Genomic DNA, 47,737 nt, shown 5'->3' on the forward strand with positions numbered 1-47,737 from the left:
ATCCTGGTGGCCGCGGGCGCGTTCTGGGAGGGTGCTCGCCCACCGAGCAGGGACGCGGCCAGCGGCAGGACGAGGACGGTGATCGCGCCCGCGGCCACCAGGATCGACGCGTTCGCGGGCGACATCTCGCCTGCCGCGACGGCCACCCCCGTGACGGCGACGATCAGGGGGAGACCGGTCGCGGAGTACAGCGCCACCTGACCGCGTTGGCGCAGCGTCGGCGGCTCGTCCGTTCCGTCCGGTCCGCGGTCGAAACGCTCGGCGACGAAGACCGGGAGCCCGCGCACGAGCAGGATCAACAGGAGGAATGCCACCAGCACACCTGGTTTCGCAGCGACGGCCGACACGTCGATCGCCATCCCCGAGGTGATGAAGAAGATCGGGATCAGCAGGCCGAATGCCAAGCCCTCGAGCTTGGCTTCGAGCTTCTCGTCGCCTGCGGGAACGGCACGCCGGAGGATGAACCCGGCCGCGAAGGCGGCGAGGATGCCGTCGACCTCGAAGATGGCCGCCAACGCGCCCAGTGAGACCAGTAGCAGGATGGTGAGCCGCACCGTCGTCTGCGCTGTGGTCTCGGAGCCGAGCCTGATGATCGACGGCAGCCGCGAACCGGCCCGTCGGACCCGGTCCGGGATGAGGCCGACGACGACCGCCGCGGCGGCGAACACCACGAGCACGATCAACGACCCGACGGTTCCACGCGAACCGAGTAGCACCGCCATCGCGACGACGGGGCCGAGTTCGCCGAACGCGCCGTGGTTGAGCACCGTTCGGCCGATCCGGGTGTTCACGACCCCGCTGTCCTTGAGGATCGGAAGCAGGGTGCCCAACGCGGTCGACGTCAGTGCGATCGCGACGGCGACCTCCCCGCTGATCGCCCCGGTCAGGCCGAGCAACCCGATCAGCAGGAATGCCAGTGCCAGGCAGGTGCACCACGTCACCAACGCGCGGCGCCCACCGCGCCCGGTGAGTTCGTCGGTGTCGATCTCGTAGCCGGCGAGCAGGAAGAGCATCCCGAGGCCCAGTTCGCTGAGCAACCCGATCTCGGGTCCGTCGACGGCGAGACCGAGCACGTGCGGGCCGATCAAGATGCCTCCGATGAGCAGCAGTACGACCTCGGGGACCAGCTTGCGCGGAACCAAACCCGCGACGATCGGCGCGACGACCGCGCACAGGGCTATCCAGAAGAGGGAGGCTCCGACCGAAGGCATGCCCCCGATTATCGCCGTCGGGGCAGCCGATTCCCGTAGGCACCCGCCGAGTGCGCAGGTTCCGGGGCGTCGGCCGAGTGGCCGCGCCGGTTACTGCACGCTCGGCGGGAGCGCGCGGAGACTAGGCGCAGGCCTCGATGACGAGTTCCTTGACGCGAGCCGGATCGGCCTGTCCCTTCGTGGCCTTCATCACGGCACCGACGATCGCGCCCGCGGCCGCGACCTTGCCGCTGCGGATCTTCTCCGCGACATCGGGATTGGCGGCCAGCGCCTCCTCGACGGCGGCCTTGATCAGCGTGTCGTCGCGAACCACGACCAGTTCGGGGTGCGCGGCGACGACCTGCTCCGGATCACCCTCGCCCGCGAGAACGTGGTCGACGACCTGGCGTGCCACCTTGTTGTTGAGCTTGCCGCTGTCGATCAGGGCGACGACCTGCGCGACCTGCACCGGAGTGATCGGCAGATCGGCGAGCTCGACACCACGGGTGTTGGCCTGCTGCGTGAGGTACGACACCCACCAGGACCGGGCCGCGTCGGCCGGTGCGCCCGCCTCGGTGGTCGCGATGACGAGGTCGAGTGCGCCCGCGTTGACGAGGTCGCGCATCACCTCGTCGGACACACCCCACTCGGCCTGGATGCGCGCGCGACGCAGCCACGGCAGTTCGGGAAGGGTGCCGCGCAGCTGCTCCACCCACTCGGCGTCGGGAGCGACCGGCTCGAGGTCCGGTTCGGGGAAGTAGCGGTAGTCCTCGGCCGTCTCCTTGCGCCTGCCCGCGGAGGTGGTGCCGTCGGCCTCCTGGAAGTGCCTGGTCTCCTGGATGACCTCACCGCCCGCGACGAGGACGGCCGCCTGGCGTCGCATCTCGTAGCGGACCGCCACCTCGACGGACTTGAGGGAGTTGACGTTCTTCGTTTCGGTGCGGGTGCCGAACTCCTTCGCGCCGATCGGCATCAGCGAGATGTTCGCGTCGCAGCGCATCGATCCCTGATCCATGCGGACGTCGGACACGTCCAGCGCCTTGAGCAGGTCGCGGAGTGCGGTCACGTAGGCCCGCGCGACCTCGGGGGCGCGTTCACCCGCGCCCTCGATCGTCTTCGTCACGATCTCGACGAGCGGCACCCCGGCCCGGTTGTAGTCGAGCAGCGAGTGGCTGGCTCCGTGGATACGTCCGGTCGCGCCGCCGACGTGCAGGGACTTGCCGGTGTCCTCTTCCATGTGGGCGCGCTCGATCTCGACCCGCCAGGTGGTGCCGTCGTCGAGAACCACGTCCAGGTAGCCGTCGGTGGCGATCGGCTCGTCGTACTGGGAGATCTGGTAGTTCTTCGGCTGGTCCGGGTAGAAGTAGTTCTTCCGCGCGAACCGGCCCCACGGGGTGATCGAGCAGTTCAGCGCCAGGCCGATACGGATCGCCGACTCCACGGCCGCCTCGTTGACGACCGGCATCGAGCCGGGCAGGCCCAGGCACACCGGGCAGACTTGGGTGTTCGGCTCGGCACCGAACGTCGTCGGGCAGCCGCAGAACATCTTGGTCGCGGTGTGCAGCTCGACGTGCACCTCCATGCCCATCACGGGCTCGAACTTCTCGAGCACGTCGTCGTAGGCGAGCAGGTCATCTGACATGGCGGCGGTCATGGAGCCGAGTTTATTCGCCCCCGTCCGTGAGGCACGACTCGCATCACGCTCAGCCGCGGTAACTCCTGTTCGGCTCAGCCGCGGTAACTCCTGTTCGGCTCAGCCGCGGTAACTCCTGTTCGGCTCAGCCGAAGATGACCCTCATCTCCTCGTAGCGTTCGAGCGGGACGGTCTTGTGGTCGGCGAGTGCCTCGTCGAAATGCACGGAGACGATGTCGGTGCCGTGCAGCGCGACCATCTCGCCCCATTCCTGTGCCGCGACGAGGTCGGTGACCGCCATCCCGAGGCGGGTCGCGAGGACCCGGTCGAAGGCGGTGGGGACGCCGCCGCGCTGGATGTGCCCGAGCACCGTCGCGCGGGTTTCGATTCCCGTCCGCTCCTCGATCATCGGCGCGAGAACCTCCCCGATACCGCCGAGTCGCGGTCGGTCGAACCCGTCGAGCCCCTTCGTCGAATGGGCCTCCGACATGTTCGGCAGGGTGAATCCCTCGGCGACGACGACCATCGGGGACCGGCCGCGGTCCCGGACGCTGCTCACCCAGCTGCAGATCTGTTCGATGCTCTCGGGATGCTCCGGAATGAGAATCGCGTGGGCACCACCCGCGGTGCCGGAGTGCAGCGCGATCCACCCGGCGCCTCGTCCCATCACCTCGAGCACCATGCACCGCTTGTGGGAGTTACCGGTGGTGCGGAGCCGGTCGATCGCCTCCGTCGCGATCTCGACGGCGGTGTCGAACCCGAAGGTGTAGTCGGTCTGGTCGAGGTCGTTGTCGATGGTCTTGGGGACGCCGACGATGTGTATGCCCTCGTCGTACAGTCGCTGCGACGCCGCGGCCGTCCCCTCCCCGCCGATGGCGATCACGGCGTCGACACCGAGCCGCTGCATCGTGCGGGCGATGTTCTCCGCTCCCCCGTTCGGACCCTGGTACGGCCCGAATCTGCTGGTGCCCAAGATCGTTCCGCCCTCGTGGGACAGGCCACGGACGGTGGGGCGGTCGAGCTCCATGAGGTCGCCCTCCACCAGACCGCGCCAGCCGTCACGGAATCCGACGAACTCCTGGTCGTGGACGGTGGTGCCCTTCAGGACTGCGCCTCGGATGACGGCGTTCAGTCCCGGGCAGTCGCCGCCGCTCGTGAGAATCCCGACTCGCGTCATCGACACCCCTGTCCGGACCGGATCTGGTTGGGTCGGTCACCATAGTGCACCCGGATCGGGACCCCGGCATCTCAGGGCGCCTGGCGTTGCGGCTCAGCCGGGCGTCACGACACCGGTCTCGTAGGCGAGGACGACTGCTTGCGCGCGGTCGCGCAGGTGCAGTTTGGACAGCACCTTGCCGACGTGGGTCTTCACGGTTTGCTCGGCGACGAACAGGGATTCGGCGATCTCCGTGTTGGACAGTCCCCGCGCGATGAGTTCCAGCACCTCGCGTTCGCGCGGAGTGAGTGCTGCGAGTTGCGCGGGCTCGGACCGACGCGCGGCGCGGCGGCTCGTCACGTCGGCGATCAGCCGCCTCGTGACCGACGGCGCGAGCAACGCCTCCCCGGCAGCGACGACCCGGACCGCTCGGACGAGTTCCTCCGCGGGCGCGTCCTTGAGCAGGAACCCGCTCGCTCCGACCCGGAGCGCCTCGTAGACGTAGTCGTCGATGTCGAAGGTCGTCAGCATCAGTACCCGAACCGGCGGGTCGAGGGACGCGGACAGGATTCGGTCGGCGGCGTCGAGTCCGTTCAGTTCCGGCATCCGGACGTCCATCAGCACGACGTCGGGACGCAGCCGCAGCACCTCGTCGACCGCGATCCTTCCGTTCGGAGCGTCTCCGACAACGCTGATGTCGGACTGGGCAGCGAGCAGGGCACCGAAGCCCTGCCGCACCATCGCCTGATCGTCCGCAATGAAGACCGTGATCGCCACCCGGCCAGCCTAGGCGGAGCCGACGACAGGCTCCGACAACGTGACGCCGGGCACGGACGGTATCCGGGCGCACACCTCGAATCCGCCGCCCGGACGCGGCCCGGCGGCGAGTGTGCCACCGACGGACAGCGCGCGATCCCGCATCCCGACGATGCCGTGTCCGCTGACGACATCCGGCGTGGCTCCCGCGGCGACGGCAACGGAACCGCCCGCATCGTTGGCGACCCTGAGTTCGGTCACCTCGGCATCCCCGGACAGCCGCAGGTGGACGGCGGCGCCCGGTGCGTGGCGCGCGGCATTCGACAGCGATTCCTGCGCGATCCGGTACAGCGCGAGCTCCGCGGTCTCCGACAGCGCGGCGAGGTGGCCGCGCTCCACGGTGACGGTCATCCCTGCTCGCCTGCTGCCCTCGACCAACTCGTCGATCCGGTCGAGGCCGGGCATCGGCGCGTGCTCCGGGAGGTGCCCGTCGCTCCGCAGCACCCCGAGCATCCCGCGGATCTCGTTGAGCGCCTCCCGCGCGGTGGCCCCGATGGAGTCGAACTCCGCCTTCGCGTCGTCGCTGAGCCCGCCGAGCCGGTAGGGCGCGCTCTGCGCCTGAACCACCACCAGCGACATGTGGTGTGCGACGACATCGTGCAGGTCGCGGGCGATCCGGGCCCGTTCCTCGAGGATCGCGCGGCGTGCCCGCTCGACCTCCGCAACCTCCTCCTGCTGCGCGAGTTGCCGGCGCGAGAGCACCAGCCAGCGGATCAGCAGGCCGAAGGCGACCAGCACGGTCAGACCGAACGCCCAGCCGCGACCGTCCTGCCCCGGCGCGTTCGCGAGGAACAGCAGCGCGGTCGACACCCACGCGACGCCGACGACGGGCAGCGGCGACCGCATGCTGACCGCGAGCAGAAGCGCCATCAGCACCATCACGTGCACGACCTGCCACGGGAAGTCGTAGTCGTCCGTCCGGTCGAACACGAGCGGGATCACCAGGGCGCCGGCCGCCGAGACAGCCCAGCCCAGAGCGGGATTCGCACGAACAAGGATCAGTGGCAGCGCCGCGATGCCCGCGACGAGCGGCTGCACACCGGCCGGAACATGATGTGTCACCTGCAGTGTCGGCCAGGCGATCGTGAACAGCACCGCGGTCACGAACACGACGGCGATGTCCGCCCACTGACTTCCGCTCAGGCGGGCGACACGGGGCCGGACCGCCGCCGCGACACCCATGGTGCCGCCGCTGATCGCTCGTCCCGGTCCGCCTGATCTCGTTCTACCCACACGAAGAACAGTAGGAAGCGCGACACCGATTGTCCTCATACCTCAGGGTGAGATCGGCCTACCTCCGCAGTGCGAGATCTCGCGTACCGTCCCTCCCCGGCCCGGATCCGGAACGGCCCTGCGGGGTGATGTTCGCTGGTACTTGCCATTTCTAGCGTCGAAGACATGGGGAAACCAACGTGGACAGTGCTCACGGCGGGGTGCGCGATCGCCCTCGCCACCGGTCTTGCGTCGCAGCCTGCGCAGGCCGCAGGACCTGTCGAATCGGGGCCGGCCGCAACCACGATCACGGCCTTGACGTCGACCGGCGCCGCCGCGGCAGCGGCGACCGTTCCCATCGACTTCGCGGACGTGGTCGGCTACCGCCCGGTCCTTCGGGACGGAATGCTCGTGAACCCGAACGGCGACTGCTCCTCCCCCGTCCCCCTGCCGGGCGAGTTCGACACGGCCTGCCAGGGTCATGATCTCGGCTACGACCTGCTCCGCTATGCGGACCGCTCCGGGGAACAACTGGGTCCGTGGGCACGCCGCGCCCTGGACCGTCAGCTCGACGAACGCCTGCACGCGGCCTGCGCCACCCGTCCCGACGACGTCACCAGGGCCTCGTGCAGCGTGGTCGCGTCGACTGCCGCGGCGGCCGTCGACACCAATTCGTGGCGTCAGGACTACGCCGCGCCGCGTCCCGAACCGGTCGCCGCGTACGCAGCGGGGATCGGCATCCTTCTCCTCGCCGCTGCCGCCGCGGCACATCGTGGCCGCAGCTCCGGTCGCGGCGAGGAGCTCGGCACGCAGGCGGTGCCGGCATGACCGCGGTGCTCACCCGTCCACGGACGCGTGCGGGGATCGCGACGGCACCACGAGTCGCGACCACCGTCTGCGTCGGTGCCGCGGCGATGGCGTCGCTCGCGCCGTCACTGCTCCCCCGCAGCGCGGTGGTCCAAGCCGTCCTGACCGGTGTCCTCGTCGCGGGTGGCTGGGCGGCGGCCGCACTGTGGCACAAGGCAACCGGGAGGTTCACCCGATCCGTCGAACTCGGGCCGCGGATCCGGACCATCGTCGCGTGGTCGGGTGCCGCGGCGATCGCGGCAACGTTGCTCCTGGCACAGCACTGGCAGAACGAGATTCGCGCAGCCATGGGCGTACCGGCGACGGGCGCGGCGCACTGGACGGCCGTCGCGGTCGGCGCCGCCGCGGTCGCCGCCGTGCTGGTGGGAATCTCCTCTGCCCTGCTCAGGCTGCTCCGAGCAGCATTGCGCAGGGTGCGCCGGAGTAGCAGGGCGCGTCGTGTCACGGCCGGCATCCTCGCTGCCGCGCTGGTGACCGCGTTCTGGGTCGGCCCGACCGCCCGCGTCGCCGGGGCCGCACACACCGCGAACGCCGCGGCGGGACTGTCACAGCCCCTCCCGGAGTCCTCGTCGCTCTCGGGAAGCACCGACTCGCTGACACCGTGGTCGACTCTCGGCGGCCAGGGCAGGCGCTTCGTCACCGCCCCCGCGTCGGAGTCGACGGTGCGCACCTACGTCGGACTCGACAGCGCACCGGATCTCGAGTCGCGGGTGGGGCTCGCGGTGCGCGAACTGGAGCGCGCGGGCGGGTTCGCCCGATCCAACCTGGTGATCGCGGTACCCACGGGGTCCGGATGGATCGACGCGAACGCGCTGGCGGGATTCGAGAGACGGTTCGGCGGTGACGTGGCCGAGGTCGCGCTGCAGTATTCGTCGGCTCCGAGTTGGGCCGCGTTCGTCTTCGACCGCGGGAGCGTCGAGGAATCGGCACGAGCGCTGTATTCCGCTGTGGTGCAGCGCCTGTCGGAGCTTCCCGCCGGGCACCGTCCGGACCTGTACGTGTACGGGCAGAGCCTCGGCGCGATCGGCGCCGCGGCGGCCGCAGCTGCGGGCCCGATGGCTCCGTGCGGCGTCCTTCTCGCCGGGCCTCCATCGGGGCGGGCTCCCAGTCCGGACGTCACGGTGCTGGCCAACGCATCCGATCCGGTGGTGCACTGGTCGCTGCGCCTGCTGGTGGCACCGCCCCTCCTGGACGGCACCCATCCGGACGCTCCGACTCCTCCCTGGCTGCCCCTGGTGAGCTTCGTGCAGACGAGCGTCGATCTGCTGACGTCCCTCGACTCTGCACCCGGTCATGGGCATCGGTACGGCACCGACCAGGGCACCGCCCTCCCGGACTGCTGACCTCGCCGCGCTCACGCTGAATTCCGTGGCGGTACGGGCGACAATCGATGCGGCCGTGCACTCGACACGTCGAAGCGAGGACCGCGATGACGGACAGGACCACCACCGAAGCGCAACCGTCGTTGGTGCAGCGGTCGTACCGGGCGGTCGTACCGATCGTCATCGGCTTGATCATCTACTTCCTGCCCGTCCCGGACGGCGTCGAGCCGAACGGCATGCACATGCTCGGCATCTTCGTCGGCACCATCGTCGCGCTGATCCTGCTGCCGCTGCCGACCGGCGCGGTGGCGATCGTGGGCCTGGCGATCGCGATGATCACCCAGGCGGAGACGCCGACCGAGGCGTTGTCCGGGTTCAGCAGCACCACGGTCTGGTTGATCGTCGCGTCGTTCTTCATCGCCGAGGGTTTCCTGGTCACCGGGCTGGGCAAGCGGATCGCGCTGCTGTTCGTCACCAGGCTCGGGCGGTCCAGCCTCGGCCTGGCGTACGGCATGGCCATCACCGACCTGATCCTCTCGCCCGCGACCCCCTCGAACACCGCGCGCGCCGGTGGTGTCGTCTACCCGATCATCAAGTCGCTCAGCGAACTCGAGGACTCGAGACCCGAACCGGACGAGTCCCGCAAGCGGCTCGGCGCATACCTGCTGCTGACCGCCCTACAGGTCAACGTCGTGACCTCCGCGATGTTCGTCACCGCGATGGCGGGCAACCCGCTCGCGGTGGAGGCCGCGGGCAAACTCGGAATCGAGATCTCGTGGGCGCAGTGGGCCGCCGCGGCCGTCGTTCCCGGTCTGGTGAGTCTCGCCGCGATCCCGTGGGTGATGTCGAAGATCTATCCGCCGACGATGATGAAGACACCACAGGCGCCACAGCAGGCGCGCGACGAGCTCCGTGCGGCCGGACCGATCAGCCGATCGGAGTGGATCATGGGTGCCACCTTCGCGCTCCTGCTCGTCCTCTGGTGTCTCGGCGACCAGTTGAACGTCAGCGCCACGACCACCGCCTTCCTCGGGATCGCGATCCTGCTGGTCACCAAGGTGCTCACCTGGAACAACCTGGTCCACGACACCGGCGCCTGGCAGACCCTTGTGTTCTTCGCAGTCCTGGTCGGCATGGCGGCACAGCTCGAGAAGCTCGGTGTCATCGCCTGGATCGGCGACGAGGTCGCGGGCAGCGTCGACGGACTGCCGTGGGTGTGGGCCTTCGCGATCCTGACCCTCGTCTACTTCTACGCGCACTATCTCTTCGCCTCGAACACGGCGCAGATCGTCGCGATGTACGCGGTGTTCCTCGGGGCCGCGGTCGCCACCGGCGCACCGCCGCTGTTCTCGGCGTTGGTGTTCGGCTTCATCGGAAGCCTCTTCGGCGGTCTCGCCCACTACTCGTCGGGACCCGCGGGTGTGATCTACGGTTCCGGCTACATCAAGACGTCGGAATGGTTCCGCATCGGATTCGTGATGAGCATCGTGCTCATCCTGATCTGGACCATCGTCGGCGGACTCTGGATGAAACTGATCGGTGTGTGGTGATCGGGTCTCTCAGCTCTGCTTGCGCCGCAACGAGAACCGCATCGACTCCTTGTTCACCGCGGCGATCGCGGTGAGCGGAATCTCGGCGGGACAGACCGCGGCGCATTCGCCGTACGTCGAGCACGGCCCGAAGTCCGCTTCGAGCGCATCCGTCATGGCCCGACCGCGGCGTCCCCGCTCCACGGCGCCCTGCGCGAGCAACGACAGGTGGGTCAACTTCGATCCGGCGAACAGGTGCGCCGCTCCGTTCGGGCACGCCGCGACGCACGCCCCGCACCCGATGCACGCCGCGTAGTCGAGGGCCTCCTCCGCGGACTGGTGGGAGACCGGAAGGGCATCGGCATCCGGTGCCGTACCGGCGTTCACCGAGACGTACGCTCCGGCTTCGAGGACTCGGTCGAGCGCCGAGCGATCCACCACGAGATCACGCACCACGGGAAAGGCACCGGACCGCAACGGTTCCAATCGGATCCGGGCACCGTCACGGAAGGACCTCAGGTGCTGCCTGCACGTCGGGGTGTTCGCGCGTGGCCCGTGTGGACGGTCGTCGACCGTGATCCCGCAGGCCCCGCAGATCCCCTCGCGGCAGTCGGAGTCGAAGGCGATCGGCGCCGAACCGGATTCGGTTAGGTGCTCGTTGAGGTGGTCGAGCAGTTCGAGCAGCGACATCTCGGGCGCCGCGTCGTCCATCTCGTGCAGCTCGAAGCGCCCGCGCTCGGCCGGTCCCGGCTGACGCCACACCTCCACCGTGATCCTCATACGTAGCTCCTCGTCTGCAGGGGCACGGCGCGGAAGCCCAGCGGCTCGTGATGCCGTATGTGGGGACCCGATTCGGTTGTCTCCCATGCGGACACGAAGCACCAGTCGGCGTCGTTGCGGAGGGCCTCGCCGCCCTCCGTCTGATGCTCGGCCCGGAAGTGCGCGCCGCACGACTCGTCCCGGTCCAGTGCGTCCACGCACATCAGTTCCCCGAGTTCGAGGAAGTCGGCGACGCGTCCCGCGTGCTCCAGTTCCTGGTTGAACTCGGCGCCACCGCCGGTCACTCGCAGATCACCGTGGAACTGCTCGCGGAGTTCCCGGATCCTGCGAATCGCGGTGGTCAACGACTCCGATGTCCTCGTGACGCCGCAGCCGGCGTACATGACCTCCCCGAGTTCACGGTGAAACCACTCCGGTCCGTGCGTTCCACCGACCGCGAGCAGTCCGTCGACCCGGTCCCGCACCTGCTGCGCGGTCGCGCGGACCGCGGGCGCGTCCAGGGGCAGCACGTCCGTGCCGAGCAGTGGCGCGAGATAGTCCGGAATCGAGTACGGCAGCGTGAACCATCCGTCGACGCAGGCCGACAGCAGCGAGTTCGCCCCCAGTCGATTCGCGCCGTGGTAGCCCCAACCCGCTTCCCCCCCGACGAACAGACCGGGAATCGACGTCATCTGGTCGAAGTCGCTCCACAGACCGCCCATCGTGAAGTGTGCGCCCGGGGCGATCCGCATGGGCACGACATACGGGTCCTCGCCGGTCGCGTCCCGGTACATCGAGAAGAGGTTGCCGTACCGCTCTTCGATCGTCGCGCGTCCCAGGCGCGCGAGCGCGTCCCGGAAGTCGAGGTAGACGCTGTTGCGGAGCGGCCCGACGCCGTGGCCCGCCTCGATCTGTTCCCGGGCGGCCCGTGACGAGACGTCGCGCGGGGACAGGTTCCCGAACGCGGGATACTTCCGTTCGAGGTAGTAGTCGCGTTCGGCGTCCGGAATCGTGTTGGGGTCGCGGTCGTCACCGGCCTTCGCGGGCACCCAGATCCGGCCGTCGTTGCGCAGTGACTCGCTCATCAGAGTCGTCTTCGACTGCCACTGCGAGTTCACGGGCAGCGCGGTCGGATGGAACTGCACGAACGACGGCGACGCCATCAGCGCGCCGCGCCTGTGCGCACGCCAGGAGGCCGTCGCGTTGGAGTTCCTAGCCAGCGTCGACTTGTGGAACACCGTCCCGTACCCGCCCGTCGCGAGGACGACGGCGTGCCCCGTCGTTGCCGTGATCCGGCCGGTGACGAGGTCGCGGGCGATGATGCCCTGCGCGCGTCCGTCCTCGACGATCAGGTCGAGCATCTCGTGCCGGGTGTGCAGGGTGACCGTGCCCGCGGCGATCTGCCGTTGCAGCGCCTGCGTCGACGCGAGTTGCAGCTGCTGCCCGGTCTGGCCCCGGGTGTAGTAGGTGCGGGAGACCTGGACCCCGCCGAAGGACCGGGTGGCGAGGGTACCGCCGTACTCCCTCGCGAAGGGGGCGCCGATCGCGTTCATGTGATCGATCACCCGCACCGACTCCTCCGCGAGCCGGAAGCAGTCCGCCTCGCGGCCACGGAAGTCACCGCCCTTGACGGTGTCCTTCACGAAGCGACCGAGGCTGTCGTTGTCGACCTTCCGAGCGCGAGCGGCGTTGATTCCGCCCTGCGCGGCGACACTGTGCGCACGCCGCGGCGCGTCGTGGAAGGTGAACGACTCGACATGGAAGCCGAGTTCGCCGAGCGCGGCTGCGCACGCGGCGCCCGCCAACCCCGTCCCGACGACGATGACCGTGAACTTGCGCCGGTTGAGGGGGCTGACCAGCTTGTAGTCGAGCTTGCGTCGCGCCCATGCGGTCGCCGGATCCCCTTCGGGCACTCGGCCGTCCACGGCATCACCGAGAGCGCGCAGCGAATCGAGTCCCAGATCCGTCATGACACCACCCCGATCTGGACCGCGACCGGAATCGCGATGTTGGCCACCATGATCACCAGCGCGATCACTCCCGACAGGACAAGGCAGGTCTGACGGACACGGTGCCCTGTGACACCGAGATCGTTGACCACGCTCCACAACCCGTGCGCCAGGTGCGCCCCGAGTGCGAGCATCGCGACGATGTACACCGCGGCCGCGGCCGGTCTCTCGAAGCTGGCGACGAGGTTCTCGTACGCGAAACTGGCCGTCCTGGTGGACGCTTCGTACTCCGCGCTACCGATTGGAGGGGTTCCCGTGGTCAGGTCGAGGATGTGGAACACGATGAACGCGAGCAGCACCACCCCGGTGACGGGCATGGTCCGGGCGGTGAACGATCGCCACCCCAGCCCTTTTCGACGGAACGGCCCACGGGCGCGGCGTGCCCTGGCCGTCAACAGCACCGCGCACCACACGTGCCCGACGACTGCGATCAGCAGCACCACCCGCAGGATCCACAGCAGACCCTCGTACGGGAGAAGCGGTTCGAGGACCGTGCGCAGCCAGTGCGCGTAGTCGTTGAAGTGCTCGGCTCCGGTGAACACCTTCAGGTTCCCGATCATGTGCGCCAGGACGAACAGGCCGAACAGCAGACCGGTCGCCGCCATGATCACCTTGCACGCCACGTTGGAGGGGCGAGGCGGCCTCACACGCGGTCGTGACGGCAACGCCGGAGCGGCGACGACAACATCGGACGAAGCACTCATCTGGGGCCTTCCACGCAGTGCGGTGGCGCCAGCCACCCGAACGCCGGTCGGATGCCGCCACACTATCGCCGCGCCCGCACTGACGCAGGGCGGCGCGGGTGAAACGTCACCCTGCAAGAGACGAGACTGGTTGGTACCGTAGGTGCGCTCACGTCACATCTCGATCTGCACCCGATTCACGGCCCGTCGCGCAGCCGCGACGCACACCCCATTCGGAACACAGGGAGACATCGATGACACATTTGAGTTCCCGGACCGCTGCAGTGGCATCTGCCGCTGCAGCGGTCCTTCTCGCGCTCGCAGCCCCTGCATCCGCACAGAGCGACGGCTCGGTCGGCGGTTCACTCGACGGCGGCTCGGAGAGTTCCGCGCCGCCATCGCTTCTCCCCCCCGGCTTCCCTTGCCTGCACACCAACGTCTATCCGATCGCCACGTGGGGATGGCTCCCACTCGACGCCGGCGCCCCACGTTTTGCCGAGGGCGAGGAGGCGTCGGGGACGGGATGGCTGGACCTGTACGCCCCACCGGGCGGCCGCACCAGCTACTTCCACCCAGGGATCAACACCCCGCTCCGCGACCTGGCAGCTGATCCGGCGAGCCTCTCGTTCGCACATCGGGGCCAGTACACCAGCTTCCAGCTCCGGATCCAGGGCGCAGACCGACCCGATGACCGGGGCGGGTTCACCACACTGGTGTGGTGGCCGTCCGCGAACGCCGGTGTGGGCGCCGACGACTGGGCGGTAAGCAACTTGACCCAGGGCCAGTGGTGGTCCACCAACCCCATCGGGGGTCTGTCGGGCGGCCAGGGCGACACCGCGACACTCGCCGAGATCGCGGACGCGAACCCCCGGGCGTTCGTGACGTCCTACGGCGTACTGAACGACAGCGGCACCGGCGGCGCGGACGACGTCGTGTACGGCTGCGCCCGGTGGGACTTCGAGCCGCTGCCCGCTGGATCGAGCTGACCGCGTCAACCGGTTGAAAACGACATCAGTACCCCCTCCTCGGTGCTAGTTTCCGGTCAGCACCGCGGAGGGGGCCGCTCATGTCATCGTCCACACATTCCGTCGTCGCCCGGCAGTGCACGCTCTGCGAGGCGCACTGCGGGATCCTCGTGACCGTCGACAACGACAAGGTCACCCGGATCGAGGGCAATCCCGACGACGTACTCTCGCACGGCTACGTCTGCCCGAAGGCCACCGCTCTGGCCGACCTGCACAGCGACCCGGACCGGTTGCGCCGTCCGCTGCGCCGGGTCGGGGACGGATTCGAGGAGATCGGCTGGGACGAGGCGTTCGCGTTCATCGGGGAGCGACTCCGAGCGATCCAACGCAGGCACGGCCGAAACGCGGTCGCGATGTACCTCGGTAACCCGGCCGCCCACAGTTCGTCGGTGATCTACGGCATCGCGCTCCGCGTCGCGCTGCTCACCAAGCAGTTCTACTCCGCCTCCTCGATCGACCAGTTCCCGCAGGAGTTCGCGGCGTGGAAGATGTACGGCTCGAACGTGCTCATGCCGATCGCGGACGTCGACCGCACCGACAGGCTCCTGATCCTCGGAGCGAACCCGGCGGTGTCCAACGGGTCGGTGACGACGATGCCCGACGCCCGTGGCCGCATTCGCGCGATCCGGCGCCGCGGCGGCACCGTCGTGGTCGTCGATCCGCGGCGCACGGAAACGGCTCGGATCGCCGACGAACACGTCGCGATCAGGCCGGGCGGCGACCCGTTCCTGCTGCTCGGGATGCTGCACACGATCGTGACCGACGACCGCACTCCCCCGCAGGCGACCGTCCCGGTCTCCGGCTGGCAGGAACTCGTCGACCTGGTGACACCGTGCACCCCGGAGGAAATGGCCCCGCGGGCCGGCGTCGATCCCGACACGATCCGGCGCCTCGCGCGCGACCACACAGCCGCCGGGTCGGCGGTCGCATACGCCCGCATCGGGGTATGTCACCAGGTGACCGGAACCCTCACACACTGGCTGGTCAACACGCTCAACGCGGTCACCGGGAACCTCGACCGACCCGGTGGGCAGATGTACGCGACACCGCCCATCGACGCGGCGCGACTCGTTCGGCTGCTCGGCTCGGGATACGGACGCTGGACGAACCGCCGCGGCGAGCACAAGTCGTTCCGCACGGAACTGCCGGTCGTCGGCCTCGCCGACGAGATCCTCGGTGACTCGCCGAGCTCGCCGGGACCGGTTCGCGCGCTCGTGACCTACGCGGGCAATCCGGTGCTGTCGACCCCCCAGGGTGGACGCCTCGACGACGCCCTCGAGAGCCTCGACTTCTTCGTCGCGGTCGACATGTACCTCACCGAAACGTCCCGGCACGCGGACGTCGTGCTGCCTCCGATCTCGCATCTCGAGCGAGAGGAGTTCGACTTCCTGTTCCCGGTCTTCTCCGTCCGGAACAACGCGCGCTTCAACGATCGGGTTTTCGAGCCGCGGCCCGATTCACTCGAGGACTGGCAGATCCTGGCCCGCCTCGCACTCGAGGTCGTCCCCGTCCCGTTCCGATCGCTGCTCATCCGCCCGCTCCGCAGCGTGATCGATCGGATCAGCCCGCTGCGATTGGGTGCGCTCGGCGTGTTGACCGGTCCGCACGGTCCGCTGCGCCGGGGGCGGAAGGGGCTGACGTTGAGCAAGATTCGCCGTACTCCCGGCGGTATCGATCTCGGTCCGCTCCAGCCACGGCTTCGTTCGCTCATCGCCACGAGCGATCGACGTCTCCATCTGGCACCCGAGGAGTTCGTCGCCGAGACCCGTCTCCTGCTCGGCGCTGACGAGACCGTCGCGGAGGGAACGGAATTCGACCTACGGCTCATCGGCCGCAGGCACCTGCGATCGAACAATTCGTGGCTGCACAACATTCCGACGATGGTCAAGGGCCGTGATCGATGCACGGTCCTGATGCACCCCGACGACGCCACGTCCCGCGCCCTCGTCGACGGGCAACCGGTGACGGTACGGTCGAGGATCGGACACATCGAGGTCCCGGTCGAGGTCAGCGACGAGATCCGCGTCGGCACGGTCGCCATCCCGCACGGCTGGGGCCACGACGAGAAGGGGGTCGGCTGGTCCACGGCGGCAGCCCATCCCGGCGCGAACGTCAACCTGCTGCACGACCCGAAGGTGACGGACACCTTCACCGGCAATGCCGCGGTGAACGCCACGATGGTGAACGTCACCGCCGCGAGTGCACCATGAGCACGCCCGTGGATCCGGGGGCCGCCCGCGACATCCTCCGGGATCACTTCGAGAGGATCCGAGAACTGGTCGTAGCGGTCACGGACGGACTGACACCGCGGATGTCCGAGTACCGTCCCGGCCCGCACGCGAACTCGATTGCCTGGCTGGTCTGGCATCTGACCCGAGTGCAGGACGACCACGTGAGCGATGCCGCGGACATGGAGCAGGCGTGGACCTCGCGAGGCTGGCGGGAACGGTTCGCGCTCCCGTTTCCTGCTGCCGACATCGGATACGGGCACAGAAGCGCAGACGTCGCAGCCGTTCACGCGGACGCGCAGTTGCTCGCCGCCTATCACGGCGACGTCCACCTGGCGACGCTCGAATACGTCGACGAGCTCACCCTCGGCGAACTCGACCGCGTCGTCGACCGTCGGTGGGACCCACCCGTGACGGTGTCCGTCCGCCTCGTCAGCGTGATCGGCGACTGCCTGCAGCACCTCGGCCAGGCCTCGTACGTGCGGGGACTGTTCGAAACCGGGCCTGAAGCTGGTTAGCATCGCCGTCGCGGGACGTGCTGACCCGCCAGCAGGTGGACAGCGCCCTCACCGAGCTCGCCGCCTCCTCGTTCACCACGAACCGTTGGGAGCGCGGAGCCGATAGTCGGCGCGGTCGACGCGCCGCGTGCGGCGACGGTACGTGCTGACGTTCCCCGGCCAGTTCGTGGTGACCGTCCCGGACGCATTGCGGTACCAGCTCGAACACCTGCTCCACACGGAACGGTCGAGTTCCTTCTGAATCCGGGCATTGAACCGGTCCTCCACCGCGGGATCGACCTCGACCGCGTGCCCGGGGTGTTCCGCCAGCCAGGACACCAGGCCCGTGATGTGGCGGGCCTGCGATTCGAGCATGTACACGATGGACCCCGACCCGAGGTTCGTGTTCGGCCCGTACATCATGAAGAGATTGGGGAATCCGGCGGTGGTGATGCCCAGGTAGGCCCGCGCACCCTTCACCCACTCGTCGGCCAGCGATCGACCGGCGCGGCCTCGCACCTCCATCGGGGAGAGGAAATCGGTTGCCGCGAAACCTGTTCCGTAGACGATGACATCGGCCGGGTGCAACGTGCCGTCCGCCGTCCGGACACCGTCCGGCTCGATGCGGTCGATCGACGCGGTGACCAGTGACGCGTTGTCCCGAGCGAGTGCCGGGTAGTAGTCGTCCGAGAACAGCAACCGCTTGCACCACGGCTCGTAGTCCGGGGTCAACGCGGCACGCAGACCCGGGTCGACGACCTGTTTCCTGAGGTGGCGTCGCGCGAGAAGACGGGTGAGAGCGCCCATCTTCCGCATTCTCAGCGTGAACGTGATGAGTTCGAAGTAGCTCCAGGTGCCCAACCGCTCGGCGCCGAGCGTCGCGGGTACCGCCCGGAACAGCGCGCGCCGGCGCGGACCGAACACGCTGTCGGGCTTGGACACCACCCATGCCGCCGACCGCTGGAAGACGGTCAGCTGCTCGACCACCGGCGCTATCGCAGGTACGAACTGGATCGCGCTCGCACCGGTTCCGATCACCGCGACGCTCTTGCCCGCGAGATCGACGTCGTGATCCCACTCGGCCGAGTGGAATGCGGGTCCGCGGAAGGTGTCCCGCCCCTCGATGTCGGGCACCGCCGGCTGCGACAGTTGACCGACCGCGGTGACCAGGACGTCGGTCTCGATCACCTCGCCCGCCGTCGTGGTCAGAGCCCACCGGTTGGCGCTGTCGTCGAACTTGGCGGTGGCGACGTCGACACCGAACCGGATCGACTCGCGGAGTCCCCGGGTGTCCGCCACGCGGCGAAGGTAGGCCAGGATGTCGGGTTGCTCCGAATAACGCCGTGGCCAGTCCGGGTTGGGGTCGGTGGACAGCGAGTACAGCGGCGAGGGGACGTCGCACGCGGCCCCCGGATAGGTGTTCGCCCGCCACACGCCACCGACGTCGTCGCCTCGCTCGAGGATCGTGACATTCCGGAATCCGGCTCGCCGCAACGCGATCGCCTGGGCGATCCCCCCGAATCCCGCGCCCACGATCGTCACCGACGGCTGACCCATACCCGTGCCCCCTCACGCCGACCTCGTGTCGGGAGCCTAGCCCCCGCTCACCGCGCTCCGGTCCGAAAACGCGAACAGCCCGGGACCCGCATCTGCGGTTCCCGGGCCGAACGGCGTCACGTCAGCGGGTGATCGGCCCGCGTGCCACCTCGTAGGCCGCGGCGACACGGTACAGCCGCTCGTCCGCGAGTGCGGGCGCCATGATCTGCAGTCCCACCGGCAGTCCGTCGTCCGCGGACAGCCCCGACGGCACCGAGATCGCGCAGTGTCCCGCGAGGTTCGTCGGCAGGGTGCACAGGTCGGACAGGTACATCGCCAGCGGGTCGTCGACCTTCTCCCCCAGCTTCCACGGCGTGAACGGACTGGTCGGCGAGACGAGCACGTCGACCTTCTCGTACGCGGCATCGAAGTCGCGGGCGATGAGCGTCCGGACCTTGAGCGCCGAGCCGTAGTAGGCGTCGTAGTAACCCGACGACAGCGCGTAGGTGCCGATCATGATGCGGCGCTTGACTTCCTTGCCGAAGCCGGCAGCGCGGGTCGCGGCCATCACCTGGTCGGCGCTCATGTTGCCGTCGTCGACCCGCATGCCGTACCGCATGGCGTCGAAGCGCGCGAGGTTCGAGGACACCTCACTGGGCAGCACCAGGTAGTAGGACGCGAGTGCGTACTCGAAGCTCGGGCACGACACCTCGACGACCTCGGCACCGAGCTCCTTCAGCTGCGTGACCGCGGCATCGAAGGAGGCGATGACACCGGGCTGGTAGCTGTCGGAGTGGAGTTCCTTCACGACACCGACACGCACACCCTTGAGGTCGCCGGTGGCGCCCGCGCGTGCGGCCTCGACGACCGGGCGAACCGGAGCGTCGATCGACGTGGAGTCGCGGGGGTCGTAGCCGGCGATCACCTCGTGCAACAGCGCCGTGTCGAGCACCGTACGGCCGCAGGGGCCGCCCTGGTCGAGGGACGAGGCGCAGGCGACGAGACCGTAGCGGGAGACCGTGCCGTAGGTGGGCTTGGTGCCGACAGTCGCGGTGACGGCCGCAGGCTGACGGATCGATCCGCCGGTGTCGGTGCCGATGGCGAGCGGCGCCTGGTTCGACGCGAGCGCCGCCGCGCTGCCGCCGCCGGAACCGCCCGGGATGCGGGTCGTGTCCCACGGGTTGCGGGTCGGGCCGTACGCCGAGTTCTCGGTGGACGAGCCCATCGCGAACTCGTCCATGTTCGTCTTGCCGAGGACCGGGATGCCCGCGTCGCGAAGGCGGGTCGTCAGCGTCGCGTCGTACGGCGCCACCCAGCCTTCGAGGATCTTCGATCCGCAGGTGGTCGGCGCGTCGGTGGTGGTGAAGACGTCCTTGAGAGCGAGGGGAACGCCGGCCAGCGGTGACGCGGGCGCCTCCCCCGCGGCCAAGGCGGCGTCGACGCGCTGGGCCGCCGCGAGCGCGGACTCACCGGAGACGTGCAGGAAGGCGTTGTATTCGCCGTCGACCGACGCGATGCGGTCGAGATGTGCCTGGGTGACCTCGACCGAGGACACCTCGCGGGCGTGGATCTTCGTCGCGAGGGTGGACGCGTCGAGCGCGGTCAGGTCGGCGGTCACTGCTCTTCTCCGAGGATCTGCGGGACGGCGAAACGATCCTGCTCGACGGCAGGGGCACCGGACAGTGCCTGCTCCGGCGTCAGGCCGGGGACGACGACGTCCGGTCGGGTCACGTTGCTCAGCGCGGTCGGGTTCGCGGTGGGCGGCACGTCGTCCGCGGCGACCTCTGCGACGGTCTTGACGTGGCTGATGATCGAGTCGAGCTGACCGGCGAACTCGTCGAGTTCTGCGTCGGACAGCGCGAGCCGGGACAGCCGGGCGAGGTGTGCAACCTCGTCGCGGGAGATGGCAGGCACCCGTGGGCCCCTTTCAGGTCGGCGAAGAACGATGTCGTCCAGCCTATCGGCTGCCGTCGTACGTCTCGCACCCAGCGCCGCCCGACGCCCGCGACCCCGTCTCAACCCCACTCCTCGGGCGAAGCCTCGGGCAACTCCACGTCACTCCTCGGGCGAAGCCTCGGGCACCTTCACGTCGGTCGCGTTCGTTTCCGATCGCGTTCGTTTCCGGTCGGGGGCGCGCGCATGTCGGCCGCGTGACGATTTTCCGAATGAGCTGGGCTTTCCCCGCAAGGACTTCGGATTCGCCGACACGCTGACCCGTCGGGAGTGGAAGGATGGGCGCCGCGGGCGCACCGAACCACCCGCTCGCCATGACAACTCGATCGTGACAGAAGGACTTCCGTGTCATACCTACTGCGTGTCCAGCTACCCGACCGACCTGGCAGCCTGGGCTCGCTCGCCGTCGCGCTCGGGTCGGTGGGCGCGGACATCCTCTCCCTCGACGTGGTCGAGCGGGGCGACGGATACGCCGTCGACGACCTCGTCGTCGAATTGGGGCACGGCTCGCTGCCGGACACGCTCTTCACCGCGGCGGAGGCGCTCGACGGAGTGCGGGTCGACTCGATCCGGCCGTACACCGGACTCCTCGACACCCATCGCGAGCTGGAACTGATCGACCAGGTCGCCACCGCGCGCGACGACCGGATGCAGGTTCTCGTCGACGGGGCTGCCCGCGTGCTGCGGGTGAGTTGGGCAATCGTCGCCGGAATCGGCCCGCACGGAACGTTCCGGGTCGTCGGCAGTGTGGGCGCACCGGAAACCCACGCGGGCGACGTGCCGTGGATGCCGTTGGAGAAGCCGACGATTCTCGACGGCAGCGCCGACTGGGTGCCGGACGTCTGGAAGGACATGGACACCACACTCGCCGCGGCGCCGCTCGGCGTGTCCGACCGGGCGCTCCTCCTCGGGCGGTCCGGTGGACCGGAATTCCGCCCGTCCGAGATCGCCCGGCTCGGCTACCTCGCAGGCATCGTCGCGACCGTGCTGGGCTAACGGAACGGCTCGCCGTTCGGGCTAACGGAACGGCTCGCCGTTCGGGCTGACGGAACGGCCGTGGACATCGCGGACGTGAGCGGCGAGGATTGACCGGTACGCGCTCGAGCCGGCCGGTCGGGGCACGCTGTGGTCGGCGCGTTCCGTTCGGCCTCGGCCGGTGACCACCCACGACTGGGAGGGCACCATGTCCACGAACCACCGGGGGAAGATCACCGTCGACATCCGGGACTCGGTCCCGGACTGGACCCCGTACCTGCCGCGCCGGGCACCCGAGGGCGCACCGAACGTGCTCATGATCGTCTGGGACGACGTCGGATACGGCACCATGGACGTCTTCGGTGGCCCGGTCGAAACGCCCACCATGCAACGCATCGCCCGGGCGGGTGTGCGCTACTCGAACTTCCACACGACCGCGCTGTGCTCGCCGACCCGGGCCTCGCTGCTCACCGGCCGCAACGCCACCACGAACGGCATGGCCACCGTCACCGAGCTGGGGTCCGGGTTCCCCGGGATCTCCACCCACATCCCGTTCGAGAACGGCTTCGTCTCGGAGGTGCTCGCGGAAAACGGCTGGAACACCTACTGCGTCGGGAAGTGGCATCTCACGCCCGGCGAGGAGACGAACATGTCGGCGGTCAAGACGAGGTGGCCGCTCGGCCGGGGATTCGAGCGGTTCTACGGATTCCTCGGCGGCGAGTCCAGCAGCTGGTACCCCGACCTGGTCTACGACAACCATCCGATCGAGCCACCGGGAACTCCCGAACAGGGCTACCACCTGGCGAAGGACCTCGCCGACCATTCGATCGAGTTCATCCGCGACGCCAAGGCGGTCGATCCCGACAAGCCGTTCTTCCTGTACCTCGCGCCGGAGACCGCGCACGCGCCGCACCACGTCTTCGCGGAGTGGGCCGATCGCTACCGCGGCGTCTTCGACGACGGCTACGAAGCCATCCGGGACGGCATCCTGCTGCGCCAGAAGGAGATCGGCCTCCTACCTCCGGACACGGAACTGTCCTCGATCAACCCCCACGGAGAACCGGACGCCACGGGACCGGACGGGCAGCTGTGGCCGATCCTCGACACGGTGCGGCCCTGGGACACCCTCGACGATGACGAGAAGCGCCTGTTCACCCGGATGGCCGAGGTGTTCGCCGGGTACGTCTCCTACACGGACCACCAACTCGGCCGCGTGATCGACCATCTGGAGGAATCCGGCCAGCTCGAGAACACCATCATCGTGGTGGTGTCCGACAACGGCGCCAGCGGTGAGGGCGGTCCGAACGGGTCGTTCAACGAGTGGCGGTTCTTCAACGGAGTACCCGACACCACCGAGAGCACCCTCCCGCACCTCGCCGAACTGGGTGGACCGCGGTCGTACAACCACTACAACACGGGGTGGGCATGGGCGTTCGACACACCTTTCCCGTACTGGAAGCGCTGGGCCGGCTACGAGGGCGGTGTCGCGGACATGTGCCTGCTCGCATGGCCCGCGAAGGTCCCCCCGCGCAGCGAGCCGCTGCAGCAGTACGTGCACGCGGTGGACGTCGTGCCCACGCTCTACGAACTGCTGGGCATCGAGCCGCCCGCGGTACTCAAGGGCTACACCCAGAACCCGATCGAAGGCGAGAGCTTCGCCGCGACCCTCACGGACCCGAACGCACCGGCCAAGACGACGCAGTTCTACACGATGCTCGGGCAGCGCTCGCTGTATCACGAAGGCTGGCTGGCGTGTTCGCTCCATCCGCCCCTGTCGGGGTGGGGCCGCTTCGAACGCGACGAGTGGGAACTGTTCCACCTCGACACCGATCGTTCACAGACCAGGAACCTCGCGGACGACGAGCCCGAGCGCCTGGCGATGATGCAGGGGTTGTGGTTCTACTACGCGGGCCGATACAACGGGCTCCCGCTCGACGACCGAAGTCCCATCGAGCAGGTTCTCGCGGAACGCCCGCACGCAGGCAGCGGCCGGGACCGGTACGTCTACTACCCGGACAGCACCGACGTTCCCGAGTCCGCTGGGGTGCGGATCACCGGACGGTCGTACACGATCGCGGCCGGCGTGCGGGTGGACGACGCGGACGCGCGGGGCGTCCTGTATGCGCACGGAGGTGTCGCGGGCGGCCACAGCCTGTACATCAAGGATCACCGCCTGCACTACGCCTTCAACTGGCTGGGGAGCGACGTCCGCGACGTGGCCGCCGATCGCGACATCGGCCCGGGCGCGCACGTGTGCACCGCCGAGTTCTCCGCTGCGGGCGCGAACCCGGATCCCGCGATGCCGGGATTCGCCGGGACGCTCACGCTGTACGTGGACGACGAGGAGGTCGGTTCGGGTGACATCGTCACCCAGCCGGGGCCCTTCAACATCGTGGGCGACGGCATCTGCGTCGGAAGGGACAGCGCCTCACCGGTCACGCCGGAGTACGAGGCACCGTTCGCGTTCACCGGCGGCACCATCGACAAGGTCGTCGTGGACGTCTCCGGGGAGCGATACGTCGACCACGAGGCGCAGGTGCGGGGGTGGTTCGTGCTCGACTGACCCGCTCGGGCGCGGGCGGGTCAGACGATCTCGCGCACCAGCACGGTCAGCGACATGCCGCGGACCGGCTCCCAGTCACGTTCGGGCATGTGCACGAAATCGTTGCGGTCGTAGATGCGGCGGGCGTCGACCATCTCCGGCTCCGTCGAGATGACCACGGCGTGCAGGCCGCGGTCGTAGGCGGCGTCGAGTACGTGCCGCACGAGTGCCGATCCTGCACCCCGTCCGCGCGCGGCCGGTGAGACGGCAAGCATGCGGAACTCGAGTTCGCCGTCCGTCGCGACGTCCGAGAACGGTGTCCCCGGCTCCGCGATGGTGACCGACCCGACGACCTCGCCGTCGAGCTCGGCGACGACGACCTCGGCCTGGTCGGATCGTCCGGCGGTGTCCCGCAGTCGCTGGACGTAGGCGCTCGCCTCCGCAACGAAGCCACCGCTCACGTAGGACTCGACGGTCAGGTCGGCGACGGTGTCGAAGTCGGTGGGCTCGGCGGGGCGGATCGTGATCATGGCGTCACTATCGCAGCTCGCTCGCGTTTCCCTCAAGCCCGTGGTAACGGGCGCGAACGACTCGGTCGGCGCATCCCCAGTTACATCACAACCTCGCCGAACACTCCGATGACCAGGCAGTTCGAGGGAAGTTCCGGTTCAGGACACAGGCAGGCAACTACCCTCACAGCCACCCTCGACAGTGATGTTCACCACGACCCGAAGACCCGCACGAGGCCGTGTAGCTACTCGGATCCGGGTTCGGACACCGCGTCGGGACCACCCTCGAGCAGCCGCACGAAACCCGCCTCGTCGAGGATCGGGACACCGAGTTGCTCGGCCTTGTCCGCCTTCGACCCCGGGGCGTCACCGATGACCACGAACGCCGTCTTCTTCGACACCGACCCGGCAGCCTTTCCTCCCCGCTGCAGGATCGCCTCCTTCGCGCCGTCGCGGGTGAAGCCCTCCAGTGATCCGGTCACCACGATCGACAACCCTTCCAGGTTTCGTTCGATCGAGGCGTCCCGCTCGTCCTCCATGGACACCCCTGCGGCACGCCACTTCTCGACGATGTCGCGGTGCCAGTCGACGGCGAACCACTCGACGACCGCGGCCGCGATGGTGCCGCCGACACCATCGACGGCGGCGAGTTCGTCGACCGAGGCAGCCTCGATCCGTTCCAGGCTCGCGAACTCCCCGGCGAGCGCACGGGCCGCGGTCGGGCCGACGTGCCGGATCGACAGCGCGACCAGCACCCGCCACAGCGGCTTCGTCTTCGACGAGTCCAGATTGTCGAGCAATCGCTTCCCGTTCGCCGACAGGGCGCCGGCCTTGGTGGTGAACAGCGACGTCTTCATCAGATCGTCGGCGGTGAGCGAGAACAGGTCGCCTTCGTCCTGGATGACGCCCGCCTCGAGCAGCGCGGTCGCCGCCTCGTAGCCGAGGACCTCGATGTCGAATGCGCCGCGACCGGCGACGTGGAACACCCGTTCGCGTAGCTGCGCCGGGCAGGAGCGCTGATTGGGGCATCGGATGTCGGCATCGCCCTCCTTCGCGGGCGCCAGCTCCGTTCCGCACTCGGGGCAGTGCGTCGGCATGACGAACTCGCGTTCGGTTCCGTCGCGCACGTCCACGACCGGCCCGAGCACCTCGGGGATCACCTCGCCGGCCTTGCGGATGACGACGGTGTCGCCGATCAGGACACCCTTGCGCTTGACCTCGGACCCGTTGTGCAGGGTCGCGAGGGACACGGTGGACCCGGCGACCGTGACCGGTTCCATGTACGCGAACGGGGTGACCCGCCCGGTGCGCCCGACGCTGACCCGGATGTCGAGGAGCTTGGTCGTGGCCTCCTCCGGCGGGTACTTGTAGGCGGTGGCCCACCGCGGCGCCCGCGACGTGGCACCGAGCCTGCGGTGCAGGGACATCTCGTCGACCTTGACGACCAGGCCGTCGATCTCGTGCTCGACATCGTGCCGGTGCTCGTCCCAGTACGCGACCTTGGCGACGACCGCGTCGGCGCCCTGCACCCGCGCCGTGTGCGTCGAGACGGGCAGTCCCCATGCAGCGAGCGCGGTGTAGGCGTCGTGCTGACTGACCGGGTCGAAACCCTCGGTGCGGCCGATGCCGTGGCAGATCATCCCGAGCCGCCGCTTCGCGGTGACCGCGGGATTCTTCTGCCGCAGCGAACCCGCGGCGGAGTTGCGGGGATTGGCGAACGGCGCCTTGCCCTCCGCGACGAGCGAGGCGTTGAGCGCCTCGAAGTCCTCGAGTCTGAAGAACACCTCACCGCGCACCTCGAGAAGCGCGGGTACCGGGTACTCGTCGGTTCCCGTGAGGATGTGCGGGATGTCGTCGATGGTGCGGGCGTTGAGGGTGACGTCCTCGCCCGTGCGACCGTCGCCGCGGGTGGCGCCCCGCACCAGCTTTCCGTTCTCGTACACCAGGCTCAGCGCGACGCCGTCGATCTTCACCTCGCACAGGTAGTGCAGGTCTGGCCCCGTCTCGGCCTCGACGCGGGAGATCCAGGTACGCAGTTCCGCTTCGTCGAACACGTTGTCCAGACTGAGCATTCGCTCGAGGTGATCGACCGCGGTGAATTCCGTTGCGAATCCGCCTCCGACCAACTGCGTGGGCGAGTCCGGGGTACGCAGCTCGAGATGACGCTCCTCGAGGTCGGTCAACTGCCGGAGCAGGGCGTCGAACTCACCGTCGCTGATGGTGGGTGCGTCCTTGACGTAGTAGCGGAACTGGTGCTCGCGCACCTCTTCCGCGAGGCGCTGCCACTCGTCGCGTTCGGCTGCGGTCGGTGTCCCGTTCTCCGTCACGGGAAAAGGCTATCCCAGGCCACCGACACCACCGGGTCAGGAGCCGACGCCTCCGTCGCGCGCCCGTAAGCCGTAGGTTCCCGCGGTGACCGCGGTGTACGACCGGGCCACGAGTTGTTCGAGGATGCCGAGGTCGATGTTGTCCAGGTCTTTGATGTAGAGGCACCCGACTCCGGACGTGTGCGGTCCGAGGCGCCCGACGAGGTCCGGGTGCGCATCGACGCCGTCGGCCAGATAGACCGTCGACGCCGCCTTGCGCGGCGAGAATCCGGCCGCGGGTGCATCGCCCTCACGTCCACTCTCGTACTTGTAGTGGTACATACCGAAGGCCACGATCGACGGACCCCACATCGCGGCCTGCTCGCCGGTCGCCGACTCCATGAGGGCGAGCAGCGTCGCGGCGTCCCGCCTGCGCACGCGATGCGTCACCCGGCCCAGAAACGCCTGCACTGCCTGGTCGACCATCACGTCAGGGTATGTCAGTCGAACTCCGCGCCCTCGGCGAACGCGCGGGCGACCTCGGATGCCGCACGGAGGGCCTGGCGCGACCACTGCGCGCTTGCCCCGGCCAACCCGCAGGTGGGCGTGACGACGACCCGATCGGCGAGTGTCGTGCGCGGGAATCCGAGCCGGTCGACCAGTGTCACCGCGGGGCGTGCCAGATCCCGCCACCCCGGAACCCGCTCCGGTGCGGCGGTGGGGACGAGCCCCAGCGCCACGGTCAGACCGTCCTCGAAGAGCTCGCCCACCCCGTCGAGATCGGCGGCGCTCAGCACGCTGACGTCGATGCCGATCGCCGCGGCGCCGCTGCGCCGGAGCAGGTCCAGGGGCGGGGATGCGGCGCAGCAGTGCACGAGCACCGGAACTCCGACGGCCTCGATCGCGTCGTGGAGCACGGCGAGCGCCTCCGGCTCGGGCAGTGCTCGCGGCGCCTGCAGGATCGAGACCCCGGTCAGCGACCCGTCGAGCACCCCACGCAGCCCCGGCTCGTCGAACTGCACGAGCACGGGCGAACCGAGCCTGCGCTGCACCTCCGCGACGTGCGCGCGGACACCCTCGGCCAACGACTCCGCCAGATCGCGGACCGCGCCGGAATCGGTGAGTGCACGATGCCCGCCGAACAACTCGACCTGCGACGCCAGCGTCAGCGGACCCACGGCCTGCACCTTCACCGGCTGATCGGTTCCGCGGCGACCGGCGACCTCCCACGCCTCCTCGAGGGCGTCGAGGTCGCGGGCGAGATGGTCGCGGGCGGCGCGGGTGACCGGGCCCGGGCGCTGCGCCACGCGATATCCGGTGGTCGAGGTGTCCAGGGGCAGATCGACGAGCAGCGCGGCGGCGCGGCCGATCATGTCGGCGCCGATACCCCGGCCGGGAAGTTCGACAAGGTGCGGCAATCGCGGCAGCTCCCCAACCACGACCGCCGCGGCCTCGCGAGCGTCGTCGCCCGGCCACGACCCGATCCCCGTCGCGACACCGACGGGAAAACCATTCTCCGTCAACGTGATTCACTGCCGGCGGTGCCGGGCTCGTCGACACTGCCGGCGGTGCCGGGCTCGTCGACACTGCCGGCGGTGCCGGGCCCGTCGACACTGCCGGTGCCGGCGATGGTGCCGCTGCCGAGCACGACGTCGCCTGCCGCGTCGCGGCGATACAGCACCACGGCCTGACCCCTCGCGACACCGGTCAGCGGCTCCCGCAGCCGAATGTCCAGGCCACCGTCGACCTCCTCGACGATCGCCTCGGCGAGTCCGCCGTGCGCACGCACCTGCACGGTGCATTCGATGGGCCCCGCGGGCGCCGACCCCGACGTCCAGATCGGGCGATCCGCGCGAATCGTCCACACCTGCAGACGTTCCGCCGAACCGACCTTCACCGTTCCGGTGTCGGGCTCGATCGCGGTGACGTACCGGGGACGGCCGTCCGCGGCGGGCCCCTCCACTCCGAGTCCCTTGCGCTGACCAATCGTGAAGCCGTGCACACCCTCGTGATCGGCGAGTTCGGCGCCGGTGTCGGCGTCGACGACCTTGCCGGGACGGATGCCGATCTTCGCTCCGAGGAACGCGCGCGTGTCGCCGGACGGGATGAAGCAGATGTCGTGGCTGTCCGGCTTGTCCGCCACCGCCAGTCCGCGTTCGGCGGCCTCGGCGCGGATCTGCGGCTTCGGGGTGTCCCCGACCGGGAACATCGCCCGCGACAGCTGCTCGGCGGTCAGGACCCCGAGAACGTAGGACTGGTCCTTGTCCGCGTCGACCGCTCGCCGGAGCACGCCGTCGTCGAGCTGCGCGTAGTGACCGGTGACGACGGCGTCGAAACCGAGTGCGATCGCGCGGTCCGCGAGCGCTGCGAACTTGATCTTCTCGTTGCAGCGCAGGCAGGGGTTGGGGGTCTCACCCGCCGCGTAGGCCGCGACGAAGTCGTCGATGACGTCTTCCTTGAACTGGTCCGCGAAATCCCAGACGTAGAAGGGGATTCCGAGCATGTCCGCCGCACGACGGGCGTCACCGGCGTCCTCCTTCGAGCAGCAGCCACGTGAACCGGTGCGGAGGGCGCCCGGGGCCGTCGACAGCGCCAGATGCACGCCGACGACCTCGTGCCCGGCCTCGACCGCGCGTGCCGCCGCCACCGCCGAGTCCACCCCACCGCTCATTGCCGCCAGTACCCGCATCAGCGCGTCCCTCCTGTGCTCTGGACCGTGCTCGTGACCCGACGCGACCTCGCACCCGCCAACCCGGCAGCGCGCGCCCGCTCCACGACCTGGGGCAGCGCCCTCAGCAGGGCGTCGACGTCGGCGTCGGTGGACGTGTGGCCCAGCGAGAAACGCAGAGAGCCCCGCGCCACCCGCGAGTCGACACCCATCGCGATCAGCACGTGGCTCGCGCTCGCGACACCGGCGGTGCAGGCCGAACCGGTCGAACATTCGACACCTGCCGCGTCGAGCAGCATCAACAGCGAGTCGCCCTCACAGCCCGGGAAGGTGAAGTGGGCGTTGCCCGGCAGCCGGTTCGGGCCGACCGGCCCGTTCAGAACGGCGTCCGGCACCAGGGCCTGAACTCCGTCGATCAGCCTGTCCCGCAACCGAATTAGATCGGCGGTCGTGTCCTCGCGGTGGTCGACGGCCGTGTGCAGCGCCGTCGCGGTGGCAACCACCGCAGCGGTGTCGAGGGTGCCCGCGCGCAGATCTCGCTCGTGCCCGCCGCCGTGCAGCAGCGGCGCGCACGGCACCTGCCTGCCGAGCAGGAGGGCACCGGATCCATGCGGGCCACCGAACTTGTGGGCCGCGATGCTGAGCGCCGACAGACCACTCGCGGCGAAGTCGACCGGCAGCTGCGCCGCCGCCTGAACCGCGTCGCTGTGCATCGGGACGTCGAACTCGGCGGCGATCGCGGCCAGGTCGGAGATCGGCATGATCGTTCCGACCTCGTTGTTCGCCCACATCACAGTGACCAGTGCGGTCTCGTCGGGATGCGCGGCAAGTTCGCGGCGCAGGTCGGCAGGGTCCACTGCGCCGTACTCGTCAACGGGGAGCCACACGATCTCGGCACCCTCGTGCGCGGCAAGCGACTCGACCGCGTCGAGTACCGCGTGATGCTCGACCGTGCTGGTGACGACGCGCCGACGACGCGGATCGGCATCCCGGCGGGCCCGGTAGATGCCCTTGACCGCGAGGTTGTCGGATTCGGTGCCACCCGAGGTGAAGATCACCTCGGAGGGCCGGGCGCCCAGGTCGGCGGCGATCGACTCGCGTGACTCCTCGACGCGGCGCCGCGCGGCGCGCCCCGATCCGTGGAGCGACGACGCGTTCCCCACCGTCGCAAGTACGTCGGTCATCGCGGCGATCGCCTCCGGCAACATCGGCGTGGTCGCGGCGTGATCGAGGTAGGCGGCGCGAGCCGGGTGCGCGGAACCCGACCGCGCCGAGGGTGCGCGATCCGAATCACCGGCTCCGGCGAGAGGGGGGTGGGACGAAGTCATGACCCGACCAGGATAGCGGGTCAGTGGCGGTGGCCCCGACGGCCACCACGCTGGTCGGACCCGAACCCGTCGACACTCCTGTCCTACTGGACCGGGACCGGCCTCCGATCGACGACAGCGACCGATCCCACGTGCGCCGACGCCAACAACACGTCCACCTCGCGCTCGCGTCTGTGCCCACCGTGCACGACCCGCTCGCATCGCTCGGCCAGCTCCCGTCGGTCCACGCCCGGCTCCTGCAACGGTCCGCGCCGGACCTCGGCGATCACGCCCGGCAGGTGGATCGTCCGCCGCAGGCTGGCCAGGAGCGTCTGCTCGCCGACGAAGCACACACCCGTCTCGGTCGTGCCGTCCCCGCGCACGTACCGAAGTTCGATCGGCTCCACCGCGGCTCCCGAGTCGACGGCGGCCTGGAACAGCGCGGGCCGCAGCCGTCCGTACGCTCGCCCGCACCAGGTGGTGCCCTCGGGGAACGCGACGACGCGGGTGCCGGTTCGTAGCCGTTCGGCGGCCTCGTCGACGACCCCCGGGAGATCGCGTAGCCGCCCCCGGTCGATGGGAACGACGCGGACGCGACGCGCGAGACGCCCGATCAACGGCCAGTCCAGCAGGTCGGCACGGGCGACGTACTCACCGTGATCGACCGAGTTCAGCACCAGCACGTCCAGCCAGGAGACGTGCCCGGCCACCGCCAGGACCCCGCGCCCCGGCTCGCCGGCCGGACCCCGTTCGTCGCTGACCTGTACGCGGACGCCGAACGCCCGGAGCACCATCAGCATGTACCGGCGGTGCACCCCTCGCCGCCGGGGCGCCGGGAGTACGACGGCGAGCGGCAGCAGCACCGCCACTGCCGCGGTCGCCACCAGCGCGACGTACCGCAGTGCGACTGCGACCGCCCCCGCGCGCACGTAAGCCGAATGACAGGTGTCCGTGCACGGACTCGCGGGCATCCACTGATGGCTCATCGTGCGTTCACCGCCGACCGCAGCCTGCGGAGGTACCGCTCGTCGACGTCATCCATGCCGATCAACGCCACGAAGTCGGCCACGCCGAAGTCGGGGTCGTGGGCGGGCTCGCCGCAGATCTTCGCGCCGAGGCGCAGGTAGCCGCGCATCAGCGGCGGCAGAACGGGTTTCGCGGGCGGCTCGAGGGCGTCGAGGCCGGGAACGGGACGCAGGGGACGCACCCTCCGGTCGGGTGCGCTCGCGTGATCCGCGAGCAGGCGGTCGCGAACCCCGCGGACGTTCGCGCCCGCGACCTCGTCGGGGCCGAGGCGCATCGGCACGGACACACACCCGATCGCCCACCGGTGGCCGGTGAGGTCGAGATAGTTGAGCATCCCGGCCCACATGAGACCGAGGACGGTGCCGCTGCGATGGTCGGGGTGGACGCAGGCGCGGCCGAGTTCGACGAGGTCTGATCGCAGCGGGTCGAGTGCGGTGACGTCGAATTCGGTTGCGGTGTACAGCCCTCCGGCCGATCTGGCCGCGTCGGGAGTGAGGATTCGGTAGCAGCCGACGGTCTCGTCGGTCATCTCGTCGCGAACCAGCAGGTGGTCGCAGTGCTCGTCGAAACGATCTGTATCGAGGCCGCCCGCATCGGCGGACGGCGTGAACCCGGGCTCTGTGGCGAACACGCTGTGCCGCAGTCGCTGCGCGGCTTCACGGTGCTCACGATCCGAGGACACCAGCAGTGTGTAACGGGCCGCGGCCCGGACCTCGACAGTGGTCATGGCACGAAGCGTCGACCGCGTTGGCGGCGCCCCGCCGTCGCTGCGGTGTCATGTCGGCGGCGACCCGGTGAAGAAACGGGTGAGGGGAACCCTTGCCCGGTCGGACCGGGCGAGGGTTCCCCTCATCGTGGAGCAGCGGGCACTCAGCCCTTGTGAGCCTTGACGGCCTCGGTCAGCTGCGGAGCGACATTGAACAGGTCGCCGACGATGCCGTAGTCCGCGATCTCGAAGATCGGGGCCTCTTCGTCCTTGTTGACCGCGACGATGGTCTTCGAGGTCTGCATGCCCGCGCGGTGCTGGATCGCGCCGGAGATACCGAGGGCGATGTACAGCTGCGGGGAGACCGTCTTACCGGTCTGACCGACCTGGAACTGGCCCGGGTAGTAACCCGAGTCGACGGCGGCACGCGAGGCGCCGACAGCGGCACCGAGCGCGTCGGCGAGCTCCTCGACGACCGAGAACTTGTCCGCGGAACCGACACCACGACCACCGGAGACGACGACGGTCGCCTCGGTGAGCTCGGGGCGGTCGCCACCGACGATCGGCTGACGGGAGGTCACCTTGACGGCGTTCTCCTCCTGAGCCGGGACCTCGACCGCGACGCGCTCGGCGGCGCCGGCCTGCGGCTGCGCCTCGATGGCACCCGGACGGACCGAGATGACCGGAACTTCACCGTTCGCCTTGGCCTCGACGGTGAACGCGCCACCGAAGATGGAGTGGATGGCGCTGTCGGCCTTGACGTCGATGACGTCGACGAGCAGACCGGAGCCGATGCGCGCGGCCAGACGACCGGACACCTCCTTGCCCTCGGTCGAGGCAGCGGTGAGGACCGCGGCCGGGGAGACGGACTCGACCAGCGAGGCGAGGACGTCGACCTTCGGCGTGATCAGGTAGCCGTCGATGTCGTCGGACTCGGCGGCGTAGACCTTCGCGGCACCTGCGGCGGCGAGGGCGTCCTGCAGCTTGTCCGCGGTGCCGGCGGGACCGGCGACGACGGCGGCGGGCTCACCCAGAACACGGGCGGCGGTGATCAGCTCGGTGCTGACCTTCTTGAGCGCGCCCTCGGCGTGCTCGACGAGCACGAGTACTTCAGCCATTGCTTTCTATCTCCTACGTGTGTTTCTGCTGATGGGGGGCGCGAATCAGATGATCTTCTGACCGACCAGGTAGGACGCGATCTGGTTGCCGCCCTCACCCTCGTCGGTCACACGCTCACCAGCGGTACGCGGGGGCTTCGGGGTGGACGCGGTGACAGTGGTCGCGGCGTTCGCGACACCGAAGATGGACGGGTCCAGGCCGATCTCGGCGAGCGTGAGGACCTGCACCTCCTTCTTCTTCGCGGCCATGATGCCCTTGAAGGACGGGAAGCGCGGCTCGTTGATCTTCTCGGTGACCGAGACGATCGCGGGCAGCGGAGCCTCGAGCGCGAAGACGCCCTCGTCGGTCTCGCGCTCGCCGGTGGCCTTGCCGTCGGCGATGGTCAGCTTGCGCAGGTGGGTCAGCTGCGGCAGGCCGAGGTACTCGGCGATGATCGCGGGGACAGCGCCTGCGCGGCCGTCGGTGGCCTCGTTGCCTGCGATGACCAGCTCGACGCCCTCGATCTGACCGAGCGCAGCGGCCAGCGCGTACGAGGTCTGGATCGCGTCGGAGCCGTGCAGCGCGGGATCGTTGAGGTGGATGGCCTTGTCGGCACCCATGGACAGCGCCTTGCGGATGGCGTCGGTGGCGCGGTCGGGACCGGCGGACAGCACGGTCACCTCGCCGCCCTGGGCCTCCTTGATGAGCAGGGCTTCCTCGACGGCGCGCTCGTTGATCTCGTCGAGCACGGCATCCGCGGCCTCACGGTCGAGCGTGAAGTCACCGTCGGTGAGCTTGCGCTCGGACCAGGTATCGGGAACCTGCTTGATCAAAACGACGATGTTCGTCATGGGTCTTCGTCGACCTCCTGTGTCAGTTCTCAGCGAGCGGCTCCGCGGTGGCCGAGCTCTCGGGTATTCATCTACTTCGCACGATGACCGTGCGCCAGATTACAACACGCTAAGCTACTGGCGGGTAACTTAGCGGGGAATCACCTTCACCATAAGACCGAAAGGCGGCTGATCCGCTGTGATCTGGACCACCCCGGCACGCACTGGAACATGTGGCAGTAATCTCGCAGCGGTGAGTGACACATCTGTTCCGACCGCCGCGACCGACGATCATGCGCCTCTGCCCCTCACGGGCGAGCGCACCGTCCCCGGCATCGCCGAGGAGAACTACTGGTTCCGCCGCCACGAGGTGGTCTACCAGCGACTCCTCGGACGCTGCGCCGGTCGTGTCGTCCTCGAAGCCGGGTCCGGAGAAGGCTACGGCGCCAACATGATCGCCGACGTCGCCGAACTCGTCATCGGCCTCGACTACGACACCTCCGCCGTTGAACACGTGCGCGCCCGCTATCCGCGGATCGACATGCGACAGGGCAACCTCGCGGATCTGCCGCTGGACGACGCGAGCGTCGGCACCGTCGTCAACTTCCAGGTCATCGAGCACCTGTGGGATCAGGCACAGTTCCTCGCCGAGTGCTTCCGGGTCCTGGCGCCCGGCGGCGAGCTGCTGATCAGCACCCCGAACCGGATCACCTTCTCCCCCGGTCGCGACACGCCGCTCAACCCGTTCCACACCCGTGAACTCAACGCGGCGGAACTCACCGAACTGCTCGAACAGGCCGGTTTCGAGGTGACGACCATGACGGGCGTGCACCACGGCCCGCGGCTGCGCGACCTCGACGCCGCCCATGGTGGCTCGTTCATCGACGCACAGATCGACCGCGCCCTCGCAGGCGAGCCCTGGCCCGACGACCTGGTCCGCGACGTGGAGTCGATCACCGTCGACGACTTCTCCCTCGACCCGGCCGACATCGACGCCAGCCTCGACCTCGTCGCGATCGCCCGCAAACCGGAAGCCAAGGAATGACCACGCCACGCGCCACCGAGCAGCAGCCGGGCATGTTCGCCCTGGTCTTGCACTCGCACCTGCCGTGGCTGGCGAATCACGGCCGGTGGCCGGTCGGCGAGGAGTGGCTCTACCAGTCGTGGGCAGCCTGCTACCTGCCGCTGAGCCGGGTCCTGCGCACCCTCGCGGACGAGGGCAGGCAGAACCTGCTGACGCTCGGTATCACCCCGGTGCTCGCGGCGATGCTCGACGACCCGCACAGCCTGTCCGGCATGCACCACTGGCTCGGCAACTGGCAGCTCCGCTCGCACGAGGCCGCGCTGATGCCGGACGACGCCCGACGCGAACTGGGCGCCCGCGAGCACCGGCTCGCCGCGCAGTCCCTCGCCGAGTTCGAACAGTCGTGGGCGCACGGCGCGTCGCCCGTCCTGCGAAAGTTCGTGGACGCCGGAACGATCGAACTACTCGGTGGACCGCTCGCGCACCCGTTCCAGCCGCTCCTGCACCCGCGCCTGCGCCGCTTCGAGCTCGCGGAGGGACTCGAGGACGCGAAGATGCGCTGGGGCACCAAGCCTTCCGGCATCTGGGCACCCGAGTGCGGGTACACCCCCGGCATGGAACGCGAGTACGCCGAAGCCGGGATCACCCACTTCATGGTCGACGGACCGTCACTGCGCGGCGACACCTCGGTGGGCCGCCCGGTCCGCGAATCCGACGTCGTGGCGTTCGGCCGCGACCTGCAGGTCTCGTACCGGGTGTGGTCGCCGAAGTCGGGCTACCCGGGCCACCCCGCCTACCGCGACTTCCACACCTACGACCACGACACCGGCCTCAAGCCGTCGCGGGTCACCGGGAAGACCGTCGACTCGAAGGACAAGGCCCCCTACGACCCCGCGCTCGCGGCCGCGGCCATCGACAAGCACGTCGAAGACTTCGTCGACACCGTCGTCGACCGGATCCGCAGCGAGCGTGCGCGCACCGGGCGGGACGCCCTCGTCGTCGCCGCATTCGACACCGAACTGTTCGGACACTGGTGGTTCGAGGGCCCGCAGTGGCTGGAGAAGGTACTGCGTGCGCTGCCCGAGGCGGGTGTGCGCGTCGGCACCCTCGCGCAGGCCCGCGCCGACGGGTACGTCGGCGAGCCGGTGCAACTCGCCGACTCGTCGTGGGGCAGCGGCAAGGACTGGCGGGTGTGGGCAGGCGACCAGGTCTCCGACCTCGTCCAGCTCAACTCCGAGGTCGTGGAGACCGCCCTCGATACCGTCGACAAGGCCCGGGGCAGTGCCCGCGCGCCGGGACGTCCGGAACTGCGCGACCGCGTCAACGACCAGATCCTGCGCGAGGCGATCATGACCGTCCAGAGCGACTGGGCATTCATGGTGAGCAAGGACTCCGCCGCCGGATACGCCCGCGAGCGGGCCCACAAGCACGCACACGCCACCAGGGAAATCGCCGAGGCGGTGGCATCCGGGCATCCCGAGCGCGCCGGCCGGCTCGCAGACGGCTGGAACCACGCCGACGGACTGTTTCCCGGACTCGACGCACGCCGACTGCCCGACGACGTCACCCCAGGGAGTTGAGATGAGAGTCCTGATCGTGTCGTGGGAGTACCCGCCGGTGGTCGTGGGCGGCCTCGGCAGGCACGTCCACCACTTGGCGACCGAGCTGGTCAAGGCGGGGCACGAAGTCGTCGTGCTCTCGCGCAGGCCGACCGGAACCGACTCGTCGACTCACCCGACGATCACCCACATCTCCGACGGCGTCCTCGTCGTCGCGGTCGCAGAGGACCCCGCGCACTTCGTCTTCGGCGAGGACATGCTCGCGTGGACCCTCGCAATGGGACACGCGATGGTCCGCGCGGGCATCGGACTGGCCCGCCCCGGCATCGGCGACGGCTGGCGGCCCGACGTCGTCCACGCGCACGACTGGCTCGTCGCGCATCCCGCGATCGCGCTCGCGGAGTTCTACGACGTCCCGTTGGTGTCCACCCTCCATGCCACCGAGGCGGGAAGGCACAGCGGCTGGCTCTCCGGGACCATCAACCGCCAGGTCCACTCCGTCGAGTGGTGGCTCGCCAACGAGTCCGACTCGATCATCACCTGCTCCGCGTCGATGGAGGACGAGGTGACCGAACTCTACGGACCGAACCTGTCCCCGGTCACCGTGATCCGCAACGGGATCGATGTCGCGACGTGGACGTACCGTGAGCGGGCTCCGCGGTCGGGGCCGCCGCAACTGCTGTTCGTCGGAAGGCTCGAGTACGAGAAGGGCGTGCAGGACGTGATCGCCGCCCTGCCCCGGATCAGGCGCAGCCACCCCGGCACGACCCTCGCGGTTGCGGGCGAGGGCACGCAGTACGAGTGGCTTCGCGAGCAGGCCCGCACGCACCGCGTACTGCGGTCGGTGAACTTCCTCGGCTCACTGGACCACACGGAACTGCTCGGGTGGCTGCACGGTGCCGACGCCATCGTGCTGCCCAGCCGGTACGAGCCGTTCGGCATCATCGCGCTCGAGGCGGCGGCGGCGGGAACGCCGCTCGTCACGTCGACGGCAGGTGGCCTCGGCGAGGCGGTGGTGGACGGCGCGACGGGGTTGTCGTTCCAGCCGGGCGACGTCGACGGGCTGACGTCCGCAGTCCGCGAGGCCCTGGACGATCCCGCCGCCACACAGGAACGGGCGCGTGCGGCCCGCGAGCGGCTCACCGAGGACTTCGACTGGCACCAGGTGGCCCTCGACACCGCGCAGGTGTACCTCAGTGCGAAGCGGCGCGTCCGGCATCCGCTGGCGCGGCCCGACATCCCGCAGCGCCCCCTCCCGGGCCGGTAGGCATTCCGCGCCCGTGAGTCCTGTCGGTCCCGTGACGGGACCGACAGGACTCACGGGCGGCGGCAGCCGCCTATCCCGCTGCTGCGGCCTTCTTGCGCGCGATGTCCTCGAGGGCGGCGATGTACTTCGCCCGATCCTCGGCGCCTGCCTCCCACGACTCCTTGCGGTTCTTGACGACCTTCGCGGGCGCACCGACCGCGATGCTGTAGTCCGGCACCACACCCTTGACGACGGCGTGCGCGCCCAGGACGCAGCCGCGCCCGGTGATCGTGTTGCGCAGGACCGTCACCTTGGCGGCGATCCAGGTGTCGGGGCCGATCCGGACGGGGCCCTTCACGATGCCCTGGTCCTTGATCGGCGTGTTCACGTCGTCCATGCGGTGGTCGAAATCGCAGATGTAGCACCAGTCGGCGACCAGCGTCGAGGCACCGATCTCGATGTCGAGGTAGGTGTTGACGACGTTGTCCTTGCCGAAGACGACCTTGTCGCCGATGCGCAGCGAGCCCTCGTGGCACCGGATCGCGTTGCCGTCACCGATGTGGACCCACCGGCCGATCTCGAGCCGCGACAACCCCGGCGTGGAGTGGATCTCGACCCGCTTACCCAGGAACACCATGCCGCGCAGGATCACGTGCGGGTTGGCGAGCTTGAACTTGGCAAGCCGGTAGTACCGCACCAGGTACCACGGCGTGTAGGCCTTGTTCGCGATCACCCATCGCAACGAGTCACGGGTCAGGAACTTGGCCTGGTCCGGGTCGGTTCGCCGGGATCCACGCCACCTCGTGCGCAACGGAGCGCCCCACATGCTGGTCATAGGGGAACAGACTACGTTCACCCATGGTGAGGTCGGTCACGGCCCAGGCCTTGCCCGACGTGATCGAGACCGCTGAGCATCAGCGCGACTACGACCGCACCCACCACCACCACGGCGACGGCGAGTGGCGACCCGGTCAGCACCCCGACGAGGACGGTGCTGCCGATGATCAGTGCGATGACGATGACCGTGCCGGCGCGGGGCGCTGCCAGGAGGTGGTCGACGTCGCGATCCATCGCAGGCGTCGTGGCTGTCGCGGCGTTCGTCACTGCCGATCCCATGAATACATTTCAACACACTTCACGCGAATAATTGATGCGACGGAAATATTAACAATTCGAGACATTTGCCAGGCATATAAATTGCGAAAAGATAACGACACGGCACAAGATTTGTAACCGACCGTAATTCGCGGACGTTCGAACGCATCCGGAGCATGCCGGCAATGCCGTACCCGGACAGGTGCGTGGGTCACACCTGCACGCCCGATAGTGTGCACCGAACGAAAAACACACGAGGAGTGATGCATGCGGCGGGTCGTACGGTCGACAGCAGTGGCACTTGCGACGGTCTCCGCCCTGGTGACGGCGGGCTGCGGAAGCGACGCCCAGGTCGCAGGCATCTACTCCCCCGGCGGCTGGCCGGGAATGCACGCCGACGCCCGCAACAGTGCCACCAGCCCGGTCACCGGATCCCGGTCCGTGTCGCCTGCCTGGTCGCGGCCGCTCGGTGCTCCGGCCGCGACCTACGCCTCTGTCGCGGCGACCGGTCAGATCTTCGTCACGACGCGCGACGAGATCGGCTGCACCCTCTGGTCGTTCGATATCGACAGCGGCCGCAAACGCTGGTGCACGCGACTCGGCCCCGGCTCCGCGCTGTCGACCCCACTCGTCGACAAGGCCACGAACGTGTACATCGGCGAAGACGGCGCGATGAACTCGTTCAACGATCACGGCCAACTTCGTTGGCGGACCATCGTGAGCGGAACGCCGGTCTCGGCGCAGTTCACCGGCGACGGAAACCTGTTGTTCGTCACGCATTTCGGAGTCGTGTCGATCCTGAACCCACAGAACGGCCGTGAGGTCGTTCCCTCCTACCAACTGATTCCGGCACCGACGGCCGCTCAGGCCCAGAACGTGCCGCTGGTCCCCGCCGCGCAGGGACTCGACAACTGCTTCCTCGGTTCCCCGGAATGCCCGGTGTCGCACCCACCTGCGATCGACCTGTCCTCGGGACGGTTCTATCTCACCCTCTGGCGGCCGGGGACGCCGCGCAGCCAGCTGGTCGCGATGCGGTATGCGGACGGCGTGCTGACCGAGGAGTGGTCCACCGACGCCCTGCCCGGCGGCGCCACGTCCAGCCCCGTCCTGTCCGCGGACGGGTCGACGGTGTACGTCAACGACAACGAGCGCGCGCTGTGGGCTCTCGACGCGCTCAGCGGCGAACCTCGTTGGCACCACGACATCGGGTACACCGCGGCGGCCGGGCCCTCGATTTCGGCGGACGGCCTGATCATTCCGGCCGGTGGACGCGACGGTCGCCTGCTCGCACTGCGCGACAACGGCGATACCGCCGAGGTGTCGTGGGAACGGACGGATCTACTCCAGCTCGGCGTACCGGCGCAGACCGCGGGCAGCACGGGCTACACGGTCGTCCGCGAGGGCACCGACGGACTCGCGATGCTCACCTTCGACACCGCGACCGGCGAGACCGCTGACCAGGACATCCTGCCCGGTGCAACGGGATTCACGGTCGGTACGTCGATCGGCCCAGACGGCGAGGTCGTGACGCCGACCCTGATCGGGGAACTGTTCGTCCTCAAGCCGTAGCGGGCGCGGCGTACCGAACCACTATCGCTGCAGCGCGGTGCTGCCTCCTCCGGGTGCGTCGCGCTGACCAGCTTCGCGTAGCAGTGGTCGCGGTCCACGGCCGGCCGGTCGGTGTTCGCCTGTGCGCGAAGGGCGTCGAGGCTCGCGGACTCGGCATCGTCCGAGACCGGACGCACGAAGTAAACGCCCGCCGAGTCGGGAATCCGAAGGCCCCGAAGGAAGCGGTGGAACAGGCGCGCCGGAACACCATCGGGCACTGCGGCCGGCCGTCGCCGCCACCCCGAATGCCCATCCGGGGCTTCTGGAGTGGCTCGCCGCACTCGGCGAGCCCGACGTGGACCGTGCCATCGACCTGAGGAAGGCCACCGCGAGGCGCTGATGCTCTCTCGTCCCAGAGCCGCGCGGCGCCGCCTACGCGGGAATGGACGGAATCAGGGTCGCGCGGGCGTAAACGGTCTCGCCCTCCTTGAGCTGCAACGCCTCGCTGTCACCACGGGTCACCTGAGCGGCGAACAGGTCGCCGGTGGCGGCATTGCGGAGTTCGACGCGCACCTCGAATCCGAGATGGACGACTCGTTCGACGGTGGCGCGGGTGACGCCCGCCGACTCTGCGGTGCCCGCCTTCTGCGCCACCGCCATGCTGGGGTCGCGGCCGACCCGGATGTCGTGCGGACGCACCAGCTGACCGTTCAGCTTCGCGACAGGGCCGAGGAACGACATCACGAAGTCGTTCGCCGGGCTGTCGTAGAGATCGCGAGGCGTACCGACCTGCTCGATCCGGCCCTTGTTGAGCACGGCGATCCGGTCGGCGACGTCGAGCGCCTCCTCCTGGTCGTGCGTGACGAGCACGGTGGTGACGTGCACCTCGTCGTGCAGGCGACGCAGCCAGGTCCGCAGGTCCTCCCGGACCTTCGCGTCGAGCGCGCCGAACGGCTCGTCGAGGAGCAGCACCTGCGGATCGACCGCCAGCGCCCGCGCCAACGCCATGCGCTGCCGCTGACCACCGGAGAGCTGCGCCGGGTAGCGATGCTGGAAGCCGTCGAGCCCGACGATCCCGAGGAGTTCGTTGACGCGCTTCTCGATCTCCGCCTTCGGCCGCTTGCGGATCTTGAGGCCGAAGGCGACGTTGTCGCGCACCGTCATGTGCTTGAACGCCGCATAGTGCTGGAACACGAATCCGATGTCGCGCTTCTGCGGCGGTACACCGGTGACGTCCTTGCCCGCGATGGTGATGGTGCCGGTGTCGGGGTGTTCGAGTCCGGCGATCGACCGCAGCAGCGTCGACTTGCCCGAGCCGGACGGTCCGAGCAGCGCCGTGAGGGACCCGGACGGGATGTCGAGCGAGAGGTTGTCGAGGGCCGCGAAGTCGCCGTAGTTCTTGTTGGCGCCGATTACCGAGATCATGCGTTGCTCCTCTTGCGGTCCAGCAGCGTCATCAGCAGCAGCGTCACGAGGGCGATGCCCATCAGCAGCGTCGCCGCGCAGTACGCGCCGTAGGTGTTGTGGTCGTCGATGTAGCGCGAATGCACCAGCAGGGTGAGGGTCTGGGAGACGCCGGGGAAACCGGACGACACCATGATCACGGCCCCGAACTCGCCGAGCGAGCGGGCCACGGTGAGCACGATGCCGTAGGTGAGGCCCCAGCGGATCGCGGGCAGGGTGATCCGCCAGAACGTCTGCCACTTCGACGCACCGAGGGTCGCGGCGGCCTGCTCCTGCTCGTCGCCGATCTCGTGCAGAACCGGTTCGACCTCGCGGACCACGAACGGGAGCGTCACGAAGATCGTCGCGAGCACCATGCCGGGCAGCCCGAAGATCACCCGGAATCCGAGACTGTCGAGCCCTCCGAACCAGCCGTTGACGCCCCACAACAGGATCAGGGACACACCGACGACGACGGGTGAGACCGCGAACGGCAGGTCGACAACGGCTTGGACGAGGCCACGGCCGGGGAACCTGCCTCGCACCAGTGCGAGTGCGGTGACGACACCGAAGATCACGTTGATGGGCACGACGATCGCGACGATGAGCAGCGACAGGTTCAGCGCCGAGATCGCCGCGGGGGTCGAGATCGCCTCGATGAAGGCGACGATCCCGTTCTCGAAGGTGCGCCACAGGATCACACCGATGGGAACGAGGAGCAGGAGCACCAGGTAGCCGAGTGCAATCACGCGCATGCCGAGCCGAGCCGGCGTCGAGACGTTCACTCGGACTGCTCCTCACGTCGCTGGGTGCGGCTGGCGAGGAGACGGAGCACCAGCAGCGTGACGAACGCGATCGCCAGCAACGCCACCGACACCGCGGCGGCGTTGACGGGTCGGTCGATCTCGATCTGCTGCTGAATGTACTGCGAGGTCACCTGCGTCTCGCGCGGGATGTTGCCGCCGATGAGGACGACCGAGCCGTACTCACCGATGGCCCGCGCGAAGGCCAGGCCCGCACCACCGATGATGGCTGGAGCCAGCGTGGGGAGCACGACCTTGCGGAAGATCGTCCAGTTGTCGGCACCCAGGGATGCCGCCGCCTGCTCGACGTCCTTGTCGAGTTCGATCAGCACCGGCTGCACCGAACGCACCACGAACGGCAGGGTCACGAACGCGAGCGCGACGATCAGACCCGGCTGGGTCGCGTTGAGCTGCACGTCGATCGGACTGTTGGGCCCGTACAGCGAGAGCAGCACGATGCTCGCGACGATGGTCGGCAGCGCGAACGGCAGGTCGATCAGCGCGTTGACGACTCGCTTGCCGGGGAACTCGTCGCGAACGAGAACCCACGCGATCAGGGTGCCCATCACGACGTTGATGAGCGCCACCACCACGGACACCCACACGGTCACGCGCAGCGACGCGAGTGCCGTCGGGCTGGTGACGGCGTCCCAGAATCCACTGATGCCGTTCTCGAACGAGGTGACGGTCAACGCAGCGAGAGGCAGCAACACGATGACACTGAGCCAGAGCATCGTGATGCCGATGCCGAGGGGTCCGACCGTTCCGGTGACGGTGAACCACCGCCGACGACGACGGGGAGCAGGTGACTTCACCGGGGCGGAGGCGCCGGTCTCTTGGGTGTCCGGGGCGGACGGCATCTCGGACACCGATCCCCCCGTCGTCGCGGTAGTGGTCATGGTGAGACTACTGGCTCGCTGCGTCGTAGATCACGGCGATCGACCCGGTGTCCTTGGCGAACAGCGAGGCGTCAACGGCCTTCCAACCGCCGAGATCGGCGATGGTCCACAACTTGGCCGGGGCCGGGAACTCGTCCGCGAACTCCGCGGCGACGGCAGGGTCGACCGGACGGAAGCCGGCCTCGGCCCACAGCGTCTGGCCCTCCGTGGTGTAGAGGTAGTCGTTGAACGCGGTGGCCTGCTCGAGCACCTTGCTGTTCTGGATGACCGCGACGGGGTTCTCGATCTTGAAGGTGACCGGCGGGGTCACGTGTTCGACCGGATCACCGTTGCGCTCGGCGAAGATGGCCTCGTTCTCGTAGCTGAGAAGCACGTCGCCGGTGCCCTGGAGGAAGGTCTCGGTGGCCTCACGACCGGACTTCGGCTGCACCTTCACGTGATCGGTGACGAGCGCGTTGACGTAGTCGAGTCCGGCCTGGGGGTTCGCGCCGCCCTCGCTCTTCGCGGCGTACGGCGCGAGGAGGTTCCACTTCGCCGAGCCGGAGCTGAACGGGTTGGGGGTGACGACCTCGACGCCGGGCGCGAGAAGGTCGTCCCAGTCGCGGATGTTCTTCGGGTTGCCCTCGCGGACGACGATGGTGACGACGGAGCCGAACGGAATTCCGTTGTAGGCGTTCTTGTTCCAGTCCTCGCTGACGAGGCCGGCGTCGACCAGCCGGGTGATGTCGGGTTCGACGGAGAAGTTCACCACGTCGGCCTGCGCGCCGTCCTTGACCTTGCGCGACTGGTCACCCGAGGCGCCGTAGGACTGCTGGAACTGCACGTTCGCACCCTCGTCGGTGGCCTGGAACGCGGGAATGATCTTGTCGAAGCCCGGCTTCGGCACCGCGTAGGCGAAGAGGCTGACGGTGCCGCCACTGCCGTCCGCCGCGCCGGTCGCGTCGGCGCCGACCACGTCGCTCGATCCGCCACTGCACGCGGTCAGCGCAACGGCCCCGGCGGTGAGGGCGGCGGCCAGGAGGAGGCCGGAACGGGAAATGCGGGCACGAACACTCATCGAGATATGCCTTTCGAGGATTCGCCGGAATGCGGCGAAAATTCGGGTGGTCGTCGAGACCGCCGTGAACGCCGCGGCCGATGGGCAGCGGATCACGGTCATCAGATTGGGAGGGTGCCCGCTGCGTGGGGCGAACCGTCCGGGCGCGACGGCGCCGGCTCAGTCGATCAACGACAGTCGATGTCGGCGACTGCGAGCATGCCGACAGCGATCAACGCCAGTTCATGGCGGACCTGGTGCGCGGCAGTGACAGACACGCGGGCGAATCTAGCAGAGCAACTGGATCCGAATCCAACCGGCAGACCACCCTGCGGGATCACCGCGTGAAGAGCCACCCGATGAGAACCAGAATCAGCAACGCGATCAGCATGAGGGTGACGCGAGAACGAGGCATCAGCGGTCACCGACCGTGACGTCGGCGGACACTGCAACGCGGTCCCGTCCGAGCAGTGCGAGAACCCGGGCGAGCGCCACGTCGAAGAGGCTCGCGCACCCGTACGCGAGGGGCAGTGCGACGACCATGACCAGCAGCAACTGCGGCACGTAGGGCAGCCCACTGAGCCACAGTTCCAGTCCGTCCCACCACTCGGCGATCGCATTCACGCACCCAACCCTACGCGGCGGCTCCAGCAGTGGACGACGACGCCCGGTGGGCACAGAATGTGCAGATGACGGCCACCGAGCACGAGGCGGCCGGACCTGGTCCGGCCGCGTACGACGACCTGCCTGCCAATCTGCCCGCGTTGGTCGAACGCCACCATTCGCGCCGCAGCCCGTTCCCCCCGATCGACGACTACGCCTTCCTGTCCGATTGCGAGACGACGTGCCTCATCGCTCGCAACGGCGCCGTCGAATGGATGTGCATTCCGCGCCCCGACTCCCCCAGTGTCTTCGGGGCGATCCTCGATCGCAGCGCCGGACACTTCCGGATCGGCCCGTACGGCCAGAATGTTCCCGCCGCCCGCCGGTACCTACCCGGCGGACTGATCGTCGAAACCACGTGGCAGACGGATACCGGTTGGCTCATCGTTCGCGACGCCCTGGTGATGGGACCGTGGCACAACAACGACGAGCGGTCTCGGAGCCACCGGCGCACACCGACCGACTGGGACGCCGAGCACATCCTGCTGCGCACGGTGAAATGCGTCAGCGGCGTCGTCGAACTGGAGGTGAGCTGCGAGCCCTCGTTCGACTACCACCGCGTACCCGCGAAGTGGGAGTACACCGGCAAGGTGTACGAGGAAGCGACCGCGACGTGCACCGGCAGTGCCCTCGGCGAGCATCCGACGCTGCGCCTGACCACCAACCTCAAACTCGGACTCGAAGGGCGCGAGGCGCGGGCACGGACCCGGATGAAGGAGGGCGACAACGTCTTCGTCGCCCTGTCGTGGTCGGACCTCCCGGCACCACAGACCTTCGAGGACGCCGCGGCGAAGATGTGGACCACGGCGGAGTGCTGGCGCCAGTGGATCACCATCGGCACCTTCCCCGATCACCCGTGGCGCGGCTACCTGCAGCGCAGCGCCCTGGCGTTGAAGGGCCTGACGTATGCACCCACCGGCGCACTGCTCGCCGCGTCCACGACGTCGCTTCCGGAAACCCCTGGTGGAGAACGCAACTGGGACTACCGCTACGCCTGGGTGCGCGATTCCACCTTCGCACTGTGGGGCCTGTACACACTCGGCCTCGACCGTGAGGCCAACGACTTCTTCGCCTTCATCTCCGACGTCTCGCAGTCCGAGAACGGCGGCCCGCACCCACTGCAGGTGATGTACGGCATCGGCGGCGAGAAGACGCTCGAGGAATCCGAACTCGACCACCTGTCCGGGTACGACGGCGCGAAACCCGTCCGGATCGGCAACGGCGCCTACAACCAGAAGCAGCACGACATCTGGGGCACCATGCTCGACTCCGTCTACCTCCACGTGCGCTCCCGCGACCAGGTCCCGGACGCTCTGTGGCCACTGCTCAAGAGGCAGGTGGAGGAGGCCATCGAGCACTGGCGTCAACCCGATCGCGGAATCTGGGAGGTGCGCGGCGAACCACAGCACTTCACGTCGTCGAAGGTGATGTGCTGGGTGGCCCTCGATCGCGGAGTCAAGCTCGCCCTCCTCCACGGCGAGGAGGGGTACGCCGAGCGGTGGTCGGTGATCGCGGACGAGATCAAGGCCGACATCCTCGAGCACGGCGTCGACGAGCGCGGCGTCTTCACCCAGCGCTACGGGCACCCGTCCCTCGACGCGTCCCTGCTTCTGGTGCCGTTGCTCCGATTCCTCCCCGCACACGATCACCGGGTCCGTGCGACCGTCCTCACGATCGCCGACGAGCTGACCGAGGACGGACTCGTGCTGCGCTATCGCGTGGAGACCACCGACGACGGACTGTCCGGCGAGGAGGGCACGTTCACGATCTGTTCGTTCTGGCTGGTGTCGGCACTGGTCGAGATCGGTGAGCTGTCACGGGCCAAGCACCTGTGCTCGCGACTGCTCGGCTACGCGAGCCCGCTGAAGTTGTACGCGGAGGAGATCGACACCCGCTCGGGCAGGCACCTCGGCAACTTCCCGCAGGCGTTCACCCACCTGGCACTGATCAACGCGGTCGTGCACGTCATCCGAGCAGAGGAAGCGGCTGCGACCGGCACATTCCAGCCGGCGCACTCCCCCACCTGATCGGCCCGCCCC

At 68.9% G+C, this 47,737-nt stretch carries 43 protein-coding genes; 14 read left to right on the forward strand and 29 right to left on the reverse strand.

Translation table 11 applies throughout. The features are described 5' to 3' along the window. The 5 genes from FFS72_RS23135 to FFS72_RS23155 form a co-directional block, all read right to left on the reverse strand. A partial coding sequence (locus tag FFS72_RS23135; protein ID WP_137876143.1) for a cation:proton antiporter occupies positions 1-1,211 on the reverse strand: 1,211 nt, incomplete at its 3' end. A 121-nt stretch (positions 1,212-1,332) separates the two neighbouring features. Beyond that, positions 1,333-2,844 (reverse strand): Asp-tRNA(Asn)/Glu-tRNA(Gln) amidotransferase subunit GatB, encoded by a 1,512-nt coding sequence (gatB, locus tag FFS72_RS23140; RefSeq protein ID WP_137876144.1) that lies wholly within the window; start codon positions 2,842-2,844, stop codon positions 1,333-1,335. A gap of 124 nt (positions 2,845-2,968) precedes the next feature. Next, positions 2,969-4,000: a 6-phosphofructokinase gene (locus FFS72_RS23145; protein WP_137876145.1), complete on the reverse strand. Its 1,032-nt coding sequence runs from the start codon at positions 3,998-4,000 to the stop codon at positions 2,969-2,971. A gap of 93 nt (positions 4,001-4,093) precedes the next feature. Further along, a complete protein-coding gene (locus FFS72_RS23150; RefSeq protein WP_137876146.1) occupies positions 4,094-4,756 on the reverse strand; it encodes a response regulator in 663 nt (220 codons plus the stop codon). Between the two features lie 9 nt (positions 4,757-4,765). Next, positions 4,766-5,977, reverse strand: a complete 1,212-nt coding sequence (locus tag FFS72_RS23155) for a sensor histidine kinase (RefSeq protein WP_137876174.1) — start codon at positions 5,975-5,977, stop codon at positions 4,766-4,768. A 216-nt stretch (positions 5,978-6,193) separates the two neighbouring features. Between FFS72_RS23155 and FFS72_RS23160 the strand changes: the two genes are divergently transcribed. The 3 genes from FFS72_RS23160 (at position 6,194) to FFS72_RS23170 (ending at position 9,746) form a co-directional block, all read left to right on the forward strand. Then, positions 6,194-6,835 carry a hypothetical protein gene (locus FFS72_RS23160; protein ID WP_137876147.1) on the forward strand — a complete coding sequence of 214 codons (642 nt, stop codon included), beginning with the start codon at positions 6,194-6,196 and terminating at the stop codon, positions 6,833-6,835. Beyond that, complete coding sequence (locus FFS72_RS23165; RefSeq protein WP_137876148.1) at positions 6,832-8,217, forward strand: alpha/beta-hydrolase family protein; 1,386 nt, start codon at positions 6,832-6,834, stop codon at positions 8,215-8,217. The genes FFS72_RS23160 and FFS72_RS23165 overlap by 4 nt, the downstream gene beginning before the upstream one ends. An 86-nt stretch (positions 8,218-8,303) precedes the next feature. Then, positions 8,304-9,746 carry an anion permease gene (locus FFS72_RS23170; protein WP_249353476.1) on the forward strand — a complete coding sequence of 481 codons (1,443 nt, stop codon included), beginning with the start codon at positions 8,304-8,306 and terminating at the stop codon, positions 9,744-9,746. A gap of 9 nt (positions 9,747-9,755) precedes the next feature. On the opposite strand, the gene FFS72_RS23175 is transcribed toward FFS72_RS23170, so the two are convergent. From FFS72_RS23175 to FFS72_RS23185, 3 genes are read right to left on the reverse strand one after another with little or no spacing between them, the layout of a single operon-like run. Next, entirely contained in the window at positions 9,756-10,505 is a 750-nt protein-coding gene (locus tag FFS72_RS23175; RefSeq protein WP_137876150.1) for a succinate dehydrogenase/fumarate reductase iron-sulfur subunit, read from the reverse strand. Beyond that, positions 10,502-12,454, reverse strand: a complete 1,953-nt coding sequence (locus FFS72_RS23180; RefSeq protein WP_137876151.1) for a fumarate reductase/succinate dehydrogenase flavoprotein subunit — start codon at positions 12,452-12,454, stop codon at positions 10,502-10,504. The genes FFS72_RS23175 and FFS72_RS23180 overlap by 4 nt, the downstream gene beginning before the upstream one ends. After that, entirely contained in the window at positions 12,451-13,197 is a 747-nt protein-coding gene (locus FFS72_RS23185; protein ID WP_137876152.1) for a succinate dehydrogenase cytochrome b subunit, read from the reverse strand. Before FFS72_RS23185 ends, FFS72_RS23180 begins: the two co-directional genes overlap by 4 nt. A gap of 233 nt (positions 13,198-13,430) precedes the next feature. Between FFS72_RS23185 and FFS72_RS23190 the strand changes: the two genes are divergently transcribed. The 3 genes from FFS72_RS23190 to FFS72_RS23200 all read left to right on the forward strand — a co-directional run bounded on the left by FFS72_RS23190 (position 13,431) and on the right by FFS72_RS23200 (position 16,947). Continuing rightward, complete coding sequence (locus FFS72_RS23190) at positions 13,431-14,162, forward strand: hypothetical protein (RefSeq protein ID WP_249353478.1); 732 nt, start codon at positions 13,431-13,433, stop codon at positions 14,160-14,162. A gap of 80 nt (positions 14,163-14,242) precedes the next feature. After that, a complete protein-coding gene (locus tag FFS72_RS23195) occupies positions 14,243-16,411 on the forward strand; it encodes a molybdopterin-dependent oxidoreductase (RefSeq protein WP_137876153.1) in 2,169 nt (722 codons plus the stop codon). After that, complete coding sequence (locus FFS72_RS23200) at positions 16,408-16,947, forward strand: mycothiol transferase (protein WP_137876154.1); 540 nt, start codon at positions 16,408-16,410, stop codon at positions 16,945-16,947. The genes FFS72_RS23195 and FFS72_RS23200 overlap by 4 nt, the downstream gene beginning before the upstream one ends. A 72-nt stretch (positions 16,948-17,019) precedes the next feature. On the opposite strand, the gene FFS72_RS23205 is transcribed toward FFS72_RS23200, so the two are convergent. The 3 genes from FFS72_RS23205 to gatC all read right to left on the reverse strand — a co-directional run bounded on the left by FFS72_RS23205 (position 17,020) and on the right by gatC (position 20,376). Beyond that, entirely contained in the window at positions 17,020-18,483 is a 1,464-nt protein-coding gene (locus FFS72_RS23205) for a flavin-containing monooxygenase (protein ID WP_137876155.1), read from the reverse strand. 121 nt (positions 18,484-18,604) lie between these two features. Next, complete coding sequence (gene gatA, locus FFS72_RS23210) at positions 18,605-20,080, reverse strand: Asp-tRNA(Asn)/Glu-tRNA(Gln) amidotransferase subunit GatA (protein ID WP_137876156.1); 1,476 nt, start codon at positions 20,078-20,080, stop codon at positions 18,605-18,607. Then, a complete protein-coding gene (gene gatC, locus FFS72_RS23215) occupies positions 20,077-20,376 on the reverse strand; it encodes an Asp-tRNA(Asn)/Glu-tRNA(Gln) amidotransferase subunit GatC (RefSeq protein WP_050067036.1) in 300 nt (99 codons plus the stop codon). Before gatC ends, gatA begins: the two co-directional genes overlap by 4 nt. A gap of 384 nt (positions 20,377-20,760) precedes the next feature. Here gatC and FFS72_RS23220 point away from each other — a divergent pair, with 384 nt between their 5' ends. Beyond that, a complete protein-coding gene (locus FFS72_RS23220; protein ID WP_137876157.1) occupies positions 20,761-21,411 on the forward strand; it encodes an ACT domain-containing protein in 651 nt (216 codons plus the stop codon). 187 nt (positions 21,412-21,598) lie between these two features. After that, positions 21,599-23,953: an arylsulfatase gene (locus FFS72_RS23225; protein WP_137876158.1), complete on the forward strand. Its 2,355-nt coding sequence runs from the start codon at positions 21,599-21,601 to the stop codon at positions 23,951-23,953. 20 nt (positions 23,954-23,973) lie between these two features. On the opposite strand, the gene FFS72_RS23230 is transcribed toward FFS72_RS23225, so the two are convergent. The 10 genes from FFS72_RS23230 to FFS72_RS23275 all read right to left on the reverse strand — a co-directional run bounded on the left by FFS72_RS23230 (position 23,974) and on the right by FFS72_RS23275 (position 34,403). Further along, the gene (locus tag FFS72_RS23230; RefSeq protein WP_137876159.1) at positions 23,974-24,462 is read right to left on the reverse strand and encodes a GNAT family N-acetyltransferase; all 489 of its coding nucleotides are present in this window, start codon (positions 24,460-24,462) and stop codon (positions 23,974-23,976) included. A gap of 224 nt (positions 24,463-24,686) precedes the next feature. Next, positions 24,687-26,768: an NAD-dependent DNA ligase LigA gene (gene ligA / locus FFS72_RS23235; RefSeq protein WP_137876160.1), complete on the reverse strand. Its 2,082-nt coding sequence runs from the start codon at positions 26,766-26,768 to the stop codon at positions 24,687-24,689. A 36-nt stretch (positions 26,769-26,804) separates the two neighbouring features. After that, a complete protein-coding gene (locus FFS72_RS23240; RefSeq protein ID WP_137876161.1) occupies positions 26,805-27,233 on the reverse strand; it encodes a DUF1801 domain-containing protein in 429 nt (142 codons plus the stop codon). A 14-nt stretch (positions 27,234-27,247) separates the two neighbouring features. Next, a complete protein-coding gene (locus FFS72_RS23245; RefSeq protein ID WP_137876162.1) occupies positions 27,248-28,270 on the reverse strand; it encodes a methionine synthase in 1,023 nt (340 codons plus the stop codon). Continuing rightward, entirely contained in the window at positions 28,267-29,436 is a 1,170-nt protein-coding gene (gene mnmA, locus FFS72_RS23250; protein WP_171018800.1) for a tRNA 2-thiouridine(34) synthase MnmA, read from the reverse strand. Before mnmA ends, FFS72_RS23245 begins: the two co-directional genes overlap by 4 nt. After that, complete coding sequence (locus tag FFS72_RS23255; protein ID WP_283235447.1) at positions 29,436-30,743, reverse strand: cysteine desulfurase family protein; 1,308 nt, start codon at positions 30,741-30,743, stop codon at positions 29,436-29,438. Before FFS72_RS23255 ends, mnmA begins: the two co-directional genes overlap by 1 nt. Positions 30,744-30,826: 83 nt before the next feature. Next, on the reverse strand, positions 30,827-31,708 hold the full coding sequence (locus FFS72_RS23260) for a lysophospholipid acyltransferase family protein (RefSeq protein ID WP_249353479.1): 882 nt from the start codon (positions 31,706-31,708) through the stop codon (positions 30,827-30,829). Then, positions 31,705-32,475, reverse strand: coding sequence for a GNAT family N-acetyltransferase (locus tag FFS72_RS23265; RefSeq protein WP_137876163.1), 771 nt, complete (start codon positions 32,473-32,475; stop codon positions 31,705-31,707). Before FFS72_RS23265 ends, FFS72_RS23260 begins: the two co-directional genes overlap by 4 nt. A 143-nt stretch (positions 32,476-32,618) precedes the next feature. After that, positions 32,619-33,572 carry an electron transfer flavoprotein subunit alpha/FixB family protein gene (locus FFS72_RS23270; protein WP_137876164.1) on the reverse strand — a complete coding sequence of 318 codons (954 nt, stop codon included), beginning with the start codon at positions 33,570-33,572 and terminating at the stop codon, positions 32,619-32,621. 45 nt (positions 33,573-33,617) lie between these two features. Beyond that, positions 33,618-34,403 carry an electron transfer flavoprotein subunit beta/FixA family protein gene (locus FFS72_RS23275; protein WP_050067025.1) on the reverse strand — a complete coding sequence of 262 codons (786 nt, stop codon included), beginning with the start codon at positions 34,401-34,403 and terminating at the stop codon, positions 33,618-33,620. 232 nt (positions 34,404-34,635) lie between these two features. On the opposite strand from FFS72_RS23275, the gene FFS72_RS23280 reads away from it, so the two are divergent. From FFS72_RS23280 to FFS72_RS23290, 3 genes are read left to right on the forward strand one after another with little or no spacing between them, the layout of a single operon-like run. After that, the gene (locus FFS72_RS23280; protein WP_137876165.1) at positions 34,636-35,427 is read left to right on the forward strand and encodes a class I SAM-dependent methyltransferase; all 792 of its coding nucleotides are present in this window, start codon (positions 34,636-34,638) and stop codon (positions 35,425-35,427) included. Continuing rightward, a complete protein-coding gene (locus tag FFS72_RS23285) occupies positions 35,424-36,986 on the forward strand; it encodes a 1,4-alpha-glucan branching protein domain-containing protein (protein WP_137876166.1) in 1,563 nt (520 codons plus the stop codon). The genes FFS72_RS23280 and FFS72_RS23285 overlap by 4 nt, the downstream gene beginning before the upstream one ends. A gap of 1 nt (position 36,987) precedes the next feature. Beyond that, entirely contained in the window at positions 36,988-38,232 is a 1,245-nt protein-coding gene (locus FFS72_RS23290; protein ID WP_137876167.1) for a glycosyltransferase family 4 protein, read from the forward strand. A 70-nt stretch (positions 38,233-38,302) separates the two neighbouring features. On the opposite strand, the gene FFS72_RS23295 is transcribed toward FFS72_RS23290, so the two are convergent. Together FFS72_RS23295 and FFS72_RS23300 are read right to left on the reverse strand one after the other, a co-directional pair. Beyond that, positions 38,303-39,046 carry an acyltransferase gene (locus FFS72_RS23295; RefSeq protein ID WP_137876168.1) on the reverse strand — a complete coding sequence of 248 codons (744 nt, stop codon included), beginning with the start codon at positions 39,044-39,046 and terminating at the stop codon, positions 38,303-38,305. A gap of 17 nt (positions 39,047-39,063) precedes the next feature. After that, entirely contained in the window at positions 39,064-39,327 is a 264-nt protein-coding gene (locus tag FFS72_RS23300) for a hypothetical protein (protein ID WP_137876169.1), read from the reverse strand. Positions 39,328-39,573: 246 nt separating this feature from the next. Here FFS72_RS23300 and FFS72_RS23305 point away from each other — a divergent pair, with 246 nt between their 5' ends. Beyond that, positions 39,574-40,875: an outer membrane protein assembly factor BamB gene (locus FFS72_RS23305; protein WP_137876170.1), complete on the forward strand. Its 1,302-nt coding sequence runs from the start codon at positions 39,574-39,576 to the stop codon at positions 40,873-40,875. A 121-nt stretch (positions 40,876-40,996) separates the two neighbouring features. Continuing rightward, positions 40,997-41,254, forward strand: coding sequence for a variant leucine-rich repeat-containing protein (locus FFS72_RS27155; RefSeq protein ID WP_502704151.1), 258 nt, complete (start codon positions 40,997-40,999; stop codon positions 41,252-41,254). 32 nt (positions 41,255-41,286) lie between these two features. Here the strand turns inward: FFS72_RS27155 and FFS72_RS23310 are convergent, their stop codons facing one another. The 6 genes from FFS72_RS23310 to FFS72_RS23335 form a co-directional block, all read right to left on the reverse strand. Beyond that, entirely contained in the window at positions 41,287-42,279 is a 993-nt protein-coding gene (locus FFS72_RS23310; protein ID WP_137876171.1) for a sulfate/molybdate ABC transporter ATP-binding protein, read from the reverse strand. Next, positions 42,276-43,052 (reverse strand): sulfate ABC transporter permease subunit CysW, encoded by a 777-nt coding sequence (gene cysW / locus FFS72_RS23315; protein WP_137876178.1) that lies wholly within the window; start codon positions 43,050-43,052, stop codon positions 42,276-42,278. The genes FFS72_RS23310 and cysW overlap by 4 nt, the downstream gene beginning before the upstream one ends. A gap of 26 nt (positions 43,053-43,078) precedes the next feature. Further along, the gene (gene cysT, locus FFS72_RS23320) at positions 43,079-43,960 is read right to left on the reverse strand and encodes a sulfate ABC transporter permease subunit CysT (protein WP_137876179.1); all 882 of its coding nucleotides are present in this window, start codon (positions 43,958-43,960) and stop codon (positions 43,079-43,081) included. 46 nt (positions 43,961-44,006) lie between these two features. After that, positions 44,007-45,056 (reverse strand): sulfate ABC transporter substrate-binding protein, encoded by a 1,050-nt coding sequence (locus FFS72_RS23325; RefSeq protein ID WP_137876172.1) that lies wholly within the window; start codon positions 45,054-45,056, stop codon positions 44,007-44,009. 167 nt (positions 45,057-45,223) lie between these two features. After that, positions 45,224-45,313, reverse strand: coding sequence for an Ms4533A family Cys-rich leader peptide (locus FFS72_RS27070; protein ID WP_317698979.1), 90 nt, complete (start codon positions 45,311-45,313; stop codon positions 45,224-45,226). A 136-nt stretch (positions 45,314-45,449) separates the two neighbouring features. After that, positions 45,450-45,659 carry a hypothetical protein gene (locus tag FFS72_RS23335; RefSeq protein ID WP_050067016.1) on the reverse strand — a complete coding sequence of 70 codons (210 nt, stop codon included), beginning with the start codon at positions 45,657-45,659 and terminating at the stop codon, positions 45,450-45,452. A 65-nt stretch (positions 45,660-45,724) separates the two neighbouring features. Between FFS72_RS23335 and FFS72_RS23340 the strand changes: the two genes are divergently transcribed. Next, complete coding sequence (locus tag FFS72_RS23340) at positions 45,725-47,725, forward strand: glycoside hydrolase family 15 protein (RefSeq protein WP_249353480.1); 2,001 nt, start codon at positions 45,725-45,727, stop codon at positions 47,723-47,725. Positions 47,726-47,737 lie beyond the last annotated feature (12 nt).

The organism is Rhodococcus sp. Q, from assembly GCF_005503035.1.
GTDB lineage: Bacteria > Actinomycetota > Actinomycetes > Mycobacteriales > Mycobacteriaceae > Rhodococcus_G.

Excerpts from the sequence above, each read along its gene's own strand:
- FFS72_RS23205 (WP_137876155.1), bottom strand. The coding sequence starts at position 18,483 with ATGGGTCAGCCGTCGGTGACGATCGTGGGCGCGGGATTCGGGGGGATC.
- FFS72_RS23285 (WP_137876166.1), top strand. The coding sequence starts at position 35,424 with ATGACCACGCCACGCGCCACCGAGCAGCAGCCGGGCATGTTCGCCCTG.
- FFS72_RS23340 (WP_249353480.1), top strand. The coding sequence starts at position 45,725 with ATGACGGCCACCGAGCACGAGGCGGCCGGACCTGGTCCGGCCGCGTAC.
- FFS72_RS23180 (WP_137876151.1), bottom strand. The coding sequence starts at position 12,454 with ATGACGGATCTGGGACTCGATTCGCTGCGCGCTCTCGGTGATGCCGTG.
- cysT (WP_137876179.1), bottom strand. The coding sequence starts at position 43,960 with ATGCCGTCCGCCCCGGACACCCAAGAGACCGGCGCCTCCGCCCCGGTG.
- FFS72_RS23155 (WP_137876174.1), bottom strand. The coding sequence starts at position 5,977 with ATGGGTGTCGCGGCGGCGGTCCGGCCCCGTGTCGCCCGCCTGAGCGGA.
- FFS72_RS23295 (WP_137876168.1), bottom strand. The coding sequence starts at position 39,046 with ATGACCAGCATGTGGGGCGCTCCGTTGCGCACGAGGTGGCGTGGATCC.
- gatB (WP_137876144.1), bottom strand. The coding sequence starts at position 2,844 with ATGACCGCCGCCATGTCAGATGACCTGCTCGCCTACGACGACGTGCTC.
- FFS72_RS23230 (WP_137876159.1), bottom strand. The coding sequence starts at position 24,462 with ATGATCACGATCCGCCCCGCCGAGCCCACCGACTTCGACACCGTCGCC.
- FFS72_RS23290 (WP_137876167.1), top strand. The coding sequence starts at position 36,988 with ATGAGAGTCCTGATCGTGTCGTGGGAGTACCCGCCGGTGGTCGTGGGC.
- FFS72_RS23170 (WP_249353476.1), top strand. The coding sequence starts at position 8,304 with ATGACGGACAGGACCACCACCGAAGCGCAACCGTCGTTGGTGCAGCGG.
- mnmA (WP_171018800.1), bottom strand. The coding sequence starts at position 29,436 with ATGCGGGTACTGGCGGCAATGAGCGGTGGGGTGGACTCGGCGGTGGCG.
- FFS72_RS23190 (WP_249353478.1), top strand. The coding sequence starts at position 13,431 with ATGACACATTTGAGTTCCCGGACCGCTGCAGTGGCATCTGCCGCTGCA.
- FFS72_RS23240 (WP_137876161.1), bottom strand. The coding sequence starts at position 27,233 with ATGGTCGACCAGGCAGTGCAGGCGTTTCTGGGCCGGGTGACGCATCGC.
- FFS72_RS23300 (WP_137876169.1), bottom strand. The coding sequence starts at position 39,327 with ATGGGATCGGCAGTGACGAACGCCGCGACAGCCACGACGCCTGCGATG.
- FFS72_RS23160 (WP_137876147.1), top strand. The coding sequence starts at position 6,194 with ATGGGGAAACCAACGTGGACAGTGCTCACGGCGGGGTGCGCGATCGCC.
- cysW (WP_137876178.1), bottom strand. The coding sequence starts at position 43,052 with ATGCGCGTGATTGCACTCGGCTACCTGGTGCTCCTGCTCCTCGTTCCC.
- FFS72_RS23200 (WP_137876154.1), top strand. The coding sequence starts at position 16,408 with ATGAGCACGCCCGTGGATCCGGGGGCCGCCCGCGACATCCTCCGGGAT.
- FFS72_RS23310 (WP_137876171.1), bottom strand. The coding sequence starts at position 42,279 with ATGATCTCGGTAATCGGCGCCAACAAGAACTACGGCGACTTCGCGGCC.
- FFS72_RS23185 (WP_137876152.1), bottom strand. The coding sequence starts at position 13,197 with ATGAGTGCTTCGTCCGATGTTGTCGTCGCCGCTCCGGCGTTGCCGTCA.
- FFS72_RS23255 (WP_283235447.1), bottom strand. The coding sequence starts at position 30,743 with ATGACTTCGTCCCACCCCCCTCTCGCCGGAGCCGGTGATTCGGATCGC.
- FFS72_RS23225 (WP_137876158.1), top strand. The coding sequence starts at position 21,599 with ATGTCCACGAACCACCGGGGGAAGATCACCGTCGACATCCGGGACTCG.
- FFS72_RS23325 (WP_137876172.1), bottom strand. The coding sequence starts at position 45,056 with ATGAGTGTTCGTGCCCGCATTTCCCGTTCCGGCCTCCTCCTGGCCGCC.
- FFS72_RS23195 (WP_137876153.1), top strand. The coding sequence starts at position 14,243 with ATGTCATCGTCCACACATTCCGTCGTCGCCCGGCAGTGCACGCTCTGC.
- FFS72_RS23175 (WP_137876150.1), bottom strand. The coding sequence starts at position 10,505 with ATGAGGATCACGGTGGAGGTGTGGCGTCAGCCGGGACCGGCCGAGCGC.
- FFS72_RS23260 (WP_249353479.1), bottom strand. The coding sequence starts at position 31,708 with ATGAGCCATCAGTGGATGCCCGCGAGTCCGTGCACGGACACCTGTCAT.
- FFS72_RS23265 (WP_137876163.1), bottom strand. The coding sequence starts at position 32,475 with ATGACCACTGTCGAGGTCCGGGCCGCGGCCCGTTACACACTGCTGGTG.
- FFS72_RS23145 (WP_137876145.1), bottom strand. The coding sequence starts at position 4,000 with ATGACGCGAGTCGGGATTCTCACGAGCGGCGGCGACTGCCCGGGACTG.
- FFS72_RS23275 (WP_050067025.1), bottom strand. The coding sequence starts at position 34,403 with ATGACGAACATCGTCGTTTTGATCAAGCAGGTTCCCGATACCTGGTCC.
- FFS72_RS23270 (WP_137876164.1), bottom strand. The coding sequence starts at position 33,572 with ATGGCTGAAGTACTCGTGCTCGTCGAGCACGCCGAGGGCGCGCTCAAG.
- FFS72_RS23305 (WP_137876170.1), top strand. The coding sequence starts at position 39,574 with ATGCGGCGGGTCGTACGGTCGACAGCAGTGGCACTTGCGACGGTCTCC.
- FFS72_RS23165 (WP_137876148.1), top strand. The coding sequence starts at position 6,832 with ATGACCGCGGTGCTCACCCGTCCACGGACGCGTGCGGGGATCGCGACG.